This window comes from Chitinophaga silvatica (assembly GCF_003419895.1).
Classification (GTDB): domain Bacteria; phylum Bacteroidota; class Bacteroidia; order Chitinophagales; family Chitinophagaceae; genus Chitinophaga; species Chitinophaga silvatica.
The window spans coordinates 692,059-749,729 of sequence record NZ_QPMM01000002.1; the positions used below are offsets into that span (position 1 = coordinate 692,059).

The following is a 57,671-nucleotide window of genomic DNA, read 5'->3' on the forward strand; positions in this document are numbered from 1 at the left end:
GGAAAAATGGTTATTTCTCGTTCACAAATACCGATCTGTTCAGCGTTATGCGCCAGATATCCAGATGGTATGATGTAGATATCGTGTATGAAGGAAAATTGCCTAATCGTCGCTTTGGAGGAGAGATTTCACGTAATACCAATGTTTCTCAGGTATTGAAAATACTGGAAGAAAGTAAGATACATTTTAGACAGGAAGAACACAGGATCGTCGTATTACCATAAAACAAAAAACCGCCCTGAGGTGAGAGACAGAGCGGTCGAAAGTTTCGGTCAATACTCTATATAACAATTTGTTTGGCACGAATTGCTGATTACTCAACCAAAACCACTACTAAAGTATGAAAAAAAAATTACGTACCGCCTGGTATTTCAGCCGTCACGTACTTCCCAAAACATTCCTGTTTATGAAGTTAACAGCCGTTGTCATAATGGCCACTTGCCTTCAGATTAGTGCAAAGGGCTATTCGCAAAAGGTTACATTGTCAGAAAGTAATTCCCGTTTATCAAAAGTCTTCCGCGTTATTAAAAAACAAACTGGATTTTCTTTCTTCTTTGACGAAGCCTGGTTAAAACAAGCTGAAGGAATCACTATTAATGTGAAAGATGTCAGCCTGGAAGCCGCTTTAGATATTTGTTTCAAGGACCTTCCGCTTACTTATAGCATTGTTGGAAATACAGTGGTTGTAAAGCCTCGCGAAGAAGCGCCTATTTCTGCTGCACAAGCCAATCCACCTATCAACGGTGTTATAACTGATGGTGGCAAACTCCCTTTAGCCGGTGTTTCTGTAAGAATTAAAGGAACAGATAAAGGAACTATAACCAATGAAAAAGGTGAATTTACCCTCAACGCAAAACCAGGCGATGTGCTTGAAATCTCATTTGTAGGTTTCAAAAAACAACAGGTAACCATCGGCCAGGATTCCAAACTGAAAATTGTGATGGAAACCGGTAGCAGTGGCCTGGGTGAAGTAGTTGTTACCGCTCTTGGTATCGGCAAAAATGATAAAACATTGGGTTATGCGATCACTACTCTTAAAGGAGAGGAGCTAACCAGAACCAATACTGTAAATCCTATTACCGCACTTCAAGGTAAGGTGGCCGGTGTAAACGTAAGCACCATGACCGCCGCCGGGGTACAAACGTCTCCGTTTATTCAGATCCGTGGTGCCAAAGTATTAGGTACTCCGGGTAATAATACCAACCAGCCAATTTTTGTTATTGATGGTAATGTGCTGACGAACAACGTATCCAATGCAGATGATGCAGATCCTGGATCTCAGCTCAAAAACCTGAACCCTGATGACTATGAATCTGTAACCATCCTTAAAGGTGCTGCTGCAACCGCATTGTACGGTTCCAGAGGTATTAATGGTGCAGTAGTAATTACCACCAAGAAAGCGAAAGTCGGACAAGCGTTTCAGGTAGATTTGGGTTCTACCTATCAAACCCAGCAGATTTACAGAGCTCCAATGGATCTTCAGAATGTTTATGGCCAGGGTAGTGCATTAACCAGAGAAGGAAATTTCAGACCTGATGGTACTCAGTCTCAAACTACCGCCAGCTGGGGCCCTAAAATGGATGGTAGCCTGCATCCTGCTGTATATGATCCTTCAATTAAGGTGCCTTACTCTCCTCAGCCAGATAACTGGAAGGCATTCTATCAGAATGGTAATTTTATCAACAATAATATCGCAATATCCAGCGCAACTGATAAGTTTAATTATCGCTTGTCATATTCTAATAACCATACCAATGGTACCTTACCCAACAATGGTATGCAGAGAAATTCAGTAGCACTGAAAATTGGTGCAAAACTGAATGATATTTTCTCTACCGATTTTGGTGTGAGCTATTCTAATACCGTTGCAAAGAACTTCTTCTCACAAGGAAGATGGGCGTATGGCGGTGGGCAAAACCTTGCCTTCAATACCTATTATCTGCCTAGAAACATTGATTTCCAGGAATGGCATAATACTTATCGCAGAGCAGATAACGGAATCAACGGAAATGCTTTTGGCAACCTGATCTCTGCTCAGAATGCATTCGCAAGATTTGATAAGAATAACTACTACAGACATGAAAATTCTGTACTGGGCTACCTGCAACTGAAAGCACAGGTTAATCCATGGTTAGACCTTTCTGCCAGAGGTAATCTGAATCTATATAAAATCCGTACTGAAGAGAAAAACTACGGCAATGATATTAATAATGCCGGTGGTTATTATGCAAGTGGCGGAAGTTATACAGGAGATTACACCATGTTGTTTATGGCCCATGCTGTAAAAACTGCGATGAATAATGACCTGACTATCGATATGCGCTTGTATAACGAAGATTTCGGTGATATGTATAACGAAAGTTATGGTGCCAGCATCAATGGTGCTTTAAGTGTTCCTAACCAGTTTTTCCTGGGTAACTCCTCACAAAATATTCAGAGTAAATATTACTATGGTACCCAGGATGTTCCTGGTCCGAGATACCCTTCTCAGTTAACAATTGGGGTAGGTGGTATATTGAATCTGAACTATAAACAATATCTGAATCTGGAGTTGACAGGGCGTAACGACTGGCGATCTACACTTACCTATCCTGTAGCGGCAGTTGGTGCACATAATAATTATTCAATTTTCTATCCGGCAGCTAACCTTTCATACTCTTTCTATGATCATTTTCATAATAGTATGCCAATGTGGTTATCTGCAGGTCGCTTAAGGGCATCTCTGGCTTATGTAGGTAATTCCGGTATTGCTGGTCCTTATCAAACAGGAGTTGGTTATTCACCAGCTACTATCTATAATCAAAATGGTGCTTCTGTAGGTACTGCTACTCAGTATAATGCAGATACCAAACCTAATCTGAATCTTAAAGCACAGATCAGCCGCACCTGGGAATTTGGTACCAATTTCGGATTGTTTAATGATCTGATTAATGTAGATTTTGCCTGGTATAAAACCAATACTTTCAATCAGCTGATCAAATTAGGTGGAGTTCCTGAAACCGGTTATAGCCAGGTATTCTTTAATGCCGGTAATATCCAGAATAAAGGTTGGGAATTGTTAGTGAATGTTTCACCGATTCGCAGCAAAGACTGGGGTCTTGATTTCGCTGTAAACATGGCTCGTAACAAAAGTAAGATCATCGAATTTGGAAATGGCATTACCGACTGGAACCTCAGTGATAACTACGAAGGTGTAAGCGTTCATGCATATGAAGGTGGAGATTTCGGAATTCTGACAACCAATAACGATTACTACGCAAGTACAGCTATTGATTCTAAAACAGGATTACCTATCATTACCTATGATGGCAGACTTACCAGTACAGCTAACCAGTACGATATGGCTAACTATAGCTTAAAGGTAATTCCACAGGGCGCTCCTAATGTACGTATCGGTAAAGTGGAACCAGATGTAACTGGAGGTATCAGCGGTACTTTAAGATATAAAAACTTCAGTTTGTTTGCGCAGGTTGATGGACGTTTTGGTGGTTATGTATTCTCTGAATCATATGCCTATGCCACTGGTCAGGGTACTACACTCAAAACGCTGGAAGGAAGAGATAAGGAACATGGTGGTTTACCTCGTACAGATCCTTTATGGAACAATGGCGAACCAATCTATGATGGTATAATTCCAAATGCAGTATTTGATGAAGGTCAGATGAGTCCATTACAACCAGGAACGAGCATTGCAGGAATGACATTCAAAGAGGCCTACGAGAAGAAATTAGTAGAGCCAATGAAAGCATCGCTTTATTATAATACTTTCTACGGTTGGGAAACCAATTTAAATACTACAGAAGTAATCAGTAAGAATTCATGGGTAATGCTCCGCGAAGTAACGCTTGGATATCGTTTACCAGCTGCCGTTAGTCAACGTCTGCACCTGAAAGGAGCAAGATTGAATCTTTCTGCCCGTAATATTGGTTATTTATACCGCACATTGGCAGGTGGACAAAATCCTGAATCATTACAAAGTAATGATCCATTCAGACCATTCATAACAGGTGGAGTTCCATTCTCCCGTAATTATGCAGCTACCCTTAACATTACTCTGTAAACCTTGTGCACATGAAAATTATCAATAAATATATAGCAGGATTACTTTTACTAGGAACACTAAGTCAGTCTTGTAAAAAGACATTAATCGATATCAATACAAACCCAAATTTATTAAATGATGTAGCGCCTGAATACTTATTTACCGGTTCTACAACAGATATTAATTTTGGATCCAGAGATCGCATTTCCCAGCGTTATGGTGCTACCATGACCTACATGCAGTACCTGGTTCCGGATGCATCTACCACGCAGTCTTTATCGGGGAAATATTGTGATCCTAATAAAGCAACTGGTCCAAGTCCGGATTTCATCTTCTACAGTGATTATTTTAAATCTACCGGTCGGGATATGGGCCGGATCATTGAAAAAATCAATTCACTGACTGGAGAGCAACAGACTAAATATCAGGGTTTGAAAGGCATCTGCATGATTGTGGATGTTTATCATGCCTGGAGAGTAGCCGATATTTTTGGTGCAATGCCTTACAGTCAGGCATTTAATGATGCCCAATTTCCATTACCGAAGTATGACTTTGATTTTGATCTTTATAAAGTATTTGATCAGAAGCTGAAAGATGCAGCAACTTTGCTGAAAAATAATACAGCCAATCAGATTGCTCTTGGAAATCAGGATCTGTTTTATAATGGAGATTATGATGCGTGGTACAGATTGGCGAATACGCTGAGAATTAAGATTGCTCAACGTTATGAGAAGAGAGATGCAGGTCAACTTACAAGTGTGTTGAATGATGTTGCAACAAATTTCGGTAGCAAAATCATGAACCCATCTCAAATAGATCCGGCCAGTGATGGATCCTTTGCTATCAATTTCACACGTGACTGGGCGAATAATGTGGATGATATCAATGTAATTTTATTTAACTACAATGCATCATTTGCGTTTGTAGAATATTTAAAATCGATGAATGACCCACGTTTGCCATTGATGTTGAGAGAGAATGATTTTGGAGATAATAGTACTCAATATCTTAATGTTAAAGCAAATGGTAATGCAGCTACACTGGCAGCCTTGGCCTTACCGGAAAACAAAGTACGGTACTGGGGTAAACATGCAGCTCCTGAATCGGCAGGTGAACCGGGCTATGGTTCAACAGGAGGAGACAGGAACAAAGCGTTTGTAATGGCCGATGGGTCTACTTCAAACCTGGGCTTCCTATCTGCAGTACAAACCCGCTTATTTATTAAGAATGGTGGTTTTGGAGGATTTGATTCCAGGTCTGACCGTAAACTGATGCATACAGATGAGACTTATGCTGATGGATCTACCATCAAAATGAAATCCTTCTTCCTGACCTATGCAGAAACCTGTTTTATGATGGCAGAAATTGCAGAGAAAGGTGGAAACGGGTTGGGAGCTACTGCTCAGCAGTGGTTTTATAAAGGAGTAGAAGCATCTTTTAACCAATATCGTTCATTTGGTATTGCTACAAAAGTACCCAATGCCGCGGATGCCAATATCGGCACATTTGCCACTCCGGCAAAATTGCCTTACAAAGGTTTGGCCAGCATTTATTCACAATCATGGGTACACTTCATGATGCAGCCAGATGAAGCCTGGGCAATGTGGAAACGTACAGGCTATCCTCAATTTACCAATACAAGACCAGGTAATAACGGAACTATTGGAGATGGATCTACTATCGCTTACCTGGAGAACCTCTGGGATGGTGGTAAAAATCTGTTAATTCCTCGCAGAAATATGCTGAATGTTAGTTCTACTTTAAACCAGGAAAACTACAATGCAGCGGTAAAAGGAATGATAGATAAAGACCCGGCATACGGAACTACATCACAAGATACAAAAGGACGTATCTGGTGGGATAAATAGTCTAATCACTTGTTATCTAAATCTACAGGGGTGCTTCAAGCGATTTGAAGCATCCCTTTTTGTTTGGGGAAAGTGATAGAAATATTTCTTGATAAGTTATTTAAAACTTGACTTTGAACCATTTGTATTAGAATCTATTAAAAAAGCTGTTTTTTGTACAGTTGAATTTTATAGATGCACCATAGAATAGCTAATATTCTTTTTTCATTGTAAAAAGCTAAATTCATAAAATTCTGTACCTAAAAACTAAACTATGAAGATCTTAATGCGGGTGCTATTGTTATTTATTGGAGGAGTAGCGATTGTAAGTTGTAAACACTCCGTTATTCCATTAAGTGCGAAAGAAAAAGAATTTGAAAGTTATTTGGCTAAAAAATATAAATGCACATCCGTAATATCACATGACTATTATGCTATTAATAATAGCAAAAATAATGGAGTCTTATACCTATCACTTGAAAACTCTCAAAATGAAGACTTTTGTACTAAAGATAGTTTATTCTTAAAGAAGTTGGCATCTGCAATTGTGGAAGAGCTTCTGCCAGTACTTTCCTATAAAAAAAACTATGGTAATGTAGATGTTGGTTTTGAAAAATATATTATTGAAGGTACTCATCAAAGAGGGATTTGTAGTAGAATTGTAAGAGTAAATATTACAAAAAATAGATCAAGATACATACGTTACTGGTATTAAGTTGTTAAACTCGCCTCCAAATAAATACATAATTACTATTGGTATCAAACCCATTCCCCCATCCCTCCAACCGGCAGAAATTGCTAAAAGTTTCTCAAAACCTCTTTAAAACTTGCATTTTTTTGATTAACTTGTAATTAAGGCTGTGAATTATCGATTGGAGTGAAAAACCGATTACAGTTAACCTTCAATACTTAAAGTTATGCAGGAAATCATCGTGACCGTCGACGGTAAAGACTACACTATTCAAACATTGGAAGCTAATTTCAAACAGCTTTTCATCGTGAAAGCATGCGATGCCGATACAGTGTATTGTGCCAATGAAGAAGGTGAAATAAAACCTCGCGATATTGCCAATCCACCAGAGAAACTGCTCAAGATTGGCAGTGCGATTAAAAGTTATTTTGCTTAAAATTTTGAATTACTAATAAATTTAGTAATTTTGTAAAAGACATATTAAAAAAGCCTCCGAGGCTCGCTATTTCTGCATTTGGCGTTTCCTGGGGGCTTTTTAATTATTTTGAATGCTAATTTGTTTAGTATAAATTGAATGGAGAATGCATAATCCATTAGCGTTATTATCCGAATTGTTATTGAATGCACTTATTAACCATGGCTATATTTATTTTATACGCCAAAGCTATCCCCGTGGGATTGACCATTTTGATGATTCAATAAAAGAAGCTTTTATTATCACCCCATATAAAAAACTCAGTGCAGCTCAGGAGCATCTTTTGCATATCACTGATAGTAGAAAACATATTTACGACATCTATCAACCTTCAGAGAAAGAAAAACTATTTATAGCTGCCAGTCAACCTCCCGGATATAAAGTATATGTAGATAAGCTTGCTGCTAAAACCTGGAAACCCACCAGCGACTTAAACTCCAAAATCAGTAATTATTTACGGGTAAATACTAAGTGGAAGGCTAAAGACTCAAATGTAGATGTGACACTATTTATAAGTTATGGAGAGCTAATGTTGAATCTCTCCAATGGGAAAGACGACCTTCAAATCCTATTTAAGGAAGTTGAAAGGTTGTAAAATCGCGTACATTTATGTTTATAATATGTTTCGATGATTACCTATACCCAGCCTACTGCCTATAGAATTCTGCTTACTTGTTCTTTTATCTTTATCCTGTTTCTACTATTCTGCCTCTATGTTGTTTGTACAGACCTGGTATTTAACCTACACAATAATAACCTGGATTATGGTATTACCAGCGCTTTTTTAATATCTTCTGCTGTTGTCATTTATTACCTTGATCGGATATTTTTGAAAGTCAATGCAAATGGAAATATCATTCAGATTAGCACATTGTTCTCATATCGAGAATATAAAATTCATGGAATTGAAGGGTAATGGAGGCCTGGGTATTCCCTGGTTTATGTATAATTATTACCAAGTTTTTAAAGAGCCAGGAAGCAATTGATTAATTTGCCTTAATTTAAATAGAATGAAAACGTATTCATATTCTAAGAGCTATAAGTATATTGGTGTTGGTGTCCTTTCCATTATTCTGGTCTTATTATTAACTTTTATTGCATTTAATTTCGCAGAGCATAAAGATAGTTTTATCACACTACCATTGTTTGTGCCGGCCGGAATTTTAGTTTACTCTATCGATCGTCTGTTTTTTAAAATAACTATTACCCCTGAAACCTTTAGATATCAAACACTATTCCTGTTTAATTCAATATATAAAATTGATGAGTTGGGAGGATATAAGTACGCCAAATCAACGATCATAATTTATCCTGTTGGAAAAAGATTCACATTTATCAATATACCAGCCTTTTTTAAAGGCTCTTTTGAACTAAATGGTTGGATAAAATCAAATGTCAGAAGTATCGAGGCCGTTAAGAAAGAACAAACAAAGAGTAAACTAATGAAATTGTTGCCAGACAAACCTCTGGATGAACAATTGAATAAAACCTGGAATAATGAAATCTGGTGGCTTTATGGCGGAAATATACTGATATCAGTTCTGGCAATTTCAGTGCATAGTATAATTCCCTGGTTCTCGGGCATTCTCATATTTACAGTTCCTGTAATGCTATATATTCTATGGAAGGCTGATGGTTTAATAAGTATCTATCATCTGAGATCAGATCCGCGCCCTGGTTTTGTACTCCCGCTGATTATTCCGGTATTATCTTTTATTATTTTGAACTCTGGCTCATCATTGATGGAAATAGGGAATGAATTGAGGAGACCTATTATAATTGGCACAATAATTTTAGTTGCAACTGTATTTATTATTAATAGAAAAAAAGAAACTGTAAATGCCTTCACTCATCTATATTTCATAGTGCCTTATGCGCTACTGTTCGGAGGTTATATTGCTGGTTCTATACTTTATCTGAATACAACATTGCCCCAAAAAACAATTGTTTATTCCTCAAAGATTTACAGAAAGTATACCGGATTAACATCGAAATCTGCTATCGTGTATTATATAGAGTTTGAGCCATGGGGAGAACCGCCAACTAATATTGGTACAACTCAGAGTATAGGCTATTCTAAATACGACAGGGTGCAGATAGGCCAACCTGTTACAATTACTTATAATACAGGCGGCCTGAATATGCCCTGGTTTAAAGTTAAATACTAGATTTAAAGCGCTTCAACAGATCTTAGCTGCCATCCTCTTGGCTTGGTAAACTGGCGTAGTCCAAGATGCGAAAGTGTGGCACCTCCAAAACCGGAGTTCTTTCTGCCACTCCATGGCAACCCAGGAGCTACTCTGTCACAACAATTCCAATACGCTGTGCCGGAATTGACTTTAGATAAGACACTTTCTGCCCGTTCCTGAGAAGTACTGAAAACCGAAGCAGTAAGTCCGTATTCCGTATCGTTCATAAGTTTTATAGCAGTGCTGTCGTCCTTTACTTTCATAATCCCTATGATTGGTCCGAAGCTTTCTTCCATCATCACTTTCATGTTGTGATTAACTTCAGTAAGAACCGTAGGTTCAAAATAATTACCGGCATGTGCAATTTTTCTTCCCCCTAATTGCAGGGTTGCTCCATATTTCAAAGCATCTTCTACCTGTGCCAGTAATATGCTGATTTGTTCTTTCCTGGTTATTGCACCGAAATAAACATTTTCATCTTTAGGATATCCTAGCTTCCATGATTTAACCACTTCTAGAAAGGATTTCAGAAATTCATCGTATATGGCTTCATGAACGTATACACGCTCAATTGCGCAACAGCTTTGGCCGTTGTTGTAAAATGCTCCATCAGCAACAGCGGCAGCTACTTTGGGAATATCCTGTATGTCATCCATAACATACACCGGATCTTTTCCTCCCATTTCCAGCTGAACAGGGATCAGACGATCCGATACTGCCTTACGGACTTTTAAGCCTGAATTATAGGAGCCGGTAAAACAGTAGCCGTCCAACGGCATGCTGGTCAACTGTTCGCCCACATTACTCCCTCCCAGAATTAATTTAAAAGCATTGTTTCCCACTCCGGAATAATACATCAGCCTGTCGATTTCCATTCCTGTAAGCATCGCATATTCGGATGGTTTGTATAATACGGTATTGCCTGCAAGTAAAGCGGCTACAAATGCATTTACTCCAACGAGGTAAGGGTAGTTCCAGGCAGATATTACGGCAACAATACCTATTGGGTCATATGAAATTCTTTCCTTCATGTTATCTGAATGAGTAACCCATTCATCAGATAGAAATTTTTCGGCATTATCTGTCATCCACTTTACTCTGCTGATGGCGCCATTAATTTCATTAACAGATTGCCATAAGGGTTTACCTACTTCATCTGTAAGCAAATTGGCTAGTTTATCTTTTCTGGTTTCGAGTTGCTTACCGAAATTCTGCATTAATTGAATTCTTTCCTGCAGCGTTGTTTGTAACCAGGATAGATGCATGGTTTTAATGGTAAGAGTTTCATCTCTCGGATCATTAAACCAATTAGAATCTATTGTTTTTATGTACTCTCCGGTAGCTGGATTAAAAACATTGACGCTCCTATTTACATTTGGTCGCATGAATAAATGCAGTTTTAATTTTTTGAGATAGTGGGTTACTTTCTTTTTCTTTCATTCTTTCCGGATGCCATTGAACGGCTATCATGAAGGGCTTGTCTGTTTTATCTTTATACTCAATTCCTTCAATAATATGATCCGAAGAAGAGTATGCGCTTACAACGAGATCGTCGGCCAGTTCGTCGGGTCTGATGGCCTGGTGATGCGCACTGTTTACTACTCCGTTATCAGTTCCTGTGATTGAATGAAGAAGTGTATCGGATAAAATATCAACAGTGTGTTCTTTATCTATTGTTTCCCGTTTATGTGTCTGGTTGGCTGATTCGCCTATATCTTCAAATACTTTTCCTCCCTCCAGAATATTAATGTACTGTAAGCCTCTGCATATACCTAAGATAGGAATTTTATGCAAGAGTGCATATTCATAAATCAATTTTTCAAAAGCATCCCGCTCGGGAAGAAAGGCAGTAGGGCGATATGGATATTCTGTATTTCCACCATATATAGAGGGTAAAACATCTATTCCACCTGTTAATACAAAACCACTGCACTTGCTGATATCTTCTGTATTATTTTTTATAAAAGAAAGAATGATAATTTCCAGATCATCGCCGAGGTCTGTGTTTGTAAACCATTGTTCATAGTTCTGAAAATTCGTTTCTGTATAGCTGATACCGATTTTCTTTTTCATTGATCTTTATAATGCTGATTGATAAAGAGATCTGAAATTTTCTCTGCTTACCGGTTTAGGATTATTAGGATGGGCGAAATCGGCAAATGCAAGATCAGCAAGCGTATCCAGGTGTTCCTGTTTTACTCCTATTTCCTGTAGTCTGTGAGGAATATTGATGCTGGAATTGAGATCAAACAGATAGCGAACCACGGCTTCTCCTGTTTCTTCCTTGAGCTCCAGTGTTCTGGCAATGCGTCTGAATTTATCTTCAAATCCTGCAATGTTGAACTGCATTCCGTAAGGAATATTAACTGCATTCGCCAATCCATGATGTGTATCCAACAAAGAGGAGAGGGGATGAGCAAGAGAATGTACTACACCCAGCCCTTTTTGAAAGGCAATAGCACCCATCATAGATGCCATGAGCATCTTGCTTCTGCTCTCAATATCGGGATTGTTTGTTGCTTTGGTTATTGCATCTTTAATAAGAGAAATCCCTTCCAGTGCAATGCCATCGCAGAGGGGGTGCGGATTTTTTGCCAGAAATGCCTCCATATTATGTGTAAGGGCGTCCATGCCTGTGGCTGCCGTAATAAAGGCAGGCAAATCCATTGTCAGCATTGGATCTGCAAAAACAATTTTAGCCATTAGTTTTGGCGAAAAGAGTATTTTTTTCTGATGCGTAATATCATCAGCAATAATAGCACTTCTTCCTACTTCGCTACCAGTACCTGAAGTTGTAGGTATGGTAATAAATGGGGGAACCTCGTTTGTGACATAAATATCACCGCCTATAAGATCATCATACACGAAAAGATCTTCCCGGTGATTGATACGTAATGCAATGGCTCTGGCTACATCAATTGCAGCACCTCCACCAATTCCTATAATGCAGTCTCTCGCAGTATCATCCCATTGCTCTGTACCTTTATATACATCGCTTTTGACAGGATTTTTGTGAATATTATGAAATACTACCGGAGAGATGTTCTTCTTTTGAAGATCACTGATAATGGTTTTGAAAAATGGTAGTGCTGCTACTGTACTATCTGTTACTACTAATGGTTTATTAAGTCCATTCTGTTGCAGATATGCCGGTAGTTCATTAATTGCACCAACGCCAAATCGGATAGTGGTTGGAAAGTTATATTGGACAATCATATAGATCAGATTATTTCAAAGTATCGTTTAAGTTCCCAGTCGGTTACTGCTTTAGCATATTGCCTCCATTCCCATTCTCTGGTTTGAGTGAAATGTGCGACAAATAAGTCACCGAATAATTCTTTTGCTATTGGTGAGTTTTTCATTTCCTGGGTAGCAGCATGGAGATTCTGAGGCAGAACTCCGTTAGAGGTGTCTTTATACCCGTTGCCGATAGTATTCTTTTTATTGAGTGGTAATTTGTTTTTTACTCCATATAATCCGGCTGCCAGGCATGCTGCCAATGCGAGGTATGGATTGGTATCGGAACCTACCACTCTTGTTTCTAGTCGGGTTGCTTTACTGTTTCCGGGTAATGCACGAAGTGCTACGGTTCTGTTATCAATTCCCCATGTGAGTGTTGTAGGCGCCCATGCACCTTCCACCAGGCGTTTATAGCTGTTTACAGTCGGGGCGATCATAGGAAGTATATGTGGCAGGCAATATAGTTGACCTGCAATATAACTTTTCATAGTATCACTCATAAACTGAGGGTCCTTTTCATCATAGAACAGGTTGTTGTTTCCGGCGGCATCCCAGAGACTTTGATGAACATGACCGCTGCATCCCGGGAGATTCTCATTGATCTTTGCCATAAATGTGGCCATGATGCCATGTTTATAAGCTATTTCCTTTACGGATGTTTTAAACAGGATGGCCTGATCTGCCGCCTGAAGAGCCCCTGCATATTTGATAGCTGCCTCATACACACCTGGACCCGTTTCTGTATGTAGCCCTTCCACCGGAATGTCAAATTTTACAAGCAGTTCAAACAGGTTGGTCATAAACTCATTTTTCAACGCACTGCGAAGTATGGAGTATCCAAACATCCCGGGGGTGATAGGAGCCAGGTCGCGATAGTTCTTTTGCTGTGCCGAATCTGGTGTTTCAGTAAAATTGAACCACTCGAATTCCTGTGAAAAGTAAGGAATGAAACCATTTTGTGTTGCGTCCAGAATTATCTTCTGCAATAATTGGCGTGGACATGCATAAACAGGTTGATCATTTTCGGTTACAAATTCGCCTAAGAAAAATGGTATATCATTTTCCCAGGGAATTTTACGAAAGGTAGCCAGATCAATTTTAACAAGAGCATCCGGATAACCAGTGTGCCAGCCGGTAAAATCAACATTGTCATATACTATATCTCCTACATCCCAACCAAGGGTAACATCACAGAAGCCTAATTTACCTTTTACTACGGAGGCAAATTTTTCAGAAGAAATATATTTACCTCTTAGTACCCCATCAATATCTGCTATGGCTAATTTCACTTTGCCGGCAGGATGCTGTTGTACGTATGCTAAGATTTCTGTTGTATTCATACTTGCGCTGGTTTAAAGAAGAGGTATAATAGAAAGGTGACAAGTAGTATGGAGAAGTAGATCAATCCCAGTGTTAAATTGAATATAAGCATTGCCACTATTGAGATGATGGCAATTATTAGTGCTAATATTGGAAATAACGGATAAAAGGCCACTTTAAAAGGACGAGGTAATGTGGGATCTTTTTTTCTAAGTACCATCAACGATATCATAGAAAAAATATAGAGTGTAAGTGCTCCAAAAACTGATAAGATAATGATCTCGGAAGTTTTTCCTGAAAGCAATGCCAATATACCTATTACCATGTTTGCAGCCAGTGCATTGGCCGGAGTATGGAAGCGTGGTGAGATTTTGCCTAATAAAGGGGGCAAATTTCTTACTCTGCCCATTTCGTAGGTCGACCTTCCCGCCGCAAGAATAAGTCCGTGAAATGAGGCGATAAGGCCAAATAACCCTACAGTGATCAGGAGGTGATACATTGGGTGATTAGGCCCGGTAACTTTTGCGAGTGCCAGAGGAAGGGGAGAGTCGGAGGTTTCACCACTTGTTCCGTTTTTATATACAATTGCTTCCCATCCGGATATTCCGGTAGCTGAAACAAAGATCAGTACACATAAAATGGCTAAGGTAAATATTGCCCAGCCGAAACCCTTACTAATATCGCGTTGTGGATTTTTAGTTTCTTCAGCAACGTTGGCAATACCTTCAATACCTAAAAAGAACCAGATGGCAAAAGGAATGGCAGCGAATGCACCCAGCCAGCCATTAGGCAATGCATTTTGGGTAAGGTTTTGAACGTTAAAAGAGGGAATAGCCAGGCCAGAAAAGAGTAGTAGTTCTCCAACTGCCAGGATAGTGACAATTACTTCAAAACTAGCGGCAGCTTTTACTCCGTAAATGTTTAGCCCTGTAAAAATCAGATAGATAGAAATTGCACTACCCAGTATGGGTACCTGTGGCATGAAGGCATTAAAATAAGCTCCGATTGCAAATGCAATGGCCGGGGGAGCCAGAATAAATTCTACTACCTGAGCAATTCCTGCTATAAAGCCCCATCGTTGGCCCAGGGCTTTACCTGCATAGTCGAATACTCCGCCTGCTTTAGGGATAGCACAGGCTAGTTCTGCATAGCTAAATGTAAAGGTGATGTACATGACCATTATCACCAAAGTGGCCAGGGCCATACCCCCCGTTCCACCTTTTTCCAAACCAAGATTCCATCCAAAATACATACCTGAAATAACATACCCTACTCCAAGCCCCCACAACATAAAGGGGGTCAATGTTTTCTTTAAGCCCTTGTTTTGTGTCATTTGAAAGATCTCTATTGTGTGTTTCTGTAATATAACATAAAAAATATTTTTTTAATAATTCTTAATAAACACCCTTCTGAAAAATATCTTACATTGTTACTTCGCCTTTAAATACAATATCTATGTCGCGCTTCCTGATATTTTGTTTTTCCATTTTTATCTTGTTGTCAAATAATCTTACAGCACAAACAGATAACCCTATCAGAATAAATCAATGCGGTTATTATCCATTCGCGCCAAAATTGGCTGTGGTAATTACTTCCGGAGCTTCCGACAGTTTTTATGTTATTAAGACAACCAGGGATACTGTAATGCGTGGAGTGCTGGGGAGCGAGCAGGCATCTTTAAATTCAGCATTGCATACCCGTTTAATTGACTTTTCAGCATTAACGGATACGGGATCATATAAAATTTTGGTACCCGGATATACAGATTCCTATCAATTCAATATTTTGCCTGATGCAATGCAGGAAGTAGCAAAAGCTGTTCTTAAAGGATATTATTATCAGCGGGCCTCTATGCCACTGTTACAACAATATGCTGGTAAATGGGCCAGAGCCGCAGGGCATCCCGATACCAATGTATTAATACATTCCAATGCAGCGGATGAAACACGTAAAGAAAGCTTTGTGGTAGCATCTCCCGGTGGATGGTACGATGCAGGAGACTATAATAAATACATTGTGAATTCCGGTATTACTATGGGTACCTTGTTAGCTGCATATGAAGACTATCCCGATTACTTTAATAAGTTATTAATCAATCTTCCTGAATCTGGGAATGGGATTCCCGATATTCTGAATGAAATTGTTTACAACCTCAGATGGATGCTTACGATGCAGGACCCCAATGATGGAGGTGTTTATCATAAGTGTACCAATGCCAGTTTTGATGGTATGATTATGCCTGATAAAGCTAAAACTACCAGGTACCTGGTCCAAAAAGGCACAGCGGCTACTTTGGATTTTGCAGCTGTTACAGCACAATCGGCGAGGGTACTCAAACCTTTTCTGCCTCAACTGGCAGATAGTTGTCTGATTGCTTCCAGAGCTGCCTGGGCTTGGGCAAATACAAATCCGGCTTTACCATATAATCAGGATAGTATCAACAAAATTTATAAACCTGCCATTCAAACCGGCGCATATGGAGATAATCAGTTTTATGATGAATGGCTTTGGGCTGCAGCTGAATTGTATGCGACAACTGATGAACAACCATTTCTTGAAATGTTTAAACTATATATCCCAAAGCAACTACGATTGCCTAACTGGGGAAATGTAGCGGCTATGGCCTATTATACAATACTTAGAAAAGAGCAAACATCAGCATTATCATTACAATTAAAAGAGCAATTGCTAACACTTGCGGCGCACTATAAAAATTCAAACACTGCTTTTCATACAGTAATGGGGCAATCTGTTAAGGATTTTGTTTGGGGAAGTAATGATGTAGCGGCACATCAGGGAGTACTAATGTTATTTGCGTATAAACTTACAGGTGATAAAACATATGTAAACAGAGCACTTGATAATGTTGATTATATTTTAGGTAGAAATGCAACGGGATATTCCTTTGTTACCGGATTTGGTACTAAAAGCCCTATGCATCCGCATCATCGGCCATCAATTGCAGATAAAATTACAGAGCCTATTCCTGGCCTGGTGGTTGGTGGACCAAATCCTAAAATGGAAGATAAATGTAAATATCCATTTACTACTCCTGAGCAGGCATATACAGATCAAAATGCTTCGTATGCTTCCAATGAAATTGCCATTAACTGGAACGCACCATTGGTATATTTAGTGAATGCCATGGAAGCAATTCAAAAAGATATTGTGCATAAAAGATAAGGGCCAACCAACTGGTTAGCCCTTTCTCTGATTATTTATTTTTTACATCCCACCAGAGTCTTGTTCCTCCGTTATCTTCACCTCCTAATAATTTCACACCTTCAGCTACAGTAGCTGGATTGGTGCTGTATTCATTTTGTGGATAAGGTAAACGTCTGATTTGAATATAAGTGTCGATAGTTCCACCGCTTTTATTATTTACGACAGTGAATAATTTAGGGTAGCCGGTACGACGGAATTCCGTCCAGGCTTCCTGTCCTTCAGGGAACATTGCCAACCATTTTTGTGTGATAATACGTTGCAGCTTAATGCTGTCTGGAGCAGCATTATCCCATTTGATGGTAATGGATGAAGGGGCCGGCGCATCATTTGCTTTGTTTTTAGGGTCTTTATAATCATGCATTGTGCTATCCTTATTGATCAGATAATCACCAATCGGAACCTGCCATTGATTCATGGAGGTAGTAATACCTTGTTCATAAAGTTGCTGGCTGCTCCCGCCTGCATTATTGTAACCCTGAAGGCTGGCTTCTGCTCTCAGGAAGTATACTTCTGCAGCTGTCATTAGTTGAACAGGAGTATTTAGTGTAAATACATCATGATTCAGGAATGAGTAGGTACCATATTTATCTTTTGCAACAGCACTACCAATTCTGATACCCAGATATTGAGGGGCAAATTCCAGATCAGTCGATTTACTCATATACTTAACGATACGCGGATCGTTGTAACCTGTGAGATAGCATTGAAGACTGGCGTTGATATGTGTATCTTCCCAGATTTTTGAAATAAAGACTAAAGGATTCGTGAAGCCCTCGCTAATTTTTACAGTCATATTATCCACATTGTCAGTGATCACGCCACCGTTCACCGGGTCCAGTGCCGCTTCAGCTTCAGCTTTCGCCTTGGCAGGATCTATATATCGGATGTGCATTGCCAGACGTAAACGAAGAGAGTTGGCGAATTTCAACCATTGAGTAAGATTACCATTGTAAACACCATCAAAGCTGCTGAAATCAAATGGTAATGGTTTGCTTTCACTAATCTGAGTACGCAGGTATCTTGCAGCTGTATCCAGTTCTAAAAAGAACCTGTTGTAAATAGATTGCTGACTGTCGAACGGTACGCTGGAAAGATTTTCACCAACCTTACTATAAGGTATTGGTCCGTATATCTCAGTTACACGGCTCATGCCGGCAACCTTTACAATTAGTCCAACTCCCCAGACTGCCGGGGCAGTATTTTCAATACCTGTCTGACGCAATTTAAAGATGGGAGCTAGTAAACTTAGATAACCAGCTTTATATGCTTCTCCATTCCAGCCTGTTAACAATCCATAGTTCAGATTATTTGTTCCGCTGTTGAAATTGGTAGCAGACATAAAATATCCGCTGTAGCAATCAGAATTTAGATTTTGTTGTAACTGGAAGGAGTTGGGGTCTCCTCCTCCGGAAAAGTTATAGATTGCCATTTGGGCCGATTTAAGATATAACCCAAGCCCATTATAGTCCGGACCTAATTGTCCGGCAGTAATACCTGTATTATCGGTATTATACAGTTCGAAATTTTTAGTACAAGCGATTAGAGAAGTGGCCATTAAGCCAGTAATGGCAATGTTTTTAACGGTAGATTGACGTAGTATATTAAAGAGTTTCATTGCTTTCAGAATTTCAGTGACGAATTAGAATGAGGCATTTAAAGTAATTCCATAACTACGGGTAGCTGGTAACATAAAGGCATCCACACCTGCCAGACCATTAGAGGTTGACATAGTTTGTTCTGGATCAAAAGGAGCCTTTTTAGTGAAGTAAATCAAATTACGTCCGGATACCGAAAGTCTTAATGCCTTGATTGCAGAATTGGAAACCGGGAAGGTATAACCTAAAGCGGCTTCTCTCAACCTAACAGTTGTTGCGTCATAGAGATACATGGAGGAAACGCCTTCACGACCACCAACTACAGAATACCATTTTTCAGCATCAACTGTGCTAACTGTGTTTTTATTTTCATCAACTCCATTAATTTTCACACCGCCGGCGTCACGGGCATCACCACTTGCTTTAGATACACCGTAGCTATCCATCATTGCCTGGGTAACCGACATTACTTTGCCGCCAAATTTGCCATCGATCAGGAATGAGAAGTTGAAGTTCTTGTATGTGAAGTTGTTGTTCCAGCCTAATTGCCATTTAGTATTGGCATTTCCCAGGTATACCATATCCCCGCCTTTTCTTACAGGACTACCATCTTTGATGAGAACACGACCCTGATCATCCGTTTCAAGTACTCTTCCGTAAATATCTCCATACGAGCCGCCCACTTTAAACTGTGATGCATAGTTCGCGCCAGATGCTCCACTTAGGGAATACATATCAACTTTATCACTTAACTCTATAATCGTGTTTTTATTTGTAGCGAAGTTAAGTCCGGTATTCCATTTCAATTTACCAGTTGCAAATACATCATATCTCAGCATTGCTTCAAGACCTTTATTCTGGATGTTACCTGCATTGATGAAGTATGTCTCCTTAAGTGAAGAGAAAGGAGCCAGAATTTTCATTGTTTGATTGATGGTGTTGGTTTTGTAGTAAGTAACATCCAGGCTAAGTCTGTTTTGCAGGAAACGCCATTCAGTACCCAGTTCCAGCGATTTCGTTTTTTCAGGTTTTAAAGTACTGAAAGGAAGTGAAGTATTTACTTTGATAGTTGTACCTGCATTTTGTGTGTTTTCAGGAGCATTACTTTGATATGTTAGAGGCGAGTTACCCACTTCTGCATAAGAACCGCGGATTTTACCAAAAGAAATACTGGTTGGTAAATTCAGAATTTCTGACAGAATCACATTCACACCGGTTGAAGGATAGAAGTATGACATCTGTGAAGTGAACGCCAGGTTGGAGGCCCAATCGTTACGGGCAGTGAGGTCAACAAATAACCAATTCTTATAGGATATATTTGCGCTGGCAAAAACAGACTGCCATTGACCATGTTTTTCAGGTGAAGTACCTGTGTTGTTGGCATTGATTGTTGCTAAGTTCTGTAAAGTAAAAACGTTTGGAATTTTTAATCCTTCCTTGCCAGAGTTTGCAAAGATGCCGGTGGTTTTCATATCTCTGATGCTGGTACCAACAAGGCCTGTGATTTTGAAATCATTGGCTGGGATATTGAAATTCAGCATTAAATCTCCATATTGTTGGGTAACAGTTGTGTTGCTGAAATTATAAACACCATTAGGAGAAGATACAGCATTCTGAGAACCAGCATAGATTTTTTGTTCGTAATCATCAGCTATGCGATCTATATTACCTCTGGCCTGCACATTCAACCAGGAGTTGATATCATATTTCAGGCTGGCATTCAGCAAAATTCTGTTACGGTTTAAGAAGTTTGGATTTCTGTTGATAATCCACCATGGGTTTTGCTGAACATCTTCATCAAATGCCCAGTTTTGCCACATAAGATTATTTCTTGAAGCAAGTGGCAGTTCATACTGGTCTTTATAAACACTTAAATCCTTACCTCTTGGGAACAGATATAACCCGGTTAGCGGATTGAAATAGAATCCGGAAAGCGGTGTATTATCAATCTTCTGAGTCATGTAATTAACATCAGCAGATGCAGTTAGTTTATCATTCAATAAATGACCGGTTTCTTTGAAATTGATATTATGTCGGCCCAGCTTATTGCCTGGTTCTATACCTCTGGCGCTTGTATTGGCATAGGAGAAATAGGTTTGAGCTTTTTCCGATCCGCTCGATAAACTGATAGCATTGGTGAAATTGGTACCTGTCTGGAAAAATGAAGAAAGGTTATCAGTGGCACCATTAATTTTATCGCCCCAGCTTTTTGTTGGCTCATCTGTTTTTTGTCCGTAGCTATTCTGGAATTCAGGTTTGTAGGCAGCGGTACTCGCATTGAAACCAGAAGAAAGGTTTATTACTGTTTTTTCGGCTTTACCAGATTTAGTAGTTACCAAAATTACACCGTTTGCACCCTGGCTACCATATAAAGCCGCAGCAGATGCACCTTTTAAAATGGAGATGCTTTCAATATCTTCAGGGTTCATATTGGAAATAGGATCGCCACCATCGTAAGAAGTACTACCACCGTAGATACTTCCAGGTTGGTTGGTAATATTATTATTCATTGGCACACCATCTATCACGTATAAAGCCTGATTGCTACCCTGGCCTGATTTGCTACCGCGGAGAATTACTTTTGCAGAACCACCCACACCTGAAGCACTGGAAGAAATGGTTAAACCGGCTACTTTACCATTTAAGGTATTAATCAGGTTAGGATCTTTTGCTTTGGTCAGTTCCAGTCCATCTACTTGCTGAGTTGCATAGGTAATAGATTTTTCAGATCGTTTGATACCAAGGGCTGTAATAACAACAGGGCCCAGTTTATTGTCCTGTACGGCCAGTGAAATCTGAACAGTTCGATCATTGCCAACAGTGAATTGTTTGCTTTCATACCCTACCATGCTGATTAACAATACATCTCCCGGGTTGGCGGTAATAGAGAATAGACCTTTATCGTCTGTTACAGTACCTCTGTTAGTGCCTTTGATTAAAATGGATACTCCTGGCAGGGCCTCGCCAGCAGTATTGCTGATTTTACCATGAACCGGATTGGTTTGTTCCAGTATATCAATCATTGAGTTGGCAATGCCTTTAGGGCTGATTACTATTGTTTTATCGACGATAGTATATTGAAAAAGCCTTTTGTTCAGGCATGCATTTAAGACTTCAGTTAATGAAGCCTCCAGCATATTCAGATTTATCGGAGCGACCTGCTGAAACAGTTTTTCATCATATATAAATTCAAACCCTGTCTGTCGGTTGATACTATTAAAAACATCATATAAGGCAAGGTTTTTCCCTTTGATGCTAATAGCTTGTGAAAAAGTTTTGGCGCTCAGATTAAGTGTGAATACTAAAGTCAGTATTGCAGTTAATCTCATAATCAGGAATAATTTTCTTGGCAAACGCCCGTTTAGACCACGGACTTTGGATGTACCGAGTAGTTCCATACATTTGTGTTGTTGGCTTAAAAATTCAGTTTCTAAATGAGTAATGGGAATTGGGTTGCCAGCGTAACCGGGAGCATTGCAGTGCTTCCGGTTTTTTTGCAACATTAATTTGTAGCTTAAGTTTTCATAACATTCATATTCAAGTGATTAATTCATAAGTGGACAAGTTTGTTTACTGCTGATTTGAAGCCTCATGCGGCTTGATCAGAATTTTATTATCATTTGTTTCGATATCAATTAATTGAGTAGTTGATAAGATTTTTAATAAGGAAGCAGCATTTTCTTTACGTGAAATGATACCAGTAAATCTTTTATCGGATAAATTGCCCTGGTAGGTCACTTCTATGTTATACCAGCGGGCAATTTGGCGCATAATTGTTTGGATATTGGTATTTCTGAAGCGGAATTTTCCTTCCTTCCAGGCAAGGGCCTGTTCCAGGTCGGCTTTTTCTATATTGAAGTCTGAAGCTCCGGCAAGCAGTGTACCGCCATAACCCGGTTCCAGAATGCTTTTGGTTGTTCCGTGAACTAATTGAACGGAGCCTGATTCCAATGTGGTAACGATTCCCTGTTCATCAGGGTAAGCCATAATATTGAAACTGGTGCCTAAAACATCAACAGAAAGCTCTGAGTTACCTTTTACCTTCACTTTAAATGGCTGTTCGGAATTGGATGCAACCTGAAAATAACCTTCTCCTGATAGTTCCACATTTCTTTCGGCTTCGTTGAAAGAGGTTGGGAAACGTAAACTACTACCTGAATTCAGCCATACTTTAGTTCCATCGGCCAGGGTTAGTTGGTATTGGCCACCTCTGGGAGTTACTACGGTATTGAAAACTACCTGGTTGTTATTACCAGTGGCTTTATAGGACAATTCCTCTCCGGAATTAAAGATGCTGGCATCTCCCTGCTGAGCTACTGTTCCCTGATTAATACTATCCAGCGGGATGGTTTTACCATCGGCCAATACCAGCATAGCTTTATTGCTACCAGGGGCAAAGTTTAGGGCAACAGCTTTAGGAGCTGGTGAAGCAGGTGGATTGAATTTAAGGTAGAAGGCAGCAGCAATAAGAACGCCGGCTATGGCGGCTGCTATATGCCAGGTCCGGATTGGAATTAATCGCCGATGTGGACTACTTAATATATGTTGTAGCGCCGCTTCGGATTTTTGATTGGTCCATAATCCACTTTGAGGAACCTCACTGTAAAGGCTATCTAAAATGGCTGATTTGATCTCCGGTTCATAATCACCGGTTTCCACAAGCGAAGATAGTCGCAACAGCTCATCCCGACTGATTTGGCCAAGTTTATATTTATCAAGTAGTTGCTGTACTTCGTTCATGGATTATCAGGAATTAGGTGACTAACAGAAGTAAAGACGAGCAACAAATAAAAAAGGAGTATGCAGAATGAAAAAAAAGTTAAAAATTATTTTTTCAGGAAAAGAAGAATAATAATTGCGGGCAGGATATCATTTTGGGTTTGGGCTTTTACAAAGGCGCGTACGGTATTCAGGGCAAGGCTCATCTGCTTTTTGACGGTATTGACGGAGATATTGAATTTCTCAGATATTTCTTCATTGCTCCAACCGGCGCTTCTGGCCAGGTAGACTTTTTTTCTTTCAGGAGGAAGTTGTTCAACGGCTTTATTGATTATATCGGCATATTCTTTTTGCAGCAGGAGATGATCAGTATCGTTGTGGGAGGTTGGAAGGTGTTGCAGATGATAGTCGGCAGCTTTAAGTCGCACCAGTTGTTTTTTGAATCCATCATAAACAATATTCCGGGTGAGGATAAAAAGGTAATCGCGGAAATTTCTGACATTGCTCATCGTTTCCCTTTTTAGCCAAATTTTCAAGAAGATTTCCTGTACAATTTCCAGGGATAGTTGTTCGTCTTTAAGATATAGAAAGGCGGTATCGAAAACTATTGGGCTATAGTGGTTAAACAGTTTCGTGTAGGCCTTTGTATCACCTTTGGCTACCTGTTGCAGAAGTAGAAGTTCGTCTGTTGGCAATAGATTTAACAAAGTGATTAGTTTAATCTCGAACAAATTGTGACCTGATAATTGGTAAATTTAGGGGAGAGAAAATTAATAATAAAATAATTTCTACTGCGGCAGGGAACAGCAATTGTTGTATATAAGCAAATAATTATGTAAGTTTAAGTTCTATGCCAGTAGCCTTACAGGATATTCAATGGGTAGTTCAGGAAAACCTTACGAATATCGAGTATATCAATGATTTACAAGCCGCGTGTAAAAAAGCAGGAGTTACATTTCAGCCAATAAGAGTGATACCATTTTCAGGACAATTACCTGATTTTGATGCTGGCAGAAAGAGTATTTTTTACGGTTCTACTACCTTATGTAATCTGGTTGCAGCCAATGAACAATTAAAAGCAGGATTATTTTTCGACCCCGAAAGTTTCTCAATGGAAAATTATTTTCAGCAATGGGGTAGCTATATGTTGAATTATGGTGCTACAATTACTGATTTTAAAACATTGTTGTTAAGAGAAGAAGACCCCAATACCTTATTTTTTATCCGGCCGGTTGATGATGGTAAGACTTTTGCGGGAGTTGTAAAGCGATTTGCGGATCTGACAGATTGGTGCGAACAACTTCAACACTACAACGAAACGCGTTCAATTGCAGAAAGTAAGATTGTAGTAGGAAAGCCTTATGAAATTGAAATGGAATGGAGGTTATGGATAGTAGAAGGAAAAGTAGTTGCATCCTCCAGGTACAGGACTTATTTTAAATTAACTAAAGAAAAAGGTTGTCCACCATCCGTTAAAGATTTTGCAGAAGCCCGGTGCCTTGAGTACATGCCTTATGGTGCTTTTGTAATGGATATTGGAAAAGCAGGAGATGATTTATTTATTATTGAATGTAATTGTATTAATGCAGCAGGATTTTATCATGGCGATATAAATGCAATTGTGTCTGAAGTATCTAGATTTTTTGCATCCAGTATTAGTAGGTGATACGCATATCTAATGCGTTTCAGCAATATATCTTCGTTATATTAAACTCAATAAGTATGAATGAATTTCAGTTCTGGCAAATCATTGAAGATGCCTGGGCTGCTTCTCCTGCATTGTTGGAGAAGCGCAATGAGGTTTTAAGAACAAATGATGCGGCAATAATTGAAGACCTTACAGGAGAAGTGTATGGAACTATCACAAATAATATACATGATATATTATTAAAACTTAACAGAGAGGAACTGATTCAGTTTAATCTGGTGATGGAACAAAAACTTTTTCAGATAGATCGTAAGGAAATTCAGGAATATACAGACGGAAGTAATGATGGTTTTTTATATTGCCGTTGTTTTATTGTAGGTATGGGGAAAGATTACTATGAGATGATAGATCAGAACCCTTCTGCAGCAACATATGATGCTGAAGCAGAAATAGTAGGATTTATCGGATACATGGTTTATCAGGAATTATTTAATGAAGAATTTGAAAGATATACTATCCATAGCATTGAAAGCTGTTCTAACCCGGAAGGATGGGCAGGCGTTTGAAATCAATCCAAAAACCTAAAACATACGTTATGAGAAAACTCTTTGTCTTACTGGCATTATGTTTAACTTGCACCGGATCTTTATTTGCCCAGCAATCACTTACTGGTGCATGGAAATCAGTTTCAGGAGATGTGACTTCAGTATTATTGATTACCCCCACCTGGTATACAATTACTAATTATAAAGATAAAGAGTTCCTGGGAAGCTTTGGTGGTACCTATAAAGCCAACAAGGGCCAAGACGCTACTATTGATATTGTTTATAATACAGAAAACAGTTCTCAGATCGGACAAAGCTCTACGGTGGCTGTAAGTATTCAGAACGGGCTCCTGTATACCACTTCACCGGGAGGTTCCCCACAGGAGTGGAGACAGATCGACAATAGTACAGGCCCACTTGTTGGAAATTGGCGCATCAGCTCCAGGGAACAGAATGGAAAAATGAACAACATGCCTTTGGCCGCCAGAAGAACGTTAAAAATTCTTACCGGCACCCGTTTCCAATGGATCGCTATAAACATAGAAACCGGAGAATTCTTTGGTTCAGGTGGTGGTACCTATACATTTGAAAACGGTACCTACACAGAAAAAATCGAATTCTTTTCACGAGATAACTCCAGAGTAGGAGCAGTACTCTCCTTCAAAGGAAAGGTAGCCGGAAATGATTGGGATCACTCCGGTTTAAGTTCCAAAGGAGAACCTATTCATGAAATCTGGAGCAAAACAGAATAAATAATGCAACAACACTGGGCCAGATGGGAAAACTGGATGAAAAATGAAGCAGCTCCATTACTAGAGCTACTAAACCCTCCAGCAACTTTAAACGAATTATCTGAATTGGAAACGCTCATTCAGACCAAACTTCCTCCATCACTTATCGACTTCTATCTGATTCATAATGGTCAGAAGGAAGCTCGTATGGGATTGATGGATGCTGATTTCCTCCTAAGCATCGATGGAATAATTGACGAATGGAAAACCTGGAACAAATTTTTAGTTGATGAAGGGGATATAGTTGGAGTAACCGAACCCGATAAAGGAATAAAAGGTAATTGGTATAACCCTCTGTGGATCCCAATCACATACGATGGCTCCGGAAATAATATTTGTATTGACTTTGATCCTGCTCCCGGTGGAACCAAAGGACAGATTATCACCATGTGGCATGATAGTATGGCAAGAGAATTATTAGCACCTTCATTTGAGGCATGGATATCAGACTATATTACTTCAATCGAAGAAGGTAAGAGGATTTTTGTGCAGGACTGGGGAATTGTAAAAACTGATAGCGTATATGCTCAGCAGAAGTAAATGCTATCCAAAAAACAATAACTGGAGTCTTTAAAAGGCCGCAAATAAATTAGAGGATGTATCAACAGTAATCTGAAAAATAGAAGAGTAGTAAATTCTCTTCAATAAATCAGGTAAAATTACTCTTGATACATCCTCTAATATTTTTACCAACCTATACCGTAATCTTCTCCATGATTACTGCTACCTCCCCATAAAGTTCCATGCGCTCTGTCGAAGAAGATTGCATTAATAGGTCCACTGGTTCTTTCTCCAAAACTCAAATGATACCCCATCTTTTCCAATGTCTTTCTGGTAGCCTCAGGAATATTTTTATTAAGCAATATTTCTCCAGGATGCGGCATTCGCTCCTTAATCGTTGTTCCTCCAAGAGAAAGCCATAATTGATTCGTGTTAATATTAGCAGCTTCCGTTGCCTGCTGAACTGTCATTCCAAATTCTACTACATTCAGGAAAAACTGCAAGAGATTCTGATCCTGTGTATCTCCTCCCTGCACGCCAAAACAAAGGAATGGTTTTCCATCCTTTAAGGCCATAGACGGGGTTAACGTAACACGAGGACGTTTACCCGGAGCAATTACGTTAAACGGACATATAGCTGAATCCAGTACAAAGCTTTGGGCACGCTGACTCATACCCACCCCGGTTTTTCCTGCAATACATGCCGGTAACCATCCACCGCTTGGGGTGATAGACACTACCCATCCTTCCTTGTCGGCTGCTTCAACACTGGTAGTACCTCTCCATAAACGATCCATATACGCACTATCAGGTTCATTGGAAGCGTACAGGGTGCTAAGATCAGAATTATTAAATGTTGTAGCATCGTGCTTAGGTACAAAACCACCCGGCTTACGCCCACTTGTAGTATCTGATAATTGTGCCCTTTCTTTCAGGAAATGCAAATAAGGATTGGTTTTTCCCATATAAGGATACGGATCACCAGGACCAGCCTGAGCATCATTCATCGTTTTATTGATCTGTTGTGCTCTGGCCTTTGCATAATCTTTATTTAAAAGCCCCGCAATCGCCGGATTTTTATTAAAAGCCGGGTCGCCATAATAGAAATCCCTGTCTGCAAAGGTTAGGTTCATTGTTTGGTATAAGGTATGGATATAGTCAACAGAGTTATATCCCATACCTTTCAGGTCAAAGTTCTCCAGGATATTCAGACTTTGTAAAAGCATAGGGCCTTGCGTCCATTCCTGTAACTTGTAGACCTCAATTCCTTTATAGTTGGTATGCAATGGAGCTTCTTCAACTGGTTTCCAGCGGGCCAGATCCTCCATCGTAATTAATCCACCTTGTTCCTGGCATCCTCTGACAAATTCCTTTGCAATATCACCTTTGTAAAATCTGTCGTAAGCTGCCATAATAGCCTCTTTACGACTTTTATGTTGTTTCAGTGCTGCTTGTTCGGCTTCTACCATTTTGGTGAGTGTAGCCAGTAAATCTCTTTGTACGAATATTTCTCCTGCTTCGGGGGCTTCTCTTTCTTTGCCTGGATGAGTCAGGAAAACGGCTTTGCTGTATGGCCATTCCTTAATATATTTTTTTCCACGTTCTATACTATTAGCTGTTTGAGCTTCAATAGGATAACCGGCGGCCATTTCCATGGCAGGTGCCAATACTTCCTTCAGGCTCATTGTTCCATAATTTGCCAGCATATAGCATAACCCGCCTGGAGTACCCGGAGTTACAGCGGCTAATGGGCCGTATTCAGGTGGAAAGTCATATCCTTTGCCTTTGTAAAATTCAGGAGTGGCGCCTGTAGGAGCAACTCCCAGTGCATTGATTGCAATTACTTTTCCTGTTTTAGGATTGTAGATGAGTGCCTGTGTTTCGCCACCCCAGCTAAGTACATCCCACATAGTACAGGTTGCAGCCAGCATAGCGCAGGCAGCATCTACAGCATTTCCATTACGCTGGAAGATCATTGCTCCGGCTGTAGCGGCTAAAGGTTTGCCGGTAACTGCCATCCAGTTTTTTCCGTGTAAGGGAGGTTTCTGAGTTTGTTGTGCATATGTTGCTCCCATGGTAAAAAGGAACATTAAAGTAAGTAAGCGTTTCATATGGCTAATGTAAAAGATTTACAACTTATCTAGTAGTAATTCCTGATTTTAATACTTTAACCGTAACTAAAAGTTGGCCTACATGCCGCATAGTATGTTCAGCTGCATGAAATAACAGCCCTAGTACTGTGGAGGGAAGTTGCTTGCGGCCAACGCCTCTGAAGTCAGTCAGGCTGCCTTCAGGGGTAACAATCAATTGCATCAGGGATTTGTGTACCTGTTTGTTGAAATGCTCTAATAATTCTTCAAGTGTGGCATTGGGCTTGCCTTCGGTGGCTAGGTAGTTAAACTGCGCCTGACTTAAAGGTTGATTATTAGCATAAGTAAAGAGTCTGTCCAATACCCCTGCCATATGCTGTAGATGAAAGCCTGGCGAGGCTACATCTGCAGGGGGTATCCAGAGAAGGGATTCCGGAAAGTCGTGCATCAATTCATTTACTTCCTGGTTAGCCTGCAACAGGGCATGGGCTACAGGCTGAAGTAATGCCGGAACTCCTTCTACTGGTCCGGCCATCCAAAATTCTGTGGCCATTTTGAGTGATTTTTAAACAGTTGCAATATCGTAAACCACAACTTTATCCCAAAGGTGACTGCAATTTTTGATGAATTCCTGGTGGATAGGGTGGTCCTGATATACAGCTTGTCCTTCGAGGTCATTGAAAAACAATAATTCAGAAACTCCCCAGCTGGTATCTACTACATCTCTCTTTTCTGTATTGGCCACAATACCAACCTGAATTTCTTTTACAGTTTCAATTTTAGCCAATGTCTTAACGCCAGCTATCAATTTATCTCTGTCTTCCTTCGAGTCTGGGTTTTTTAACCAGAAAAATACATGGTGTGCAATTGGGTATTTCTTTGCCATATTATTTGTTGGTATGGCTGCGGCGGCTGTAGATCCTACAGCGATAGCAGCAGCGGTTCCTAAAAATTTTCTTCTGTCTGTGGTACTCATAGTGAATATATTCTGGCGCTGAAAATAATAAACATCAACGAAAATTGCTAGTTCAATTGTCAATTCAACAATTTTTAATTTTGAGCTTTCACCCCTAATTATTTGTGTTTCGTACCATTTTGAACAAGCGGTCTGAAGACAATCCTTAATATTGCCAGAAATAAATCCGGAGTTATGGCTCAGTTTAAAAGAATTGAATTTGCAATTGCCACTGGTATCTTTCTTTTATTAATGTTTTCTTTACTGTATCCGAGTATCATTTACAATGTATTCGAGCTCCAGAGAATATATGGGAAAAGTTTCGCGACTTATCATCAGGTATTTGACTACTATTTGCACTATTTGATGCCTTCTATTGCAAGAATTATGGCAATATATGTTACGTTTCTTGTCGTCAACTTTATCATTGTGCCCAAATATCTCGAGAAAGGTAACTGGGTCATTGGTGTATTGTTACTGGTGCCGGTTGGGTTATTTTATTTTGTATGTTTCCTGATAGCTAATTCCTATTATAACGGGTACTTATTCGGAGTTTACAGAACAGTAAGAGGGGCGAATATGCATTTTACCAAATCAGCCTTCATTACTACCTTGTTTTCCGGGGTTTTGTATGTTGTTTATTATTATGCCAGGAAGTTGTTTGTTGATTATTGCTATTCAAGAATTTTTGTAGATCCTGCATTCAAAAAACTGCTTACAGAAATATTGTGGGTAGCAGGAATTTTTGTCGGGCTGTTTTGTCTATCATTTAGTGATAGCAGAGATCTGGCTTTCCTGATTTTCTTTTTCGGGCTCTCCCAGATAAGTGTGTTTTTCCTGCTCAGGTATAAGGCATTTCCAGACTTTGTTGACGGGCATCATAAGATATGGCAGCTTATCAGGGATCTGGCATTAATAATATTAATCTGTAACTTTCTGGTGACAATGGTTTCCAGAGCATTTTTCCATGGAAATGGGTCACAGATGGGGGCATTATTCGCCATAGGCTCCTTGGTGTCTCTCGTCCTGGTATCGCCGATTGACTGGTTATTGTTCCGTTCTCAGTTAAATCAGGAAAAAACTGTATTTACATTGAAAAAGGCATTGGGGCATTCATCTGCGAATCTCGATTTTCTTCGTTCACAAATCAATCCGCATTTTTTGTTCAATGCTTTAAATACCCTGTATGGTACAGCTTTACAGGAAGATGCCTCGAGAACCAGTGAAGGAATTCAGAAGTTAGGAGATATGATGCGTTTCATGCTTCATGATAATAATCTTGAAAAAATTTCACTAGATAAGGAAATTGCATATTTGGAGAACTATATTGCATTGCAACGTTTGAGAGTATTATCTTCCCCCGATATTCAAATAGAAGTAAATATCGATGATAGTCAATGCGCTCACCAGATTGCACCTATGTTACTGATCCCTTTTGTTGAAAATGCGTTCAAACATGGAATTAGTTTGCGGCATCGTTCCAGGATCACAATTTCTATGAGTTGTACGCATAATCAGATATTCTTTGACGTTTATAATAGTATACATCCCCGACCTGAAAATGATCCTGAAAAAGATGGAATGGGTATAGGGCTTAATAATGTGAAGGAACGGTTGTCATTATTGTATCCAAACAAACATGAATTAAGCATTCGCAAAACGGCTACAGAATATTTTGTTCATTTAACGATTAATGTTGAAAATTAATAATCACAAATGTTGAAGAAAGAAGAACAACCGTCGGCCTCTCCAGATGGCATGACAAGATTTTTATGGTGGCTGGCAGCAGCAGATATTGACATCCTGAATGAATGTCGCACGGAAAAGGAAAGATTCAGGATCATTGGTATTTCGGTATTAGTGACCTGGATATTTGCCACGCTGGCATGGGGGTATTTTTTCTCAACAATTCTGAATGATGATCTGGCCATTGGTTTGTTGGCCCTGTTTTTTGGATTCGCTATTCTGTCAATAGACCGCACATTGATAGCCGCCATGTCGAGGGCTCAGGGTGGAATAAAAATTATGCCCCTGATTTTCAGACTGGTGCTGGCTATTACGATAGGGCTTTTTGTTTCTCAACCTGTTGTACTTATGTTGTTTAAGAAAGACATAAATGCACAACTGGAGCTATCCCGGCAAACGAAACTGGATGCCTACAGGCAGCAACTGACTAAATTAAATGCAATAGAACTGGGTAAATATACTCAGGGTATAACAGAAGGTAAGCAGAAATTAGCCGATAAGTCGGAAGAATTAAAGGTTTACAGAGAGGCCTATATTCATGAAACCGATGGAACAGGCGGTAGCGGGAGAATTGGAGAATCTGCCATTGCCAAAGTGAAGAAGATGGCTTATTTAAAGTCGGAAGAAGAGTTGCAGGCAATGGAAAGAAGCTGGGCACCTAAACAAAGAGAATTAGAAACCCAGATCAACAGGTTACATGGTGAAGATAGCTTGAAAGAAGCTATTTATTTAGGAACGCTTACAAACGGTTTTTTGGCCCAGATTGAGGCTTTAAATGAACTGACGGATACTCACCCTCCGGTACAGCAACGTTACAGACTTATTGTTTTTATTATTGTGCTGATTGAAGTAATGCCTCTTTTAAGTAAAGTATTGATGCCGCGTGGAGAGTACGACGAAAAATTGGCAGCTGCCACCACTCAGGGAGCCATTAGTGCACAATTGGAGGCCGATAAAGGAGAAGCCTTGCAACAGCATTACCAGGAAGCCGCGCTGGCATCAGACAAAGAAACAATTGATCAGTTATTTGCAGCCAGTAGCGATATGAGGAAAGAACAGGTAGATGAACTGGTGAAAGAATGGAGAAACAAAGATGATAATCAGTACCGCAGATTCTGGCAACAGGCCAAAAAGTTACTAATCGGTAAAATGTAAAGAATAGCTATTTTTATAGTTAAGGTAAATATAGAAGCTATATGAAGCTGACAGCGATTGCGATAGATGATGAACCAGTAGCTTTAGCAGTAATAGAAAATCATGCTGCCAAAGTACCATTTCTGGAGATGAAAGGCTTTTTTACAAATGCTTTTGAAGCTATAGATTTTCTGAGCAAGGAGAAGGTTGACCTGCTATTCCTGGATATAAAAATGCCGGATATATCAGGGTTGGATTTGATTACTAGTTTCCCAAATCCACCTATGACCGTATTTACCACAGCCTATTCAGAACATGCAGTAAAAAGTTTTGAGCTGGATGCTATTGATTATTTGCTGAAACCTTTTTCTCTTATTCGCTTCATGAAGGCCTGCAATAAGGCTCATAGCTTGTTGCAGTTGAGACAGCAACAAACGGTTGGACTTCCGCAAAAAGACTTACAGGAATATATCTTTATAAAAAGTGGTTATGAGCAATTCAGGGTTATGCTGGAAGATATCCTGTATCTGGAGAGTGCCGGAAATTATGTCAATTTCATTCTTGCAGACCGAAAGTTAATGTCGAGACTTTCTATGCAGGAGGCTATAGATTTATTACCAGATAATACCTTTACCAGGGTACATCGATCATATATTGTAGCGAATAACAAGATAGAGCGGGCAGACAGAAATTCGTTATATATCAGAAATATCCCCATTCCTATTGGAGCAGCTTATGCTTCATCTATAGAAAAGATTTTTAATTCATGAAAATTGATGTCGTATAGACAATTATTTATGAATAAACTTGGATATGGAATTCTAAAATGATATTTTGGAATGATAAAACCACGTATATGCGAAATACAAATAACCGCAGAGAATTTTTAAGACAATTGGGATGGTATACAATGGGAGTGGGTATGCTTCCTGCAGCATTGGCTGCATGTAATACCGGTAAGTCGACAGGTGAGGACAGTGATAGTGCAACAATCACATCAAAGAAGCTGCAAGCTATTGATGAAGGGTTGTTTTTTAAGATCTCGTTGGCAGAATGGTCATTCCATAAGGCTTTGTTTGCCGGAAAAATGAGTCATCTTGATTTTCCGGAAAGAGCCAGGAAGGAATTCGGGATCAGCGGTGTTGAATATGTAAATCAATTTTTCAAAGATAAAGCAAACGATAAAACATATTTAGGAGAGCTAAAGAAGAGATGTGAGGATTTGGATGTAAGGAGTGTTTTGATTATGTGTGATGGAGAAGGGGAGATGGGAGATTTGGATGCTAAAAAGCGTTTACAGGCTGTGGAGAATCATTATAAATGGGTAGAAGCAGCTCAGTTTTTGGGTTGCCATTCGATCCGTGTAAATGCAGCGGGAGAGGGAAGTCCGGAGGCAGTGGCCCAGGCAGCAGTAGATTCATTAACTAAGCTGGCAACTTTCGGAAAAGACCATGGAATAAATGTGATTGTGGAAAACCATGGGGGCATTTCTTCCGATGGAAAATGGCTCAGTGGAATTATGAAAGCTGTGAATATGCCGGAATGCGGTACTTTACCAGATTTTGGAAACTTCTGTCTGAAAGGAACACCAGAGCACTGTGAAGAAGCATATGATCGTTATCAGGGAGTTGCAGAATTGATGCCTTTTGCAGAAGGTGTAAGTGCTAAAACTTACAATTTCGGACCAGATGGCAATGAAGTGGAAATCGATTATGGTAAAATGTTATCGATAGTGAAAAATGCCGGCTATAATGGTTTTGTGGGTATTGAATATGAGGGAGAACAATTATCCGAAGAAGAAGGAATCAGAAAAACCATTGCTTTGTTACAGAAGTATGGTAAAGCATAAAAGATAAAAAGGGGTGTATCAAAAGTAATTGTTTCAATAAGAGAAAAAGATACTTTTGATACACCCATTACGTTTATTCAAATTGTTTCCGTAAGAAGGCAATAGCATGCTTATAAGCATCTTCTGTGGCTTCTACATTATAATCGGGGTTACTTGGATTAGCAAAGCCGTGATCTGCATTATAACGTTTAACCATTAAAGTTTTACCAGCCTCTTTCATATTCTTTTCAAACTCATCTACCAACTCCGTATTAATACCTTTATCCTTCGTTCCAAATATCCCTAAAACAGGAGCTGTCAGCGTTTTAAGTTTATTGACATCCTTCTCTGGCATTCCATAATACATTACAACTCCTATATTATGTTCACCTTCAAGCAGGGCCGACTGAAGAGCTAATCCACCTCCAAAGCACCAGCCGATACTGGCAATTTCGGCATCAGGACCGGCATATTTTATAGCTCCCTGCATGATAGACTCTAAACGATCCAATGAAGCATCCTTCATGTATTTAGCAGCATCTTCGCGATTAGCAGCCACTTTCTGATCATACATATCTACAGCCAGTACGTTTACTGTACCATTGAGGTCGTTATATAATTTTTCAGATTGTTTTTTGATGTAATCATTCACACCCCACCATTCCTGATATACAAACAGGTATTTATCTGAGGGTTCTTTGGCTTTTAATAAGAATCCATAGCCCATTTTACCGTCTGGTGTGGGGAAGGTAATGGTAGTGCCATCCATTCCTTCATATTTGTAAGGTAATGGATTTTCGTGGGCCATTTTAAAGTCTTCCCGCTCTGCCAGCATGCTGAATTCTTTGATTGCGTCTGAGTGACAGCAAGGGGATGTTTGAGCAAATATTTTTGCAGGAACGCAGAAAAACAATAACAGCCATAAATGAAGTTTCATAGTAGTAATAGTTTTAAGCGAATTGAAGAATAAGGAGAGTGGATTATTATTGAATCGAACTGTTAATAGTTTGATCAAATAGAAAACGAACTTCGCACATTTTTTTGGATTTAGCAAGCTGAATCGCTTGTTGGTATTGAATGTTAGGATGTCATATTATTTTGATGATAATTAACATTAAAATTTTTAAATGATTTTATCAGGTAAGGATTGCGCGGATATTGGCTTTGCGGATTTATATTTGAGTATGATGACACACCAACAACACAGGAATTTGGAAACTCTGTTAAAGATTCAGCGGAAAAGAATAAAGGAATCTCCAGAGTATTGCCTTGAATTAATGGAGGCACTTGGGTTCAAAGAGCAATTGCCACAAATGAGGGAGGCTTATGAACAGGAGAAAAAGGAAAAAGAAGAACAACGAAAGGTCCAAAGGAAAATAAAACGGCTAAAGGCAAAAGGAATTGAAATCTGTTCTTGCTGCGGGCAAAGAATTGTGGTAAATCCATTATTAGATGTCTCTGAAAAAAAGAAAGTTAAAAGAACTTCAGTTAATGTGGAGAAATCTGAATTAATAAAGAAAAAGAAAAAAAGAGATTATTAACATTATTTCTGTACGATTAAAGTTAGTATTGGTCATTACCAAATATTTTGATCATTTTTTACAGATGCTTTTACTATGTCTGATTGATTTTCATTTTTGTGAATATGGTTAAGAATAACCCTTTTGTTAAAGTGAAAATTTAAAGTCCATCTTAGAAATTATATCATAAATATTCTGGCTGGTTTATGTCAAATCTTATGCATAATTCTGAGATTAATTATTCTTCAGATCATGGATTGTTACTTGGTTTTCATGGCTGTGATAAAGCAGTAAGAGATGCTGTATTGTTGGGTGAAACTGAATTAAGAGGCAGTAACAATAATTTTGATTGGTTAGGTGATGGCATTTATTTTTGGCAGAATAATTATAGCAGGGCATTAGATTATGCAACTAATCCGCCACCTAATATTATTATTAAACATCCTGCAGTTTTAGGTGCCGTATTTTCACTTGGAAATTGCCTCGATCTTACAGATAGAGAATGTTTGAGGCATATTAATTCTTCCTATAGAAACCTGATTAAAATATCAGAAGATTTAGGAGCAAAAGTTCCGAAAAATATCGGTGCATCTTCTTCAAAAGATATTGATCGTTTACTAAGGTATCTTGATTGTTCGGTTATAAAAAATTTACATAGAATTGTAAGAGAAGGTATTGTTGTTGATGAATTATTAGTTACTGAACCTTTCGAATCTGTCAGAGCTGCTTTTATTGAAGGAGAACCAATTTATGAAGGCGCAGGATTCTACAACAAAACACATATTCAAATCTGTATCAGAAACCCTAATCTTATTAAAGGATATTTTATGCCAAGGAGGGAATTGGAGTGGATACCATAATAAATACTTGAGTTTAGTGTACTGATTATGTGTTTTATTACTATGGCTGTAAGCTACAAGAGGAACACAGTTGTTCATCATTTCAACATACTATACTGATTCCATTTCATTATTCAACTTCAAAATGAAAGGGAATCAGCACAGCAGTTACATCATTACAAATTTATTTTTACTCCCTTGGAACTAATCTTATAAGTAAAGTGCATATCCTTACTTAGTTTGCTTAATACATCTTCCAATGTAGCCTTGTGGAAAATTTGTTCTTTGATATCCGGAGTTTTAGATCCATCTCCCGAAATAACAACATCTACTCCAAACCAATCTTCTAGTGTACGGGAGAGTTGCATAATTGTAATATTCTTCAGTATCAGGGAATCAGATAACCAGGCTTCCAACTCTTCAGGATGATAGGTTTCTTTTTCCATAAGGTCTATTTCATTATTGGCGAGAATCATTTGTCCTCTTTCCAGAATTTCAGGTTGATTATCTGTTGCTGAATAATAAGACTTACTAACCCTTACCTGACCATTCAACAGGTAAAAGGTTGCCCCATGTTGAGCACCAAAAGATCTCATACGGAAAGAAGTTCCCAGTACTGTAGCTTTAAGTTTGTCGGAAGTTACAGTAAATGTATCCTTGCCTGGTTTTACATCAAAGAACGCATCTCCGTCCAGAAGCACAGCCCGGTTTCCGGGAAATGAATCAGGTACTGCCAGGAAGGTGGCTGAATTTAGAATAACTGTACTGCTATCTGGCAATGTTACTGGGGTTCTAACCCCAATTTTGCCTTCATAGGTATGATATGTAATTCCTGGAACCTTAAGAGAATCCAATTTACTTTCAGTTGTTTTAGTGCCACAGCTCATTAATACTATACCTGCCCAAAAAGCCGAAAAAAATATAGTATCATTTTTAAATTGCATATACCAGGTATTTTGTATGTAATAATAAAACCCTAAAAATAGTAAAATAAACAGAGGCAAAAAGTTAGGCTTAAACAATTTATGAGTAGCAATAGACAATATTCGTTAACGCTATTAAAAAGTTATGTTGATATTCTAATGATTTTTGTTTAGAAGTCAGGCGCCCCCTAACTTTGCGGCCCATGGACAAGCAGCTATCTTTATCTTTCGATAATACGGCAATTGCATTCGAAGCAAAAACCGATAAGGACCTGAAAAGGGCCAACTTTCTTTTTAGCAATATAGGCAAACCCTGGTTAGTAAAGTTTGGTGCAACAATGACACCACTGGCTTTCAAACTAGGTCTTCCTATTAAAGGAATAATTAAAAATACCATCTTCGCACAATTCTGTGGTGGTGAATCTCTCGAAGAAGCTGCAGCTACCGCTTTAAAGCTGGGAAATTACCATGTAGGTGTAGCACTCGACTACGGTGTTGAAGCAATGGAAGGTGAAAATAGCTATGATGCTGCTGTTCCGGAATTTATCAGAGCTATTCAATACGCTGCAACCCGTCCGGATATTCCATTTATTGCAATTAAAATTACCGGCTTCGCCAGATTTGAATTGCTTGAAAAATTACATCGCAAAGATAGCCTTACTCCTGAAGAACAGGCCGAGTATAAGAGAGTAAGAAACCGTATTCATTCAATTGCTGAGGCTGGTGCTCACCATGATGTTGCTATCCTGGTAGACGCCGAAGAATCCTGGATTCAAGACCCCGTAGATGACCTCACCAATGAAATGATGTCTTTATTCAATAAGAAAAAAGTAATCGTTTATAATACCTTCCAGATGTATTGCCACGACAGACTAGAATACCTCAGAGTATCTCTGGCTGCCGCTCAGAAAGACGGATACCTGCTTGGAGCAAAATTGGTAAGGGGTGCTTATATGGAGAAGGAAAATAAACGTGCAGCTGAAAATAATTACCCAACTCCAATTCAGCCTAGTAAACAAGCTACCGATAACGACTACAATACCGCTGTAAAATTGTGCATCGAGAACCTGGATAAGTTGTCTGTTTTCATTGGCACTCACAATGAAGATAGTTGCATGCTGGCCGCCCGACTAATGCATGAAAAAGGATATAAACACAATCATGAGCATGTCAACTTCTCCCAATTATTGGGGATGAGTGATAATATTACCTTCAATTTGGCTCATGCTGGATATAATGTTTCCAAATATCTCCCATACGGACCAGTAAAAGAAGTGCTTCCATATTTGATTCGCCGCGCCCAGGAAAATACTTCCATAGCCGGACAAATGGGTAGAGAATTATCCCTGATCCGCAAAGAGATGAAACGTAGAAGAATCTAAGCTGCTAACATTCAGAGTAGAAGAATCTAAACTGATCATATACTCTCAAAATGATAAAAGGTTTAGATATCAAATAGATCAATTACACTCAAAAGATAAAAATAGAGAAGTCGAAATAGCGAAGAGATAAAGCATATAGGAATTAAACCAGATCACATCCTCTTTAATGATACATTACATCCTCTCCAAAATGAAGCTTAGAACAAGCTAAACCTGCTTTTTAATAGTATAATAACTGAAATGCCAGACACAAGCAGTGTTTGGCATTTCAGTTTATTTTTGCTTACAGGAATAATGCTTCATCTTCACTCGTTTTTGACTAAATGTTTTCATCATCTGTTTGAAATCAATAGGTCTTATCAGAGATTTTATTCACCAATTTCTCACCATTTCCTTATAAAATCTTCGCAATTAATTGATAGTCAATTGATTTTATTGTCAAAAATTCACCAGCCTTTACTAACCCTGGGAACTTTTTCACAATTCTTCCTTAACTTGCCCTCAATTATGGATCAGTATCTAACTCTACTTCAACATATTCTGGATGAAGGAACTGTAAAAACCGACCGCACTGGTACCGGTACAACAAGTTGCTTCGGCTATCAAATGCGTTTTAACCTTCAGGAAGGTTTCCCTATTGTTACTACTAAGAAACTTCACCTTAAATCCATTATTTACGAACTGCTTTGGTTTTTAAATGGAGATACCAACATCAAATGGTTAAAAGAACATGGTGTAAGTATCTGGGATGAATGGGCAGATCCAAACGGTGATCTGGGTCCTGTATATGGTAAACAATGGCGTAGCTGGGAAACTCGCGACGGTAATGTAATTGACCAGATTACAGATGCTGTAAATACCATTAAAAAGAATCCTGATTCCCGTAGGATTATCGTGAACGCATGGAATGTGGGCGATTTACCTAAAATGGCCCTGAGTCCTTGTCATTGCTTATTCCAGTTTTATGTAACACCAGCAAATACTGCTAAAGGTGAAACAAAAGGAAAGCTTAGTTGCCAATTGTATCAGAGAAGTGCAGATGTATTTCTGGGAGTTCCTTTTAATATAGCATCCTATGCACTTCTGACAATGATGATGGCACAGGTTTGTGATCTCGAACCCGGCGACTTTATCCATACTTTTGGTGATGTACATCTCTACAGTAATCATATTGAACAGGCGAAACTGCAATTAACCAGGAAGCCATACCCGTTACCAGTAATGAAAATTAACCCTGAAGTAAAGGATATATTTTCGTTCCAATATTCAGATTTTGAATTGGTAAACTATCAGTTTCATCCTGCTATAAAAGCACCTGTAGCGGTATAATTTCAATATTATGCGAGTATCCATCATTGTTGCAGCTTCTGAAAACAATGTAGTTGGCATAAATAATATGCTGCCCTGGAAAATATCTACTGATCTCAAGTATTTTAAATCCGTTACGATGGGTAAGCCCATCATTATGGGACGTAAAACCTTTGATTCCATACGTAAGCCGTTACCAGGACGACCCAATATTGTAATCACCCGCCAGCGTGATTTTAAGCCCGAAGGTGTTTATGTAGTAAACTCTATTGAAGAGGCCATTCGTAAAGCTCAATCATTTGGAGAAGAAGAAATTTTTATCACAGGTGGGGCACAAATCTTCGAGGAAGCGTGGCCGTTAGTTAGCAGAATATATCTGACACGGGTATACGCTGTTGTACATGGCGATGCATTTTTCCCGCAAATTGATGGAAATGAATTTGAATTGATTAGTGATGAGCGCCATGAATTGAGTGAGAAAGATGAGTTTCCTTTCTCTTTTCAGGTTTGGGAAAGAATATAGTCTGAACTTATTTAAAGACTACTGTTCCCATTCCATTGGTCAGTTCTCTTTCCAATGTATTCAGGTGTTTCTGCATTTCCAGACAAACCATCAGTTGTTCCATATCAGTAGCCTTTTTGGCTTCTTCCTGATTTTCGAAGATTAGCTTCTTTATTTTTCTCAGAATAAGATAGTTGGTGGTGGAGATAGTATCTCTCAGGTAGGCATTATCTCCATATACTGTATCAATTTCAAAGCGATCTTTCCAGTTGATACTTAAATCTGCTTCTTTATCTGCCAGGATTTCTGCAATCTGACGGGATAAGATTTGATCTTCGTGATAGAGAAACCACTTACGGTCCAGCAATTCGCCAGTATCGTATTTCAATTTATATTCCCTGAGGATACGCTTTACCAATTCACTCTCAGCCAGTGCTTCGAAGTCGTAAGGTAATCTGAAGATATAATCAGCAACCGTAATGTTTTCTTCATCATTGAAGGTTTTATCGCCAAAACGAAGCAGAATTTTAACCAGTTCTCTTTCCTGTCTTTCATGGCCGCTGAGCAAAGATTCAACAGATATCCCTGTTTCTGCAGCTTCCATGGCCGCAATAGCTTCTTCGCTTAAAGCATCACTTCCCTGGTTTTTGGCCAGGGCATTTTCACGCTTAACAAGTCGGTCTCTGATGAATTTATTGACCAGTTGAATCAATCCCTGCTCATCGATATGCAGTAACTGACTACATTGACGGATATAATCCTGTTGTCTGGTAAAATCTTCCGTCTTGTCGATTTTGGAAATAGTTTCTGCTATTTCATTAACAAGCTGGGATTTTTTTGTGCTGTCGCTTCCTGCTTCCTGCATACTGATTTGCAGTTTAAACAGCACAAAGTCTTTCTTATTTTCCTGTATGAATTCGCGGAATGCATTAGCTCCAATTTTTTGGACATAGCTATCCGGATCTTCTTTATCGGGAAGGAGTACAAGTTTAACGTTAAGTCCTTCTTCTATGGCCATATCCAATCCACGTAATGCGGCTTTAACACCGGCACTATCACCGTCGTAGAGGATGGTGAGGTTATTGGTATATTTCTTTATTAATCGAAGCTGGTCTTGCGTCAGTGAAGTACCGCTGGAAGCAACAACATTTTCAACTCCTGCCTGGTGCAGTGATATAACGTCGGTATATCCTTCTACAAGCAAACATTCATTGAGTTTATCAATAGAATGTCGTGCAAAGTAGGTTCCATACAATACCCGGCTTTTGACATAAATGTCATTTTCGGGAGAGTTGATATACTTTGGGGCTCTATCTGATTTTCCCAGAATACGTGCGCCGAATCCAAGAATCTTCCCGGACTGGTTATGAATGGGAAATATTACTCTGCCTCTATAGTTATCTGCCGGCTGGTCGTTCCGTATGGTAACCAATCCGGTTTTTTGCAGGTACTCCAGGTTGTAACCTTTGTCCAGAGCCGATTGAGAAAAGGAGTTGAAGGTATTGAGACAGTAGCCCAGTTGAAATTTTTTGATAGTTTCTTCTGTAAAACCTCTTTCTTCAAAATAGCTTAATCCAATATTTTGTCCTTCTTCCGAATTAAAAAGCGTATCGGTAAAATATTCTCTAGCGTAGTTATTGATGATGAAAAGGCTATCTGCCAGCAGTTGTTGTTGTTTCTGCTCTGCACTTACTTCGGTTTCCTCTAATTCTATTTGGTAACGTTGGGCAAGCCAACGAAGAGCTTCAACATAGGAGTATTTTTCATGCTCCATGACGAAGTTGATTGTATTGCCACTGGCACCACAACCGAAGCATTTATAGATTTCTTTCCCGGGAGAAACAGTGAAAGAGGGCGATTTTTCATTATGAAACGGGCATAACCCTAAGTAATTGGCACCTCTTTTTTTCAATTTCACAAAAGAGCCAACTATTTCCACAATATCAATGCGGTTAAGAATCTGCTGTATGGATTGCTGGGATATCACGCTGCGAAATTACAGGAATTTCATTATTGGAGAGAATTGAATCAGAATACCCATAATAATTTCAAATAGATTATGTATTTTTATACTATTAAAAACCGTCTTTAAACCCCCGTATCCTATGAAGAAAAATCTACTTTTATTTATTATTTCATTACTGTCATTTACCCTCCCAACCAGGGCCGGTGACGATAATTCTGATAAGCCTTTGGTTATCAAAGCTTATCCTAATCCTTCCACAGGCATTGTATATTTTCAATTACCCGCCATAACTGCCAAACAGATATTGCTGGAAGTATTTAATCCAATTGGAACTTTAGTGCAAAAAAAGGTATTTGATGGGCAGCAGCCTATGTCTGTCGATTTAAGGGATCAGCCTAAAGGATTGTATTACTTAAGGGTCAATGGGGCTAAAGCTATTCCAGTAGTGATTTACTAGTGTCAGCAACTGTTCCCGTCATCTTTTTTCTTATATTTGATAGATTAAAAAATGCCAAACAATCTTAATTTATCAGATGAAAGAAGTATTTATAGTATCGACAGTTCGTACACCTATTGGCTCATTTAATGGGGCATTATCAAGTGTTCCTGCAACCAAACTGGGGTCTATAGTTATCAAGGCCGCGTTGGAAAGAGCTGGAGTGGATGCCAATAAGGTAGACGAAGTATATATGGGGAACGTTCTCAGCGCTAATCTAGGCCAGGCTCCTGCAAATCAGGCTAGTTTGGGTGCCGGATTGCCAAATACAGTACCATGTACTACCGTTAATAAAGTTTGTGCTTCAGGTATGAAAGCTATTATGTTGGCTGCTCAGAGCATTATGCTGGGCGACAATGACATTGTAGTAGCCGGAGGTATGGAAAATATGAGCGCAGCTCCCTATTATCTGGATAAGGCCCGTAATGGCTATAAATTAGGTCATGGAGCCCTTATAGACGGTATTATCCGTGATGGCTTGTGGGACCCTTATCACGATTACCATATGGGAAATGCAGCTGAATTATGTGCCAAAGAGTACAATATCAGCAGAGAAGAGCAGGACGCCTATGCAGCTGAAAGCTATAAACGCGCAGCAGCAGCCTGGCAGGCCGGGTTTTTTAATACAGAAGTAGTTCCTGTGGAAGTACCTGGTAAACAAGTTGTTACAGTCACTGAAGACGAGGATTATAAAAAGGTGATCTTTGATAAGATCGCAACATTAAAGCCTAGTTTCCAGAAAGACGGTACAGTTACCGCTGCGAATGCATCAAATATCAATGATGGGGCTTCAGCAGTTGTTTTGGTAAGTGGCGAGAAAGTGAAAGAACTTGGATTGAAGCCATTAGCTAAAATAATCAGCTTTGCGGATGCTTCTCAGGCTCCGGAATGGTTTACTACTACTCCGGTAAAGGCAATTAATAAAGCGCTTGAAAAAGCCGGAAAACAGCTCAGTGATGTAGATTTTATTGAAATCAACGAAGCATTTTCTGTAGTACCTATTTCTAATGCGAGAGATCTTGGGGTATCGCTGGATAAGGTGAATGTATGGGGTGGAGCCGTATCCATGGGGCACCCAATCGGATGTAGTGGCGCCCGTATCGTTACTACCTTAAACAGTATCCTTCAAAGTAAAAATGCTAATCTGGGTGTTGCCGGAATTTGCAACGGCGGCGGTGGTGCCAGTGCAATTGTAATAGAAAGAGTTAAAAATTAATCATTTAGATAAAAATAGAAAGCGGCTGTATCAAGTTATAATACAGCCGCTTTCTATTTGGCAAATTTAGAATTGTGAATATCAATGACCGATATAAGCCTGCTATGTGTTCTTATTAATGGTTAATAAGCTTGTATTTAACTGCTTACCTACTATGTGTCATAGCATCAGGCTTTATTGCAATCGCAGCATTGAGGGTTAATAGCCCTGGACCTAACCACTTATAAACTATGTGTTTTAGCACCAGGCTTCAACGCTATCGTAGTATCAATTTTGTTATTAGCGCTTTTAAGTTGGATCCTTACACTGTCATTCCCCTGTTTATCCATCTTTAGCAGCCTTACTTCCGCTTTCGGGGAAATTATATCCGGAGTCACTTTCTCAAAGAAAAATAATTTGTCTTCTACCAGGCTATAAACCGGGTAGGCCGACAAAATCCCCGTAGTTTTTGTTTGCAGGGCAAAATCATCATCAATTTTATACCGGGTAAATTTACTGTCGGAGAAAATTGTAATGGCAATTACCAACGTTATGATTCTCAGAGGTGGAATAAGCAGTCCTAGTAGTAGCAAAAAGGGAAAACCAAACAGGCAAAGTAAATAAGCATAACGGGCATCATTATCCGGCTTGGTGAGTCCAAATAACAGCATCCCTGAACCGGCATAAAGGGTGAAGAACACTCTTTCGGTTTGGGTGCCTTTAAAACCCCAGTCATTTAACATCAATAACAGGCAAAGAAAAGCCAGGGAACCGAAAATAATATGTATATACCACAATAAAGCATAAGCTTCGGGGGCTCTTACTTTTTTAATTTTTAACGAGAGAGCACCTAAAAAGCACAGCAATAGAATAGTAATAGTAATCATGGCCTGTAGAAAGTTGGCGAAGGCAATATAAAATTATTAAAATATAAATATATGTATTTGTTTTAATAAAACTTTGATTTCTATGTAAGAATTAGTTATGATAATTATTAATCCGTTCTTTACTTTGCTTTTTCATTTACAAACAATATTTTTGCCCTGCCTTATTTATAGGCATTAAAAACTTTTCAATAAGAATAGCATGCGTCAGATAGCTTTCAGACAAGCCTTAAGAGAAGCCCTACAGGAGGAATTTCGTCGTGATGACAGAGTATTCCTTATGGGGGAGGAAGTAGCCGAATACAATGGTGCTTATAAAGTGAGCCAGGGAATGCTGGATGAGTTTGGTCCAAAACGTGTAATTGACACGCCAATTGCAGAGCTTGGATTTGCTGCCATTGGAGTAGGAGCTGCTCAAAACGGCCTACGTCCGGTTGTTGAATTCATGACATGGAACTTCGCTGTATTAGCGTTAGACCAAATATTAAATACAGCTTCTAAAATGTTGGCAATGAGTGGTGGCCAAATTGGTTGCCCGATTGTATTCCGCGGTCCAAACGGATCTGCAGGTCAATTAGGTGCTCAGCACTCTACCGCATTTGAAAGCTATTACGCTAATATCCCTGGATTAAAAGTAGTTTCTGTATCTAACCCATACGATGCAAAAGGTTTGCTTAAAGCTGCCATTCGCGACGATGATCCGGTTATTTTCATGGAAAGTGAAGTAATGTACGGTGATATGGGTGAAGTACCTGAAGAAGAATATATCATCCCTATCGGTAAAGCCGATATCAAACGTGCTGGTAAAGATGTAACTATCGTTTCTTTCAACAAAATGATGAAAGTAGCTTTAGGTGCAGCTGAAGAATTAGCAAAAGAAGGTATCGAAGCTGAAGTAATAGACTTACGTACTATTCGTCCGCTGGATTGGTTTACCATCCTCGAATCAGTTAAGAAAACCAACCGTCTGGTAATCGTTGAAGAACAATGGCCATTCGCCAGCGTTTCTTCTGAAATCACTTACCGCATCCAAAAAGAAGGTTTCGACTACCTGGATGCTCCTATCCGCCGTATCACTGCTGCTGATGCTCCAATGCACTATGCTCCAAACCTGGTTAAACTTTATCTGCCAGATATTGAGCGCACTGTGAAACTGGTGAAAGAAGTAATGTACATGAGAAAATAGTCTTCTGTATAAAATATTTAAAAAGGGCATTCTCTACCTGGTAGAGAATGCCCTTTTTTATTGCTATTAATTTGCAAAATCATCAAACTAAATTAAAAACTAACATTTAACATCAATCTTCAACCTATCCATTTTTATAAAATTAAAAACCGAGTTTAATGTTATGGTTAGCTGATTATCTTTAACGCTAAATGTAGCTGGTACTGGTATTTTTACAAGTTTATCTGTTAATCTTTCAACTAAAACAGTCACACTTTTTACCTCGCGTTTTTTTATCAACTCGAAATTCAACTTCTCCAGTTTTAATGTTCCGTAGAGAATTTCCATCCCATGATGTTGGCCTTCTTCTGTTCTACTCTGGTAATAACTTCCCCATCCCTTTGCTGTAATGAATGGAGTAGAGAAGTGTTTAGGATCTATTTTAGGGGCAAATCCAATTGTAGCTTTAGGACCATGATAGGTAAAGCCACATGCAGAGATAAACGTTCCATAACTTGCCATTGCTCTGGCATAGTGATCGCTACACTCTATTTCATTAAATGGATTTCTTTTGGCAGGATGATAACGATCGTGGATCATTCTGGTGAGTATCAGACTTTCATCAACCATCCCTTCAGCCATCATATGTGCTGCCACCTGATGTTCAAAGCCACTCATGCATTCATGAAAATAACCAAGCTGCCAGGTGGTATTTTCTCCGTAAGGTTTAGCCTCATTAGCTGGATTGGTATTCATAATCATACCGCCTTCGCCAGGCAAAACATAGGGTCTGCCGCCTAAATGGGTTTGAATATACGGACCAACATCAGCTGTGAAATTGTACTTCCACAATGCTTTTAATGCTGAAATAGTTTTGTCTTTATCCAATATTCTTGGTAATCCTACCTGAAATGCCCAGCTTTGTCCGTATACCTGGTCTATATGACAGGTATTGTAAGACCCGAGTTTTTGTCTTCCTTCTTTGGCATCTGGCCGGTGAATAAAGTATTCTCCATTGAAAAGATGCTGCTCCATATTTTTGCGGCCATTGGTAACGAAGGTTTTGCAGGTTTTTGCAAATTCAGTATCATTCATTTCAAGCGCCATTGCTTTCGATGCTTCTGCAGCTGCAATACAAAGACCAACTATCCATGCAATTTCTCCTTCCCAGACTGCATCCAGCGTGTTTTCCATCGGTGTATCAATCATTCCGTCACCATTCTTATCCTGAGCCATCATAAATTTGACAGCTTTTTTAATGGATGGCCAATTGGTTTTCAGAAAAGTATCGTCTTCACTCATCTGATGCTCTCTGTAAAATCTCAGGATCGTTCCTGCCTGCCCATCAATGGCAGGGCGATTCTCATTTTCACCTCTGAACCTGATAGCGCCACTATCGGGATAAAATCCGGTGCCAAGATCCACGCGTTGCCTCATATCACGCTCCAGGGTGGGGAATACACGGGCCATGGCATGGGCGTATTGCCAAACATGCGTACAGGTTCCAGCACAGGCACCTATACCTTCCCACGACCAGAACCGGCCGCTTGCAAATCTATATGTATTGGCAGTGGCCAGCGTACCTAAATTTAGAAATGTACGATCCAGGAACCAATATGGTAAGGTCGAAGCATTTTGCCAATATGTCCATAAATTGGCAGTATCTGTCAGGTAATTGAAATTGGTCTGCACATATTTACTTACCTCCAGGGCATCTTTAAATTTTTTTCCGTAGTAATATCCCTTCGCCGCATCCGGTACCAGTTTTATCAATTGAGGATGGGGATGATTGAAGTGCCAGCTAATACTGTACTTAGGCGAAAAGTAATCATTAGGAGCCATTTTACTGGTTGCGCTAATACTTCCAATTAGCTTATCAGGTGCTTCTGCTAAGCTATCATTGTTGTTATATTTATTAAAAGAATCGTTGCTAATTGTAGGATTAAACCCTGTATGAACTCCACTGGCCTTATCATGTAGTGTTAAACACATTGTACCCGCATCAGTTGAGGTTTTCAATTTCGGATCTATAGCATCAAAACTCATAAAGATGGAAGAGTTGTTAGTTGTTGCTATATGCTTATTGTGTTTTTTACCGTTACCAGGCTTAGCGCTCAGCTTATTCGCTCCGTTTTCCAACCATCCGGTTACTGTAACGGATATATTTTCCTTTGATTTGTTTACTACCATTACGTGTAGAAACGTCATTGGCAAAGAGGAATTATCAACATCGAGTGGAATAAAAGGAGATCCCACACTTAAGGAAACGCCTACCGGACAATCTTTACTCTCATACCTGATTAAGCAGGTAGGGTAAGAGCCCAGAAAGCTAACTTCATCCCAGTCGTCTTCTTTTAATTCCTTAATGATTGTTTTGTCACCTATTTTAATCTGAATGGCAAATCCCTGCTCCAATACCCGCATCTTATTTGCTTCAGGTGGTGCTACATAAGCCGCACCATCCCGGGGTCTGATTTGTCTGTTGCTCTTGCCATCATTCCATGTAACAGTAACAGGATTTATACCTTCATGCACTCCCTCCATGCTTTCATTAAAGATCTGCCAGAGCCAAAGTCGTCCGTCTCCGCCTGCATATACGGTACCAGTATGCAGCCCACCTACGGGCATGCCTATATACTTTAATTCATTTTTACTCTTAAAATAAGTCGTAGGATTCGATTCCCGATTGTATAATGATTGCACCCATTGTGGATCCAGATTCTTGTCTACGGGAATATTGTGGCCAGGCTGTTGAGGCTTCAGGAGATACTTTCCTACTACCGGGAGTGTGGATAGGGAAAGTGCAGCACTGAGTAATCCTGCTTGTTTAAGAAATACTCTTCTTGCGTTTTGGTTGTTCATTGTTCACTAATGATGTTTGTCCAAAATATAAAATTTTGCTCGCAAGCTCTATTTTTCTCGCAAAGAAGCAAAGCTTAATATTAAGGAGCAAAGGTTTTTTTTAAGATTTTTAAGGATTGAAGCGAATCTTTTTAAGAATTGCCGATTAGTTTAATTCGTAATTATAGCCAATCAATATTTCTTAAAATAGCTAATTCAATCCTTAAAAATCTTAAAAAAAACCTTTGCTCCTTAATATTAATCTTTCCGGCCTTTGCGAGAAACCTAAGAAAACAGGTCGCTAGACAGGTATCTGTCACCTCTGTCGCAGATAATGCAAACAATTGTACCTCTGGTCAGTTCCTGGGAAAGCCTTACAGCGGCTGCAACGGCGCCACCGCTACTCATACCGCAGAATACTGCTTCCTCTCTAGCCAGGCGTTTGCTCATTGCTCTGGCTTCTGCTTCAGAGATATCCATAATTCTGTCGATGCGTGATTTGTCGAAAATCTTAGGCAGGTAAGCTTCCGGCCATTTACGTATGCCCGGTATGCGTGAGCCGTCGGTAGGCTGACAACCAACTATCTGTACATTCTGATTTTGTTCCTTGAGGAATTTGGATACACCCATAATAGTTCCGGTAGTTCCCATTGCACTTACGAAGTGGGTAACTCTTCCGGCAGTATCCCGCCAGATTTCCGGGCCGGTGGTTTTATAGTGCATGCCGTAATTGTCTGGATTGGCGAACTGATTCAACATAAAATAACCTCCGCCGGCAACTTTTTCATTGGCATAATCTATAGAGCCTTCCATAGATAGTTCTTTAGGCGTAAGGGTAACTTTAGCACCATATACTTCCATGGTTAATACGCGTTCTCTGGTTGCATCTGCCGGCATTACCAATTCAATTTCAAGACCAAACAAACACGCAATCATAGCCAAAGCAATTCCTGTATTTCCGCTGGTAGCCTCAATCAGCTTCATGCCAGGCTTAATATCGCCACGGTCTAAAGCTCCTTTAATCATTCCATAGGCTGCCCGGTCTTTTACACTACCTGCCGGATTATTTCCTTCCAGTTTAGCAAAAATCTGCACGTTAGGATTAACGGAAATCTTTCTTAATTCCACCATCGGCGTATTACCGATCAATTCTATAATAGATGCCATGATTTATGTTTTATTCCTGATATCTGTGTTCTGGTCTGTAGTAAATTCTGGAAAACGGAGCTACACTTCTTATCAACCACACGTTACCACCTATTACGCTATGATGGCCAATAGTGGTTTCTCCTCCTAAAATAGTGGCTCCTGCATAGATAACAACATGCTCTTCAATTGTTGGATGGCGCTTGCTTCTGGCCATATCTTTATCAACACTCAATGCACCAAGGGTTACGCCCTGGTAAATTTTTACGTGTGGGCCGATAATAGTCGTTTCTCCAATTACGATGCCTGTTCCATGATCTATGCAACACCATGGGGCAATCATAGCACCCGGATGAATATCTATTCCGGTACGTGAATGTGCCAGCTCTGTGACCATTCTTGGCAACACGGGAATACGAAGTTCATACAGGGCATGTCCGATTCTGTAGAAAGCAATGGCGTAAAATCCGGGATATGAACGAATGATTTCATATACACAGGAAGCTGCCGGGTCGCCCTGAAAAATAGCTTCTGCATCTTTCACCAGGTCGTCATAGATCTGTGGCACCCTGTTCATAAACGTCTTACTCAATTCTATGGCCGTATTGGGTAATTGGGGGGCCATCGACTCAAGCAATTGCTGTAGTTGAGTGGTGAGCTGACTACTATATTCTATTAAGGCATTTGAATCTTTAATGATTTGTCCGGTATGTTCGGGAAATAACCAATTGAGTAGATTACTAACAAATTTGTCTACTGCACCTGTAGCCGGATAAGCATTGACTGCCGCCTTTTGGTGGCGCTGTCTGAGCGCTTCAAAAAATTCATCATTCATATAAGGAACGAATTACAGGTATCTCAACTTAAGATATCTTGAAAAGTAAGTATTATCCTGTAAAATTAGTAGACTAATCGTTAATTAACAAGCTAAAGGTTTATTGACTTTTTCCATAAATAAGCTCCTTCCATCAAAATATCGAAAACCGGGTCTTTAATATCATAATAAGCATCCATATTATCGGGGAAATACCTTGCCAACTGCTGTTTAATCTCAGCATACGCTTTAGCGGCATACGGATTGGCCCTCAGATAATCGCGACATAAAATTGCATATTGTTGATTGAACTCTCCCAACACCCGGATATGTAAATTCACTCTTGGTTGAGTCAGGGAGTAAAAGTGCTTTTTTAGTCCTTTTTCTGGAATATCATCTCTTCCCGGAGGTCTGTGATCGTCATAAATTTCTTTTTTAATGAATCCTAACTTCTCTAGTGCGCTCTGAATAGGAACGGCCAGCGACTCCACAGTTACCTGAATATCAATGACATCTTTGGCTGGCAAGCCCAAAACACTGGTAGAGCCTATATGATCTATACTTTTAATTTGATGACCTATTGCCGCCTGAATTTTTGTCTCAATTTGATGGTACCGTTCTTCCCAGTCGGATTGCCATGGAATAATTTGAATTGTTTCAGACATGTTAAATGAAGTTGACTATACTGCAATATTAATTGAGAATCTTTATTTTTGCCCGTTAAACAGAAAGCAGTATACAGCTTTTATATACAACCTAAAACTATTTATGGCTAACATTTTAATCATAGACGACGAGAAAAGTATTCGTAAAACCCTTACGGAGATATTAAGTTATGAAGGATATAAGGTTGAGGAAGCCGCGGATGGAATAGAAGGATTTAAGATGTTTCAGGCTAAAACCTATGACGCTGTATTGTGTGATATTAAGATGCCAAAGATGGATGGTCTCGAATTTCTGGAGAAAGCAAAAGAAGTGAATCCGGATGTTCCGATTATAATGGTTTCTGGTCATGGTAATATTGATACTGCCGTAGATGCTGTTAAAAAAGGCGCTTACGACTATATTTCAAAGCCACCTGATTTGAATCGCCTCCTTATTACCCTGCGCAATGCATTAGACAAAACTACACTGGTCACTGAAACAAAGACTTTACGCCGTAAGGTGCATAAAGTTCCGGAAATGATTGGTCAGTCGGCTGCAATTCTGAAGATCAGAGAAACGATTGATAAAGTAGCACCTACAGACGCAAGGGTATTGATTACCGGCGACAATGGATCAGGTAAGGAACTGGTAGCCCGTTGGTTGCATGAGCGTAGCAACCGTGCTTCCGGACCATTGGTAGAAGTGAATTGTGCAGCAATACCAAGTGAGTTGATTGAGAGCGAGTTGTTTGGACATGAGAAAGGATCATTTACTTCAGCCGTTAAGCAACGTATCGGAAAGTTCGAACAGGCTAATGGTGGTACATTGTTCCTGGACGAAATCGGAGATATGAGCCAAAGCGCTCAGGCAAAGGTTTTGAGAGCTTTGCAGGAAGGAAAAATTACCCGCGTGGGTGGCGATAAGGAAATTAGTGTGGACGTTCGCGTGGTTGCAGCTACCAATAAAGATTTATTGCAGGAAGTAGAAGAGAAGAACTTCAGACTGGATCTGTATCACAGATTAAGCGTAATTCTGATTCATGTTCCTTCATTAAATGAGAGGAAAGAAGATATTCCATTGCTGGTAGATAGCTTCCTGGAAAGTGTTTGCAATGAATATGGAATTGCAAAGAAAGCCGTTGATAAAGATGCAATGAAAGCATTACAACAGCATAACTGGACAGGAAATATCAGAGAGCTGCGCAATGTGGTGGAAAGATTAGTGATTCTTTCCGGGAAAACTATTACTGCCGATGATGTGAATGATTTTGTTGTTCCAAATCGAGATAGAAAATAGATTAGCTAAATATAGTTTATGCAGAAGCATCTATATCTGATAAGTGGATTAGGGGCTGATGAACGAATTTTTGCAAATTTGATTTTTCCTGCGGATTATAAGATACATTATTTACCCTGGATAAGTCCATTGCCCTCAGAGCCCATCAACCAGTATGCTGCCCGAATGGCAGAAAACATACAGGTAGATGGGCCTGTTGTTTTACTGGGTGTTTCATTTGGCGGAATTATGAGTCAGGAAATTGCAAAGCAAATTCCTGTGTCTCAAAATATCCTGATCTCCAGTATTAAGCATAGTAATGAAAAACCGCCCTACTACAAATGGATTAAAAGTTTAGGTATCCAAAATTTACCTGATCAGATTTTATATCGGCACAGAAGTTTGATAGTAAAGCGTTTCCTGAATACAGAAACGGAGTGGGAGAAAAAATTGGTAAATGAATACCTGCAAAAACAGGATTATACGTTTACCCGCTGGGCTGTAAATACAATTCTGAACTGGGAAAATCAGGAGGTACCCGATAATTTAATTCATATTCATGGCAATAAGGATTGGCCTTTTCCTATCAAATATATTACCCCAACTCATCTGATTGAAAATGCCGGTCATTTTATGGTATTAAACAGGGCAGCTGTGATTAACCAGATTCTCGCTGAAGTACTTTAACTAAAAGTAATTGGTAAGTTGATTTAATTGCTCTAACCTGATGATATTAGCCGGGAGAGGAGCTTGTAATAAGTTGGCTTGCGGCCCGGAAATTAAAATTTGTAGCCGGGGATATCTTTCACTTAAATTCAAGGTTAGTTCACTCAGATCGAAGGGGAGTGATTGTGTGAGAATATGCGTATATAGATGAGTAATTTTTTTTGTGTTGATAAAATTACCTAAGTCTTCCAGGGGAATATTAGGCCCGAAATAGGTTACCATTTTCCCATTCTTCTTCAGCAGGTAGTGTACATACAGTAAAGGAATTTCATGGAATTCTCCTTCAGGCAGAAATAACAGGAAATGTTCGGGGCATTGATAGTTCATACTTAAGGCATCAATAGCCGAAACCAGCTTGGTTTTGATGATATTGGAAGCAAAATGCTCCTGTGCCGGAATCACGTTATTGGTTAGCCACAATATTCCAATTTTTTCCAGGAACGGATATACTACAGTTGTAATTGTTTGCTCGATCCCGGATTCTGTGATTTGCTGAAGAAATACCTTTTCAAATCTTTCCTGATCATAATCGACGGTAGCATCAATGAGTTCGTGAATATGATAAAGTGTTTGGGAGCTTTGAGATATCTCAATAGTAAGTTCATTTTGCCGAGTTTCAGACATACTGGCAATCTTTGAGATCTTAATCCCATTATGGTATAAGTAGGCAATTCTTAAAAGGACCTTTAAGTCTTCTCCATCATAAATTCTATGATTGGTATCCTTTCTTCTGGCTTTAAATAAGTTATAGCGTTGCTCCCAAATCCTGATAGTATGAGCCTTTATACCAGTAAATCCTTCAATATCTTTTATCGTGAATGTATTCAAATCCGGAATTGTAAAGAGTTCAAATTTAATCAAATCGTTGCGAGTTCTGCCGTATGTTAAAATTTTTTAATAAATTATCTTTAATTGATTTTTAAGAAAACTTTTGTTAAATAATAGCTTAAGGGTAACAACAGAATATTATATTTGCCTTTTTAAGCATCTAACAAACACCTGAATGAATCTGGCATTTTGGAAAAAAAATAAAGACAATCAGCCTAAGAAGAAGAAATCTGTGGCTAGAGAATGGTTAGACGCTGGTATTTTCGCTATTATAGCTGCCACGCTTATCCGCACTTTTATATTTGAGGCCTATACGATCCCTACTCCATCCATGGAAAAGACCTTGCTGGTAAACGATTTTTTGTTTGTAAGCAAAATTAGTTATGGTCCAAGGATTCCTATGACTCCATTAGCAGTGCCATTTGTACATCATACTATGCCTTTTACAAAATCTACCAAGGCATATTCTGAAGCCATTAAATGGAAATACAGACGTTTACCTGGTTTCTCAGATATTAACCGTTACGATGTGGTAGTGTTTAACTTTCCGGAAGGTGACTCTGTAGCCCTGGGAACCGAAGAACCTAGCTATTATAACCTGGTAAGAAGAGAAGGCTGGAATGCTGTACATAATTCATATAAAGTTATTCAACGCCCGGTAGATAAAAGAGAAAACTATATCAAAAGATGTATGGCTCAAGCTGGCGATACACTTAAGATCATCAATAGTGTAGTATATGTAAATGGCCAACCGGCATTTGTTCCGCCTGGAAGTCAACATAAATATATTATAGAAACAACAGGTGATATTATCAATCCAAGCCGTCTCGAAGAATTGGGTGTAACCAATAGTGAAGCCTATGTGATGGGTAATAACAAATTTGTTTATAACCTGACACCAGCCGCTGCAGCCGCTATCAGTGAATTAAAGCCTGTGGTAAAAAGCGTATCTGTGTATATTGATTCAGAAAATTCTATGATGTTTGATTCAGTTGGAATTTTCCCGCACGATACAGCACATTATCACTGGACAGAAGAGAACTTCGGTCCGTTATATATTCCTAAAAAAGGAGCTACTGTTAAGTTAGATGAAAGTAATATTGCTATATACGATCGCATTATCAGAGTGTATGAAGGCAATACTTTAGAGCGTAAGGATGGTCAGTTTATTATTAATGGTCAACCTACCGATAGCTATACTTTCAAAATGAACTATTACTGGATGATGGGAGACAATCGCAATAACTCCCTTGATTCGCGCTTCTGGGGCTTTGTACCGGAAGATCACGTAGTAGGTAAGGCATGGCTGATCTGGATGAGCTATGGCGAAAATGGTATCCGCTGGAGCCGCATATTCAAAACCATTAAGTAATTACGATATTGAATATACGATAAGGACTGGCGCTGGCCAGTCCTTTTTCTTTTTATATCGTAAATTGTAAGGAAATAACAGAGAACCTCAATTATGGAAAAGCAGCAACTACAAATAAATTTTAATTCATACGACAGCATTCATGAGCTGGATGATGATGATGCCTGGTTACTCCAGGAGGCCAGAGCAGTGACGGCACAGGCTTATGCACCTTATTCAAAATTCCAGGTATCGGCAGTGATCCGTTTAGCAAATGGTGAAATTATCGCAGGTACTAATCAGGAGAACGCATCTTTTCCTGTTGGGATTTGTGCCGAAAGAGTAGCACTATCTACAGCTACTTCCCTCTATCCGGATATTCAAATAGAAACTATTGCAATAAGCTATCACAATTTAAATGGTGATAGTTCAACCCCCATTTCTCCCTGTGGTATTTGCCGTCAGACACTGAGCGAATATGAGAAACGTCAGGATGCTCCGATACGTCTGATAATGGGCGGACTGCAAGGGAAAGTACTGATCATGGATAGATCAGGTGATCTGTTACCGCTGGGATTTAGTGCAGATAATATGAACCGTTAAAAATATATTATCGATAATTTTTATTAATTATATATATATTTGTCGCGCAACCATGTCACGCGATTAATGAAATCCTGCCAACTTACAACTTGCATATGCTGTATTGTATTTTTCACTGCAATATGTTGTACACCGGTTTCAGGTTTCTTTGTTGAAAAACATATTCCTTCGAGAAACTATCGTACAAGAATATACGTTGTAAAAGATTCGCTGGAGTTGGCATCCCAATATCAGCAATTGGCACACGACTTGTATAGCAAGGGATTTTTCAAAAAAGCTATTGTACAATGGAAAAAAGTCTTAGACTTGCAACCTTGCAATGCTTTTGCTATGTTTATGCTGGGAAAATCGTATATGGGTGTAGGTAAGTTTAAGAAAGGAACCGCTTTGTGTGATCAGGCAGTAAAGCTATAGGATTAGAATCTAATTAAAAATATTTGCCACAGTGTGGAGATTCAAAAACAGCGCATTAAGGATAGGCAAGCTCCTTTTTCGCTGCGCTGCTTACTGTGGTATTTTCTTCGGTAGTTTGGCCACGGTGGCTGAAAGCTACTAGCGCTGTGATCTGTAAAGGCTCACAGCGCTTTTTTTTGCTCGCAAAGTGGCAAAGATTAATATTAAGATGCAGTTTTTTTGGTAAAAGCTATTAAGGACCGAAGCGGATATTTTAAAGAAATACTG

General features: G+C 39.3%; 50 protein-coding genes (1 of these 50 running past the window's edge). 29 read left to right on the forward strand and 21 right to left on the reverse strand.

All coding sequences use genetic code 11. From position 1 onward, the window contains the following. The 7 genes from DVR12_RS07170 to DVR12_RS07205 all read left to right on the forward strand — a co-directional run. Window positions 1–224, forward strand: the 3' end of a protein-coding gene (locus tag DVR12_RS07170; protein WP_116974956.1) for a FecR family protein. 961 nt of this gene lie to the left of the window's left edge; only the last 224 of its 1,185 coding nucleotides appear in the window; its start codon lies beyond the left edge, outside the window; it ends in the stop codon at window positions 222–224. Window positions 225–340: 116 nt separating this feature from the next. Continuing rightward, on the forward strand, window positions 341–4,060 hold the full coding sequence (locus DVR12_RS07175; RefSeq protein ID WP_116974957.1) for a SusC/RagA family TonB-linked outer membrane protein: 3,720 nt from the start codon (window positions 341–343) through the stop codon (window positions 4,058–4,060). An 11-nt stretch (window positions 4,061–4,071) separates the two neighbouring features. Continuing rightward, on the forward strand, window positions 4,072–5,910 hold the full coding sequence (locus DVR12_RS07180) for a SusD/RagB family nutrient-binding outer membrane lipoprotein (RefSeq protein WP_116974958.1): 1,839 nt from the start codon (window positions 4,072–4,074) through the stop codon (window positions 5,908–5,910). A gap of 253 nt (window positions 5,911–6,163) precedes the next feature. Beyond that, on the forward strand, window positions 6,164–6,604 hold the full coding sequence (locus DVR12_RS07185) for a hypothetical protein (RefSeq protein ID WP_116974959.1): 441 nt from the start codon (window positions 6,164–6,166) through the stop codon (window positions 6,602–6,604). A 202-nt stretch (window positions 6,605–6,806) separates the two neighbouring features. Then, window positions 6,807–7,016, forward strand: coding sequence for a hypothetical protein (locus DVR12_RS07190; RefSeq protein WP_116974960.1), 210 nt, complete (start codon window positions 6,807–6,809; stop codon window positions 7,014–7,016). Between the two features lie 145 nt (window positions 7,017–7,161). Further along, on the forward strand, window positions 7,162–7,650 hold the full coding sequence (locus DVR12_RS07195; protein ID WP_116974961.1) for a hypothetical protein: 489 nt from the start codon (window positions 7,162–7,164) through the stop codon (window positions 7,648–7,650). Between the two features lie 415 nt (window positions 7,651–8,065). Continuing rightward, window positions 8,066–9,223, forward strand: a complete 1,158-nt coding sequence (locus tag DVR12_RS07205; protein ID WP_116974963.1) for a hypothetical protein — start codon at window positions 8,066–8,068, stop codon at window positions 9,221–9,223. A gap of 2 nt (window positions 9,224–9,225) precedes the next feature. Here DVR12_RS07205 and DVR12_RS07210 read toward each other — a convergent pair whose 3' ends face one another. The 5 genes from DVR12_RS07210 to eat are packed head-to-tail and all read right to left on the reverse strand — an operon-like array spanning window position 9,226 to window position 15,137. After that, entirely contained in the window at window positions 9,226–10,629 is a 1,404-nt protein-coding gene (locus DVR12_RS07210) for an aldehyde dehydrogenase family protein (protein WP_116974964.1), read from the reverse strand. Further along, window positions 10,610–11,317 (reverse strand): gamma-glutamyl-gamma-aminobutyrate hydrolase family protein, encoded by a 708-nt coding sequence (locus tag DVR12_RS07215; RefSeq protein WP_116974965.1) that lies wholly within the window; start codon window positions 11,315–11,317, stop codon window positions 10,610–10,612. Before DVR12_RS07215 ends, DVR12_RS07210 begins: the two co-directional genes overlap by 20 nt. Before the next feature lie 6 nt (window positions 11,318–11,323). Beyond that, window positions 11,324–12,460, reverse strand: a complete 1,137-nt coding sequence (locus DVR12_RS07220; RefSeq protein ID WP_116974966.1) for an iron-containing alcohol dehydrogenase — start codon at window positions 12,458–12,460, stop codon at window positions 11,324–11,326. A gap of 5 nt (window positions 12,461–12,465) precedes the next feature. Then, entirely contained in the window at window positions 12,466–13,824 is a 1,359-nt protein-coding gene (locus tag DVR12_RS07225; RefSeq protein WP_116974967.1) for a glutamine synthetase family protein, read from the reverse strand. After that, window positions 13,821–15,137 carry an ethanolamine permease gene (gene eat, locus DVR12_RS07230; protein ID WP_116974968.1) on the reverse strand — a complete coding sequence of 439 codons (1,317 nt, stop codon included), beginning with the start codon at window positions 15,135–15,137 and terminating at the stop codon, window positions 13,821–13,823. Before eat ends, DVR12_RS07225 begins: the two co-directional genes overlap by 4 nt. 122 nt (window positions 15,138–15,259) lie before the next feature. Between eat and DVR12_RS07235 the strand changes: the two genes are divergently transcribed. Next, window positions 15,260–16,987, forward strand: coding sequence for a glycoside hydrolase family 9 protein (locus tag DVR12_RS07235; RefSeq protein WP_116974969.1), 1,728 nt, complete (start codon window positions 15,260–15,262; stop codon window positions 16,985–16,987). A gap of 31 nt (window positions 16,988–17,018) precedes the next feature. Here the strand turns inward: DVR12_RS07235 and DVR12_RS07240 are convergent, their stop codons facing one another. The 4 genes from DVR12_RS07240 to DVR12_RS07255 all read right to left on the reverse strand — a co-directional run bounded on the left by DVR12_RS07240 (window position 17,019) and on the right by DVR12_RS07255 (window position 24,050). Further along, window positions 17,019–18,644 (reverse strand): SusD/RagB family nutrient-binding outer membrane lipoprotein, encoded by a 1,626-nt coding sequence (locus DVR12_RS07240; protein ID WP_116974970.1) that lies wholly within the window; start codon window positions 18,642–18,644, stop codon window positions 17,019–17,021. Between the two features lie 24 nt (window positions 18,645–18,668). Further along, complete coding sequence (locus DVR12_RS07245) at window positions 18,669–22,022, reverse strand: SusC/RagA family TonB-linked outer membrane protein (protein WP_233522178.1); 3,354 nt, start codon at window positions 22,020–22,022, stop codon at window positions 18,669–18,671. Between the two features lie 172 nt (window positions 22,023–22,194). Next, on the reverse strand, window positions 22,195–23,364 hold the full coding sequence (locus DVR12_RS07250) for a FecR family protein (protein WP_116974971.1): 1,170 nt from the start codon (window positions 23,362–23,364) through the stop codon (window positions 22,195–22,197). Between the two features lie 86 nt (window positions 23,365–23,450). After that, window positions 23,451–24,050 (reverse strand): RNA polymerase sigma factor, encoded by a 600-nt coding sequence (locus DVR12_RS07255; RefSeq protein WP_158563222.1) that lies wholly within the window; start codon window positions 24,048–24,050, stop codon window positions 23,451–23,453. A gap of 143 nt (window positions 24,051–24,193) precedes the next feature. Here DVR12_RS07255 and DVR12_RS07260 point away from each other — a divergent pair, with 143 nt between their 5' ends. The 4 genes from DVR12_RS07260 to DVR12_RS07275 are packed head-to-tail and all read left to right on the forward strand — an operon-like array spanning window position 24,194 to window position 26,867. Continuing rightward, complete coding sequence (locus DVR12_RS07260) at window positions 24,194–25,009, forward strand: ATP-grasp domain-containing protein (protein WP_116974973.1); 816 nt, start codon at window positions 24,194–24,196, stop codon at window positions 25,007–25,009. A gap of 56 nt (window positions 25,010–25,065) precedes the next feature. Beyond that, entirely contained in the window at window positions 25,066–25,557 is a 492-nt protein-coding gene (locus tag DVR12_RS07265) for a DUF4240 domain-containing protein (RefSeq protein ID WP_116974974.1), read from the forward strand. 29 nt (window positions 25,558–25,586) lie between these two features. Continuing rightward, a complete protein-coding gene (locus DVR12_RS07270; RefSeq protein WP_116974975.1) occupies window positions 25,587–26,288 on the forward strand; it encodes a DUF2147 domain-containing protein in 702 nt (233 codons plus the stop codon). Between the two features lie 3 nt (window positions 26,289–26,291). Beyond that, complete coding sequence (locus DVR12_RS07275) at window positions 26,292–26,867, forward strand: SMI1/KNR4 family protein (protein ID WP_116974976.1); 576 nt, start codon at window positions 26,292–26,294, stop codon at window positions 26,865–26,867. A gap of 146 nt (window positions 26,868–27,013) precedes the next feature. On the opposite strand, the gene DVR12_RS07280 is transcribed toward DVR12_RS07275, so the two are convergent. From DVR12_RS07280 to DVR12_RS07290, 3 genes are read right to left on the reverse strand one after another with little or no spacing between them, the layout of a single operon-like run. Beyond that, window positions 27,014–28,939, reverse strand: coding sequence for a gamma-glutamyltransferase family protein (locus tag DVR12_RS07280; RefSeq protein ID WP_116974977.1), 1,926 nt, complete (start codon window positions 28,937–28,939; stop codon window positions 27,014–27,016). Between the two features lie 25 nt (window positions 28,940–28,964). After that, window positions 28,965–29,471, reverse strand: coding sequence for a DinB family protein (locus DVR12_RS07285; protein ID WP_116974978.1), 507 nt, complete (start codon window positions 29,469–29,471; stop codon window positions 28,965–28,967). A gap of 12 nt (window positions 29,472–29,483) precedes the next feature. After that, a complete protein-coding gene (locus tag DVR12_RS07290) occupies window positions 29,484–29,894 on the reverse strand; it encodes a Dabb family protein (protein WP_116975136.1) in 411 nt (136 codons plus the stop codon). A gap of 174 nt (window positions 29,895–30,068) precedes the next feature. Between DVR12_RS07290 and DVR12_RS07295 the strand changes: the two genes are divergently transcribed. The 4 genes from DVR12_RS07295 (at window position 30,069) to DVR12_RS07310 (ending at window position 34,602) form a co-directional block, all read left to right on the forward strand. After that, entirely contained in the window at window positions 30,069–31,580 is a 1,512-nt protein-coding gene (locus tag DVR12_RS07295) for a sensor histidine kinase (protein ID WP_199417059.1), read from the forward strand. 9 nt (window positions 31,581–31,589) lie between these two features. Further along, window positions 31,590–32,774 carry a DUF4407 domain-containing protein gene (locus DVR12_RS07300; protein WP_116974979.1) on the forward strand — a complete coding sequence of 395 codons (1,185 nt, stop codon included), beginning with the start codon at window positions 31,590–31,592 and terminating at the stop codon, window positions 32,772–32,774. A 41-nt stretch (window positions 32,775–32,815) separates the two neighbouring features. Then, window positions 32,816–33,523 carry a LytR/AlgR family response regulator transcription factor gene (locus tag DVR12_RS07305; protein WP_199417060.1) on the forward strand — a complete coding sequence of 236 codons (708 nt, stop codon included), beginning with the start codon at window positions 32,816–32,818 and terminating at the stop codon, window positions 33,521–33,523. Between the two features lie 86 nt (window positions 33,524–33,609). Continuing rightward, window positions 33,610–34,602 (forward strand): sugar phosphate isomerase/epimerase family protein, encoded by a 993-nt coding sequence (locus DVR12_RS07310; protein WP_116974980.1) that lies wholly within the window; start codon window positions 33,610–33,612, stop codon window positions 34,600–34,602. 73 nt (window positions 34,603–34,675) lie between these two features. On the opposite strand, the gene DVR12_RS07315 is transcribed toward DVR12_RS07310, so the two are convergent. Beyond that, complete coding sequence (locus tag DVR12_RS07315; RefSeq protein ID WP_116974981.1) at window positions 34,676–35,518, reverse strand: dienelactone hydrolase family protein; 843 nt, start codon at window positions 35,516–35,518, stop codon at window positions 34,676–34,678. Between the two features lie 190 nt (window positions 35,519–35,708). On the opposite strand from DVR12_RS07315, the gene DVR12_RS07320 reads away from it, so the two are divergent. Next, window positions 35,709–36,122: a hypothetical protein gene (locus DVR12_RS07320; protein WP_116974982.1), complete on the forward strand. Its 414-nt coding sequence runs from the start codon at window positions 35,709–35,711 to the stop codon at window positions 36,120–36,122. Window positions 36,123–36,307: 185 nt separating this feature from the next. Then, window positions 36,308–36,961, forward strand: a complete 654-nt coding sequence (locus DVR12_RS07325) for a hypothetical protein (protein ID WP_199417061.1) — start codon at window positions 36,308–36,310, stop codon at window positions 36,959–36,961. A gap of 155 nt (window positions 36,962–37,116) precedes the next feature. On the opposite strand, the gene DVR12_RS07330 is transcribed toward DVR12_RS07325, so the two are convergent. Then, window positions 37,117–37,884 carry a FecR family protein gene (locus DVR12_RS07330; protein ID WP_116974984.1) on the reverse strand — a complete coding sequence of 256 codons (768 nt, stop codon included), beginning with the start codon at window positions 37,882–37,884 and terminating at the stop codon, window positions 37,117–37,119. Window positions 37,885–38,066: 182 nt separating this feature from the next. Here DVR12_RS07330 and DVR12_RS07335 point away from each other — a divergent pair, with 182 nt between their 5' ends. The 3 genes from DVR12_RS07335 (at window position 38,067) to DVR12_RS07345 (ending at window position 41,076) form a co-directional block, all read left to right on the forward strand. Beyond that, window positions 38,067–39,245, forward strand: coding sequence for a proline dehydrogenase family protein (locus DVR12_RS07335; RefSeq protein ID WP_116974985.1), 1,179 nt, complete (start codon window positions 38,067–38,069; stop codon window positions 39,243–39,245). Window positions 39,246–39,752: 507 nt separating this feature from the next. Next, the gene (locus DVR12_RS07340; protein WP_116974986.1) at window positions 39,753–40,574 is read left to right on the forward strand and encodes a thymidylate synthase; all 822 of its coding nucleotides are present in this window, start codon (window positions 39,753–39,755) and stop codon (window positions 40,572–40,574) included. Window positions 40,575–40,584: 10 nt separating this feature from the next. Next, the gene (locus DVR12_RS07345) at window positions 40,585–41,076 is read left to right on the forward strand and encodes a dihydrofolate reductase (RefSeq protein ID WP_116974987.1); all 492 of its coding nucleotides are present in this window, start codon (window positions 40,585–40,587) and stop codon (window positions 41,074–41,076) included. A gap of 7 nt (window positions 41,077–41,083) precedes the next feature. On the opposite strand, the gene dnaG is transcribed toward DVR12_RS07345, so the two are convergent. Continuing rightward, on the reverse strand, window positions 41,084–43,042 hold the full coding sequence (gene dnaG / locus DVR12_RS07350; protein WP_116974988.1) for a DNA primase: 1,959 nt from the start codon (window positions 43,040–43,042) through the stop codon (window positions 41,084–41,086). 118 nt (window positions 43,043–43,160) lie between these two features. Between dnaG and DVR12_RS07355 the strand changes: the two genes are divergently transcribed. Continuing rightward, window positions 43,161–43,478 (forward strand): T9SS type A sorting domain-containing protein, encoded by a 318-nt coding sequence (locus DVR12_RS07355; RefSeq protein ID WP_116974989.1) that lies wholly within the window; start codon window positions 43,161–43,163, stop codon window positions 43,476–43,478. 76 nt (window positions 43,479–43,554) lie between these two features. After that, window positions 43,555–44,733 (forward strand): acetyl-CoA C-acyltransferase, encoded by a 1,179-nt coding sequence (locus DVR12_RS07360; protein ID WP_116974990.1) that lies wholly within the window; start codon window positions 43,555–43,557, stop codon window positions 44,731–44,733. Window positions 44,734–44,954: 221 nt separating this feature from the next. Here DVR12_RS07360 and DVR12_RS07365 read toward each other — a convergent pair whose 3' ends face one another. After that, window positions 44,955–45,599 carry a hypothetical protein gene (locus tag DVR12_RS07365; protein ID WP_116974991.1) on the reverse strand — a complete coding sequence of 215 codons (645 nt, stop codon included), beginning with the start codon at window positions 45,597–45,599 and terminating at the stop codon, window positions 44,955–44,957. A 199-nt stretch (window positions 45,600–45,798) separates the two neighbouring features. On the opposite strand from DVR12_RS07365, the gene DVR12_RS07370 reads away from it, so the two are divergent. Next, window positions 45,799–46,782, forward strand: a complete 984-nt coding sequence (locus tag DVR12_RS07370) for a pyruvate dehydrogenase complex E1 component subunit beta (protein WP_116974992.1) — start codon at window positions 45,799–45,801, stop codon at window positions 46,780–46,782. 99 nt (window positions 46,783–46,881) lie between these two features. Here DVR12_RS07370 and DVR12_RS07375 read toward each other — a convergent pair whose 3' ends face one another. The 4 genes from DVR12_RS07375 to DVR12_RS07390 all read right to left on the reverse strand — a co-directional run bounded on the left by DVR12_RS07375 (window position 46,882) and on the right by DVR12_RS07390 (window position 52,227). Beyond that, window positions 46,882–49,623, reverse strand: coding sequence for a GH116 family glycosyl hydrolase (locus DVR12_RS07375; protein WP_116974993.1), 2,742 nt, complete (start codon window positions 49,621–49,623; stop codon window positions 46,882–46,884). 264 nt (window positions 49,624–49,887) lie between these two features. Next, a complete protein-coding gene (gene cysM, locus DVR12_RS07380; RefSeq protein WP_116974994.1) occupies window positions 49,888–50,769 on the reverse strand; it encodes a cysteine synthase CysM in 882 nt (293 codons plus the stop codon). A 10-nt stretch (window positions 50,770–50,779) separates the two neighbouring features. Further along, window positions 50,780–51,583 carry a serine O-acetyltransferase gene (locus tag DVR12_RS07385; RefSeq protein WP_116974995.1) on the reverse strand — a complete coding sequence of 268 codons (804 nt, stop codon included), beginning with the start codon at window positions 51,581–51,583 and terminating at the stop codon, window positions 50,780–50,782. Between the two features lie 92 nt (window positions 51,584–51,675). Next, entirely contained in the window at window positions 51,676–52,227 is a 552-nt protein-coding gene (locus DVR12_RS07390) for a GrpB family protein (RefSeq protein WP_116974996.1), read from the reverse strand. A 103-nt stretch (window positions 52,228–52,330) separates the two neighbouring features. On the opposite strand from DVR12_RS07390, the gene DVR12_RS07395 reads away from it, so the two are divergent. Both DVR12_RS07395 and DVR12_RS07400 read left to right on the forward strand, forming a co-directional pair. Continuing rightward, window positions 52,331–53,503: a sigma-54-dependent transcriptional regulator gene (locus DVR12_RS07395; RefSeq protein ID WP_116975139.1), complete on the forward strand. Its 1,173-nt coding sequence runs from the start codon at window positions 52,331–52,333 to the stop codon at window positions 53,501–53,503. 18 nt (window positions 53,504–53,521) lie between these two features. After that, window positions 53,522–54,169, forward strand: a complete 648-nt coding sequence (locus DVR12_RS07400; RefSeq protein ID WP_116974997.1) for an alpha/beta fold hydrolase — start codon at window positions 53,522–53,524, stop codon at window positions 54,167–54,169. On the opposite strand, the gene DVR12_RS07405 is transcribed toward DVR12_RS07400, so the two are convergent. Further along, window positions 54,170–55,069: a MerR family transcriptional regulator gene (locus DVR12_RS07405; RefSeq protein WP_116974998.1), complete on the reverse strand. Its 900-nt coding sequence runs from the start codon at window positions 55,067–55,069 to the stop codon at window positions 54,170–54,172. A 142-nt stretch (window positions 55,070–55,211) separates the two neighbouring features. Here DVR12_RS07405 and lepB point away from each other — a divergent pair, with 142 nt between their 5' ends. The 3 genes from lepB (at window position 55,212) to DVR12_RS27485 (ending at window position 57,404) form a co-directional block, all read left to right on the forward strand. Next, window positions 55,212–56,408 (forward strand): signal peptidase I, encoded by a 1,197-nt coding sequence (gene lepB, locus DVR12_RS07410; protein ID WP_116974999.1) that lies wholly within the window; start codon window positions 55,212–55,214, stop codon window positions 56,406–56,408. Between the two features lie 93 nt (window positions 56,409–56,501). After that, window positions 56,502–56,990 carry a cytidine deaminase gene (locus tag DVR12_RS07415; protein WP_116975000.1) on the forward strand — a complete coding sequence of 163 codons (489 nt, stop codon included), beginning with the start codon at window positions 56,502–56,504 and terminating at the stop codon, window positions 56,988–56,990. Window positions 56,991–57,056: 66 nt separating this feature from the next. Then, the gene (locus DVR12_RS27485) at window positions 57,057–57,404 is read left to right on the forward strand and encodes a tetratricopeptide repeat protein (RefSeq protein WP_147323425.1); all 348 of its coding nucleotides are present in this window, start codon (window positions 57,057–57,059) and stop codon (window positions 57,402–57,404) included. Window positions 57,405–57,671: the final 267 nt, after the last annotated feature.

What these genes read in the sequence shown, in the direction of transcription:
- DVR12_RS07295 (WP_199417059.1), top strand. Translation starts at nt 30,069, where the DNA reads ATGGCTCAGTTTAAAAGAATTGAATTTGCAATTGCCACTGGTATCTTT.
- DVR12_RS07365 (WP_116974991.1), bottom strand. Translation starts at nt 45,599, where the DNA reads ATGATTACTATTACTATTCTATTGCTGTGCTTTTTAGGTGCTCTCTCG.
- DVR12_RS07370 (WP_116974992.1), top strand. Translation starts at nt 45,799, where the DNA reads ATGCGTCAGATAGCTTTCAGACAAGCCTTAAGAGAAGCCCTACAGGAG.
- DVR12_RS07240 (WP_116974970.1), bottom strand. Translation starts at nt 18,644, where the DNA reads ATGAAACTCTTTAATATACTACGTCAATCTACCGTTAAAAACATTGCC.
- DVR12_RS07375 (WP_116974993.1), bottom strand. Translation starts at nt 49,623, where the DNA reads ATGAACAACCAAAACGCAAGAAGAGTATTTCTTAAACAAGCAGGATTA.
- DVR12_RS07250 (WP_116974971.1), bottom strand. Translation starts at nt 23,364, where the DNA reads ATGAACGAAGTACAGCAACTACTTGATAAATATAAACTTGGCCAAATC.
- DVR12_RS07225 (WP_116974967.1), bottom strand. Translation starts at nt 13,824, where the DNA reads ATGAATACAACAGAAATCTTAGCATACGTACAACAGCATCCTGCCGGC.
- DVR12_RS07275 (WP_116974976.1), top strand. Translation starts at nt 26,292, where the DNA reads ATGCAACAACACTGGGCCAGATGGGAAAACTGGATGAAAAATGAAGCA.
- lepB (WP_116974999.1), top strand. Translation starts at nt 55,212, where the DNA reads ATGAATCTGGCATTTTGGAAAAAAAATAAAGACAATCAGCCTAAGAAG.
- cysM (WP_116974994.1), bottom strand. Translation starts at nt 50,769, where the DNA reads ATGGCATCTATTATAGAATTGATCGGTAATACGCCGATGGTGGAATTA.
- DVR12_RS07185 (WP_116974959.1), top strand. Translation starts at nt 6,164, where the DNA reads ATGAAGATCTTAATGCGGGTGCTATTGTTATTTATTGGAGGAGTAGCG.
- DVR12_RS07415 (WP_116975000.1), top strand. Translation starts at nt 56,502, where the DNA reads ATGGAAAAGCAGCAACTACAAATAAATTTTAATTCATACGACAGCATT.
- DVR12_RS07315 (WP_116974981.1), bottom strand. Translation starts at nt 35,518, where the DNA reads ATGAAACTTCATTTATGGCTGTTATTGTTTTTCTGCGTTCCTGCAAAA.
- DVR12_RS07285 (WP_116974978.1), bottom strand. Translation starts at nt 29,471, where the DNA reads ATGGCCACAGAATTTTGGATGGCCGGACCAGTAGAAGGAGTTCCGGCA.
- DVR12_RS07265 (WP_116974974.1), top strand. Translation starts at nt 25,066, where the DNA reads ATGAATGAATTTCAGTTCTGGCAAATCATTGAAGATGCCTGGGCTGCT.
- DVR12_RS07195 (WP_116974961.1), top strand. Translation starts at nt 7,162, where the DNA reads ATGCATAATCCATTAGCGTTATTATCCGAATTGTTATTGAATGCACTT.
- DVR12_RS07245 (WP_233522178.1), bottom strand. Translation starts at nt 22,022, where the DNA reads ATGGAACTACTCGGTACATCCAAAGTCCGTGGTCTAAACGGGCGTTTG.
- eat (WP_116974968.1), bottom strand. Translation starts at nt 15,137, where the DNA reads ATGACACAAAACAAGGGCTTAAAGAAAACATTGACCCCCTTTATGTTG.
- DVR12_RS07395 (WP_116975139.1), top strand. Translation starts at nt 52,331, where the DNA reads ATGGCTAACATTTTAATCATAGACGACGAGAAAAGTATTCGTAAAACC.
- DVR12_RS07330 (WP_116974984.1), bottom strand. Translation starts at nt 37,884, where the DNA reads ATGCAATTTAAAAATGATACTATATTTTTTTCGGCTTTTTGGGCAGGT.
- DVR12_RS07335 (WP_116974985.1), top strand. Translation starts at nt 38,067, where the DNA reads ATGGACAAGCAGCTATCTTTATCTTTCGATAATACGGCAATTGCATTC.
- DVR12_RS07385 (WP_116974995.1), bottom strand. Translation starts at nt 51,583, where the DNA reads ATGAATGATGAATTTTTTGAAGCGCTCAGACAGCGCCACCAAAAGGCG.
- DVR12_RS07400 (WP_116974997.1), top strand. Translation starts at nt 53,522, where the DNA reads ATGCAGAAGCATCTATATCTGATAAGTGGATTAGGGGCTGATGAACGA.
- DVR12_RS07235 (WP_116974969.1), top strand. Translation starts at nt 15,260, where the DNA reads ATGTCGCGCTTCCTGATATTTTGTTTTTCCATTTTTATCTTGTTGTCA.
- DVR12_RS07180 (WP_116974958.1), top strand. Translation starts at nt 4,072, where the DNA reads ATGAAAATTATCAATAAATATATAGCAGGATTACTTTTACTAGGAACA.
- DVR12_RS07290 (WP_116975136.1), bottom strand. Translation starts at nt 29,894, where the DNA reads ATGAGTACCACAGACAGAAGAAAATTTTTAGGAACCGCTGCTGCTATC.
- DVR12_RS07215 (WP_116974965.1), bottom strand. Translation starts at nt 11,317, where the DNA reads ATGAAAAAGAAAATCGGTATCAGCTATACAGAAACGAATTTTCAGAAC.
- DVR12_RS07340 (WP_116974986.1), top strand. Translation starts at nt 39,753, where the DNA reads ATGGATCAGTATCTAACTCTACTTCAACATATTCTGGATGAAGGAACT.
- DVR12_RS07270 (WP_116974975.1), top strand. Translation starts at nt 25,587, where the DNA reads ATGAGAAAACTCTTTGTCTTACTGGCATTATGTTTAACTTGCACCGGA.
- DVR12_RS07305 (WP_199417060.1), top strand. Translation starts at nt 32,816, where the DNA reads ATGAAGCTGACAGCGATTGCGATAGATGATGAACCAGTAGCTTTAGCA.
- DVR12_RS07390 (WP_116974996.1), bottom strand. Translation starts at nt 52,227, where the DNA reads ATGTCTGAAACAATTCAAATTATTCCATGGCAATCCGACTGGGAAGAA.
- DVR12_RS07175 (WP_116974957.1), top strand. Translation starts at nt 341, where the DNA reads ATGAAAAAAAAATTACGTACCGCCTGGTATTTCAGCCGTCACGTACTT.
- DVR12_RS07345 (WP_116974987.1), top strand. Translation starts at nt 40,585, where the DNA reads ATGCGAGTATCCATCATTGTTGCAGCTTCTGAAAACAATGTAGTTGGC.
- DVR12_RS07280 (WP_116974977.1), bottom strand. Translation starts at nt 28,939, where the DNA reads ATGAAACGCTTACTTACTTTAATGTTCCTTTTTACCATGGGAGCAACA.
- DVR12_RS07355 (WP_116974989.1), top strand. Translation starts at nt 43,161, where the DNA reads ATGAAGAAAAATCTACTTTTATTTATTATTTCATTACTGTCATTTACC.
- DVR12_RS07210 (WP_116974964.1), bottom strand. Translation starts at nt 10,629, where the DNA reads ATGCGACCAAATGTAAATAGGAGCGTCAATGTTTTTAATCCAGCTACC.
- DVR12_RS07325 (WP_199417061.1), top strand. Translation starts at nt 36,308, where the DNA reads ATGTCAAATCTTATGCATAATTCTGAGATTAATTATTCTTCAGATCAT.
- DVR12_RS07220 (WP_116974966.1), bottom strand. Translation starts at nt 12,460, where the DNA reads ATGATTGTCCAATATAACTTTCCAACCACTATCCGATTTGGCGTTGGT.
- DVR12_RS07260 (WP_116974973.1), top strand. Translation starts at nt 24,194, where the DNA reads ATGCCAGTAGCCTTACAGGATATTCAATGGGTAGTTCAGGAAAACCTT.
- DVR12_RS07360 (WP_116974990.1), top strand. Translation starts at nt 43,555, where the DNA reads ATGAAAGAAGTATTTATAGTATCGACAGTTCGTACACCTATTGGCTCA.
- DVR12_RS07300 (WP_116974979.1), top strand. Translation starts at nt 31,590, where the DNA reads ATGTTGAAGAAAGAAGAACAACCGTCGGCCTCTCCAGATGGCATGACA.
- DVR12_RS07205 (WP_116974963.1), top strand. Translation starts at nt 8,066, where the DNA reads ATGAAAACGTATTCATATTCTAAGAGCTATAAGTATATTGGTGTTGGT.
- DVR12_RS27485 (WP_147323425.1), top strand. Translation starts at nt 57,057, where the DNA reads ATGAAATCCTGCCAACTTACAACTTGCATATGCTGTATTGTATTTTTC.
- DVR12_RS07320 (WP_116974982.1), top strand. Translation starts at nt 35,709, where the DNA reads ATGATTTTATCAGGTAAGGATTGCGCGGATATTGGCTTTGCGGATTTA.
- DVR12_RS07190 (WP_116974960.1), top strand. Translation starts at nt 6,807, where the DNA reads ATGCAGGAAATCATCGTGACCGTCGACGGTAAAGACTACACTATTCAA.
- DVR12_RS07310 (WP_116974980.1), top strand. Translation starts at nt 33,610, where the DNA reads ATGCGAAATACAAATAACCGCAGAGAATTTTTAAGACAATTGGGATGG.